At 70.8% G+C, this 44250-nt stretch carries 40 protein-coding genes (1 of these 40 running past the window's edge); 24 read left to right on the forward strand and 16 right to left on the reverse strand.

Going from position 1 to position 44250, the window contains the following annotated elements; genetic code table 11:
• The 3 genes in view from ABGB01_RS34915 to ABGB01_RS34925 are tightly spaced (each overlapping or abutting the next) and all read left to right on the forward strand, a layout consistent with a single transcriptional unit that may run on beyond the window.
• A protein-coding gene (locus tag ABGB01_RS34915) for a carboxymuconolactone decarboxylase family protein (RefSeq protein ID WP_347777841.1) crosses the window boundary here: on the forward strand, positions 1-83 show its final stretch. It extends 961 nt beyond the left edge of the window; the window shows 83 of its 1044 coding nt (coding positions 962-1044); its start codon lies off the left edge, out of view; the stop codon is at positions 81-83.
• Entirely contained in the window at positions 80-481 is a 402-nt protein-coding gene (locus tag ABGB01_RS34920; RefSeq protein WP_347777842.1) for a hypothetical protein, read from the forward strand. Before ABGB01_RS34915 ends, ABGB01_RS34920 begins: the two co-directional genes overlap by 4 nt.
• Complete coding sequence (locus tag ABGB01_RS34925) at positions 478-1938, forward strand: multicopper oxidase family protein (protein ID WP_347777843.1); 1461 nt, start codon at positions 478-480, stop codon at positions 1936-1938. The genes ABGB01_RS34920 and ABGB01_RS34925 overlap by 4 nt, the downstream gene beginning before the upstream one ends.
• Before the next feature lie 32 nt (positions 1939-1970).
• Here ABGB01_RS34925 and ABGB01_RS34930 read toward each other — a convergent pair whose 3' ends face one another.
• Entirely contained in the window at positions 1971-2444 is a 474-nt protein-coding gene (locus ABGB01_RS34930; protein WP_347777844.1) for an MSMEG_6728 family protein, read from the reverse strand.
• Positions 2445-2517: 73 nt separating this feature from the next.
• Between ABGB01_RS34930 and ABGB01_RS34935 the strand changes: the two genes are divergently transcribed.
• A complete protein-coding gene (locus tag ABGB01_RS34935) occupies positions 2518-4794 on the forward strand; it encodes a xanthine dehydrogenase family protein molybdopterin-binding subunit (RefSeq protein ID WP_347777845.1) in 2277 nt (758 codons plus the stop codon).
• Positions 4795-4804: 10 nt separating this feature from the next.
• Here the strand turns inward: ABGB01_RS34935 and ABGB01_RS34940 are convergent, their stop codons facing one another.
• Positions 4805-4975: a hypothetical protein gene (locus tag ABGB01_RS34940; RefSeq protein ID WP_347777846.1), complete on the reverse strand. Its 171-nt coding sequence runs from the start codon at positions 4973-4975 to the stop codon at positions 4805-4807.
• Positions 4976-5204: 229 nt separating this feature from the next.
• Between ABGB01_RS34940 and ABGB01_RS34945 the strand changes: the two genes are divergently transcribed.
• On the forward strand, positions 5205-5639 hold the full coding sequence (locus ABGB01_RS34945) for an ATP-binding protein (protein WP_347777847.1): 435 nt from the start codon (positions 5205-5207) through the stop codon (positions 5637-5639).
• Between the two features lie 69 nt (positions 5640-5708).
• Positions 5709-6527 carry an alpha/beta hydrolase gene (locus ABGB01_RS34950; RefSeq protein ID WP_347777848.1) on the forward strand — a complete coding sequence of 273 codons (819 nt, stop codon included), beginning with the start codon at positions 5709-5711 and terminating at the stop codon, positions 6525-6527.
• 82 nt (positions 6528-6609) lie between these two features.
• Here ABGB01_RS34950 and thpD read toward each other — a convergent pair whose 3' ends face one another.
• The 4 genes from thpD to ectA are packed head-to-tail and all read right to left on the reverse strand — an operon-like array spanning position 6610 to position 9669.
• On the reverse strand, positions 6610-7518 hold the full coding sequence (gene thpD / locus ABGB01_RS34955) for an ectoine hydroxylase (protein WP_347777849.1): 909 nt from the start codon (positions 7516-7518) through the stop codon (positions 6610-6612).
• Positions 7515-7907, reverse strand: a complete 393-nt coding sequence (locus ABGB01_RS34960) for an ectoine synthase (protein ID WP_347623052.1) — start codon at positions 7905-7907, stop codon at positions 7515-7517. The genes thpD and ABGB01_RS34960 overlap by 4 nt, the downstream gene beginning before the upstream one ends.
• A gap of 29 nt (positions 7908-7936) precedes the next feature.
• Complete coding sequence (ectB, locus tag ABGB01_RS34965; protein WP_347623053.1) at positions 7937-9184, reverse strand: diaminobutyrate--2-oxoglutarate transaminase; 1248 nt, start codon at positions 9182-9184, stop codon at positions 7937-7939.
• Entirely contained in the window at positions 9184-9669 is a 486-nt protein-coding gene (gene ectA / locus ABGB01_RS34970) for a diaminobutyrate acetyltransferase (protein ID WP_347777876.1), read from the reverse strand. Before ectA ends, ectB begins: the two co-directional genes overlap by 1 nt.
• A 780-nt stretch (positions 9670-10449) precedes the next feature.
• Here ectA and ABGB01_RS34975 point away from each other — a divergent pair.
• Complete coding sequence (locus ABGB01_RS34975; RefSeq protein ID WP_347777850.1) at positions 10450-11829, forward strand: PQQ-binding-like beta-propeller repeat protein; 1380 nt, start codon at positions 10450-10452, stop codon at positions 11827-11829.
• Between the two features lie 3 nt (positions 11830-11832).
• On the opposite strand, the gene ABGB01_RS34980 is transcribed toward ABGB01_RS34975, so the two are convergent.
• On the reverse strand, positions 11833-13497 hold the full coding sequence (locus ABGB01_RS34980; RefSeq protein WP_347777851.1) for a PQQ-binding-like beta-propeller repeat protein: 1665 nt from the start codon (positions 13495-13497) through the stop codon (positions 11833-11835).
• A gap of 31 nt (positions 13498-13528) precedes the next feature.
• Positions 13529-14137 carry a TetR family transcriptional regulator gene (locus ABGB01_RS34985; RefSeq protein ID WP_347777852.1) on the reverse strand — a complete coding sequence of 203 codons (609 nt, stop codon included), beginning with the start codon at positions 14135-14137 and terminating at the stop codon, positions 13529-13531.
• A gap of 91 nt (positions 14138-14228) precedes the next feature.
• Between ABGB01_RS34985 and ABGB01_RS34990 the strand changes: the two genes are divergently transcribed.
• A complete protein-coding gene (locus tag ABGB01_RS34990; RefSeq protein ID WP_347623061.1) occupies positions 14229-15023 on the forward strand; it encodes an SDR family oxidoreductase in 795 nt (264 codons plus the stop codon).
• Between the two features lie 109 nt (positions 15024-15132).
• Here the strand turns inward: ABGB01_RS34990 and ABGB01_RS34995 are convergent, their stop codons facing one another.
• Entirely contained in the window at positions 15133-15279 is a 147-nt protein-coding gene (locus ABGB01_RS34995) for a hypothetical protein (RefSeq protein ID WP_347623062.1), read from the reverse strand.
• Between the two features lie 83 nt (positions 15280-15362).
• On the opposite strand from ABGB01_RS34995, the gene ABGB01_RS35000 reads away from it, so the two are divergent.
• Positions 15363-16358 carry a MerR family transcriptional regulator gene (locus ABGB01_RS35000; protein ID WP_347777853.1) on the forward strand — a complete coding sequence of 332 codons (996 nt, stop codon included), beginning with the start codon at positions 15363-15365 and terminating at the stop codon, positions 16356-16358.
• Positions 16359-16444: 86 nt separating this feature from the next.
• Here the strand turns inward: ABGB01_RS35000 and ABGB01_RS35005 are convergent, their stop codons facing one another.
• Complete coding sequence (locus ABGB01_RS35005; protein WP_347777854.1) at positions 16445-17299, reverse strand: SDR family NAD(P)-dependent oxidoreductase; 855 nt, start codon at positions 17297-17299, stop codon at positions 16445-16447.
• Positions 17300-17474: 175 nt separating this feature from the next.
• Between ABGB01_RS35005 and ABGB01_RS35010 the strand changes: the two genes are divergently transcribed.
• Positions 17475-18371 (forward strand): LysR family transcriptional regulator, encoded by an 897-nt coding sequence (locus ABGB01_RS35010; protein WP_347777855.1) that lies wholly within the window; start codon positions 17475-17477, stop codon positions 18369-18371.
• Here ABGB01_RS35010 and ABGB01_RS35015 read toward each other — a convergent pair.
• Together ABGB01_RS35015 and ABGB01_RS35020 are read right to left on the reverse strand one after the other, a co-directional pair.
• Positions 18368-19372, reverse strand: a complete 1005-nt coding sequence (locus ABGB01_RS35015) for a GDSL-type esterase/lipase family protein (protein WP_347777856.1) — start codon at positions 19370-19372, stop codon at positions 18368-18370. The genes ABGB01_RS35010 and ABGB01_RS35015 overlap by 4 nt on opposite strands.
• 10 nt (positions 19373-19382) lie before the next feature.
• Complete coding sequence (locus ABGB01_RS35020) at positions 19383-21083, reverse strand: glycosyl hydrolase family 28-related protein (protein ID WP_347777857.1); 1701 nt, start codon at positions 21081-21083, stop codon at positions 19383-19385.
• 301 nt (positions 21084-21384) lie between these two features.
• Between ABGB01_RS35020 and ABGB01_RS35025 the strand changes: the two genes are divergently transcribed.
• Genes ABGB01_RS35025 through ABGB01_RS35070 form a run of 10 tightly spaced genes read left to right on the forward strand, consistent with a single transcriptional unit; the run spans position 21385 to position 33309 of the window.
• Entirely contained in the window at positions 21385-22440 is a 1056-nt protein-coding gene (locus ABGB01_RS35025; protein WP_347777858.1) for a LacI family DNA-binding transcriptional regulator, read from the forward strand.
• On the forward strand, positions 22437-23363 hold the full coding sequence (locus ABGB01_RS35030) for an ABC transporter permease (protein ID WP_347777859.1): 927 nt from the start codon (positions 22437-22439) through the stop codon (positions 23361-23363). The genes ABGB01_RS35025 and ABGB01_RS35030 overlap by 4 nt, the downstream gene beginning before the upstream one ends.
• Positions 23360-24226 (forward strand): ABC transporter permease, encoded by an 867-nt coding sequence (locus tag ABGB01_RS35035; protein ID WP_347777860.1) that lies wholly within the window; start codon positions 23360-23362, stop codon positions 24224-24226. Before ABGB01_RS35030 ends, ABGB01_RS35035 begins: the two co-directional genes overlap by 4 nt.
• Before the next feature lie 29 nt (positions 24227-24255).
• Positions 24256-25779 (forward strand): ABC transporter substrate-binding protein, encoded by a 1524-nt coding sequence (locus tag ABGB01_RS35040; protein WP_347777861.1) that lies wholly within the window; start codon positions 24256-24258, stop codon positions 25777-25779.
• Positions 25776-26792, forward strand: a complete 1017-nt coding sequence (locus tag ABGB01_RS35045) for an ABC transporter ATP-binding protein (protein WP_347777862.1) — start codon at positions 25776-25778, stop codon at positions 26790-26792. Before ABGB01_RS35040 ends, ABGB01_RS35045 begins: the two co-directional genes overlap by 4 nt.
• Positions 26789-27586: an ATP-binding cassette domain-containing protein gene (locus ABGB01_RS35050; protein ID WP_347777863.1), complete on the forward strand. Its 798-nt coding sequence runs from the start codon at positions 26789-26791 to the stop codon at positions 27584-27586. Before ABGB01_RS35045 ends, ABGB01_RS35050 begins: the two co-directional genes overlap by 4 nt.
• A gap of 24 nt (positions 27587-27610) precedes the next feature.
• Positions 27611-29221 carry an FAD-dependent oxidoreductase gene (locus ABGB01_RS35055; RefSeq protein ID WP_347777864.1) on the forward strand — a complete coding sequence of 537 codons (1611 nt, stop codon included), beginning with the start codon at positions 27611-27613 and terminating at the stop codon, positions 29219-29221.
• The gene (locus ABGB01_RS35060) at positions 29221-30129 is read left to right on the forward strand and encodes a dihydrodipicolinate synthase family protein (protein WP_347777865.1); all 909 of its coding nucleotides are present in this window, start codon (positions 29221-29223) and stop codon (positions 30127-30129) included. Before ABGB01_RS35055 ends, ABGB01_RS35060 begins: the two co-directional genes overlap by 1 nt.
• A complete protein-coding gene (locus ABGB01_RS35065; RefSeq protein ID WP_347777866.1) occupies positions 30122-31756 on the forward strand; it encodes an alpha-amylase family glycosyl hydrolase in 1635 nt (544 codons plus the stop codon). The genes ABGB01_RS35060 and ABGB01_RS35065 overlap by 8 nt, the downstream gene beginning before the upstream one ends.
• The gene (locus ABGB01_RS35070) at positions 31753-33309 is read left to right on the forward strand and encodes an arylsulfatase (RefSeq protein ID WP_347777867.1); all 1557 of its coding nucleotides are present in this window, start codon (positions 31753-31755) and stop codon (positions 33307-33309) included. The genes ABGB01_RS35065 and ABGB01_RS35070 overlap by 4 nt, the downstream gene beginning before the upstream one ends.
• A gap of 500 nt (positions 33310-33809) precedes the next feature.
• Here the strand turns inward: ABGB01_RS35070 and ABGB01_RS35075 are convergent, their stop codons facing one another.
• From ABGB01_RS35075 to ABGB01_RS35085, 3 genes are all read right to left on the reverse strand, one after another.
• Positions 33810-34709 (reverse strand): alpha/beta fold hydrolase, encoded by a 900-nt coding sequence (locus ABGB01_RS35075; RefSeq protein WP_347777868.1) that lies wholly within the window; start codon positions 34707-34709, stop codon positions 33810-33812.
• A gap of 177 nt (positions 34710-34886) precedes the next feature.
• The gene (locus ABGB01_RS35080) at positions 34887-35393 is read right to left on the reverse strand and encodes a hypothetical protein (protein WP_347777869.1); all 507 of its coding nucleotides are present in this window, start codon (positions 35391-35393) and stop codon (positions 34887-34889) included.
• The gene (locus ABGB01_RS35085) at positions 35390-36586 is read right to left on the reverse strand and encodes a molybdopterin-dependent oxidoreductase (RefSeq protein ID WP_347777870.1); all 1197 of its coding nucleotides are present in this window, start codon (positions 36584-36586) and stop codon (positions 35390-35392) included. Before ABGB01_RS35085 ends, ABGB01_RS35080 begins: the two co-directional genes overlap by 4 nt.
• 471 nt (positions 36587-37057) lie before the next feature.
• On the opposite strand from ABGB01_RS35085, the gene ABGB01_RS35090 reads away from it, so the two are divergent.
• The 3 genes from ABGB01_RS35090 (at position 37058) to ABGB01_RS35100 (ending at position 40114) form a co-directional block, all read left to right on the forward strand.
• On the forward strand, positions 37058-37900 hold the full coding sequence (locus ABGB01_RS35090) for a neutral zinc metallopeptidase (RefSeq protein WP_347777871.1): 843 nt from the start codon (positions 37058-37060) through the stop codon (positions 37898-37900).
• A gap of 570 nt (positions 37901-38470) precedes the next feature.
• Positions 38471-39523 (forward strand): ThiF family adenylyltransferase, encoded by a 1053-nt coding sequence (locus ABGB01_RS35095; RefSeq protein WP_347777872.1) that lies wholly within the window; start codon positions 38471-38473, stop codon positions 39521-39523.
• Between the two features lie 105 nt (positions 39524-39628).
• The gene (locus tag ABGB01_RS35100) at positions 39629-40114 is read left to right on the forward strand and encodes a hypothetical protein (RefSeq protein ID WP_347777873.1); all 486 of its coding nucleotides are present in this window, start codon (positions 39629-39631) and stop codon (positions 40112-40114) included.
• Positions 40115-40156: 42 nt separating this feature from the next.
• On the opposite strand, the gene ABGB01_RS35105 is transcribed toward ABGB01_RS35100, so the two are convergent.
• Positions 40157-40525, reverse strand: coding sequence for a nuclear transport factor 2 family protein (locus ABGB01_RS35105; protein WP_347623072.1), 369 nt, complete (start codon positions 40523-40525; stop codon positions 40157-40159).
• Between the two features lie 220 nt (positions 40526-40745).
• Between ABGB01_RS35105 and ABGB01_RS35110 the strand changes: the two genes are divergently transcribed.
• On the forward strand, positions 40746-43961 hold the full coding sequence (locus tag ABGB01_RS35110; protein ID WP_347777874.1) for a BTAD domain-containing putative transcriptional regulator: 3216 nt from the start codon (positions 40746-40748) through the stop codon (positions 43959-43961).
• Positions 43962-44250 lie beyond the last annotated feature (289 nt).

Consider the following 44250-nt stretch of genomic DNA (forward strand, 5'->3'; position numbering starts at 1 on the left):
AGACCCTCATCACCGCCACGGCCGCCGAGCGCGCCGACTCTCACAGCACCGTCACACACGCACTCCGGGGAGATCGATCATGACCGCGCAACACACCTTCGCCACCGCGCCCGTGCGGAGCTCCTGGCCCCTGCAGACGCTCCGGGCCGTGGTCATCCTGCACGTGGTCGCGCTGCTGTTCCAGGCGGTGACGGCGGGCATGCTGCTGACCTCGTCCGGTGGCCGGGCGCTGCACATGACGTCGGGGATCGCGCTGGTCGCCATCGGGATCATCCACCTCGTCGCGGCGATCCTGGTCTGGCGGCCCGGCCGCGGGCCCGCCGCCTTCGTCGCGCCGGCCGCGCTGCTGCTGGTTCTCACGGTGGTCGCGGCGATTCTCGGCGAGCTCCACATGAAGACCCTGCATCTGCCGCTCGGGGTGCTGCTGTTCGGCGCCGGCGTGCTGCAGCTCACCAGGGTCATGCCGCGGCGAACGCCATGAGACCCACCAGACGTACGGCGCTGCGGCTGCTCGGGCTCGGCGCGGCGGCGACGGCGGGGGCGTCGGGGTGCTCGCTGCTCGCCGGCACACCCCAGCCGCAGCTCCTGACCAGCGCGGCGCCCCTGCCCAAGCCGTACGCGGTGCCGCTGCCGCTCCCCGAGGTCGCGGAGCCCGTCCGCAGCTCGGCCGGGGCCGACTTCTACGAGCTGACCGAGCGGGCGGCCGAGGTGGAGGTGCTGCCCGGGCTGCGCACCCCGATCCAGGGGTACGGCGGCACGTTCCCCGGCCCCACCATCCAGGCGCGCAGCGGCCGGCGTACGGCGGTGAAGCTGATCAACCAGCTCGGCGAGCCGACCGTCCTGCACCTGCACGGCGGGCACACGCCGGCCGAGTCGGACGGTTTCCCCACCGACCTGGTGGCCCCCGGCGCCTCCCGTGAGTACGTCTTCCCGCTGGAGCAGCGGGCCGCCACCCTCTGGTACCACGACCACACCATGGACTACACCGGGCCGCGGGTGTGGCGCGGGCTGGCCGGGATGTTCCTGGTCAGGGACGCAGAGGAGGAGGCGCTGCCGCTGCCTTCCGGGGAGCGCGACGTGCCGCTGCTGATCTGCGACCGGTCGTTCGCCGCCGACGGCACGATGGTGTATCCGGCTCTCGGCGACCGGCCCGGGGTGCGGGAGGCGTACATGGGGGGCGTGCTCGGCGACGTGATCCTGGTGAACGGCGCGCCGTGGCCGGAGCTCCGGGTCGCCAGGGCCCGCTACCGGCTGCGGCTGTGCAACGCCTCCAACGCCCGCGCGTACGAGCTGGCCACCGGCGGGCCGATGGTCCGGATCGGCGGCGACGGCGGGCTGCTGGCCGCGCCGCGCACCGTCAAGCAGATCCGCCTGGCGCCCGGCGAGCGCGCGGACGTGGTGATCGACTTCTCCGCCTACCGACTGGGTCAGCGGGTCGAGCTGCGCAACCTGGCGGGGGAGGGCGCGCAGGGCAGGGTGATGCGGTTCGCGGTCGACCGCGACGAGAGCGACGACTCGGCCGTGCCGGCGCGGCTGTCCACCGTCGAGCCGCTCGACCCCGCCAGGGCGACGGTCACCAGGGACTTCGAGTTCGGCAGCGGCAGCATGCACGGGGGCGTCGGCTGGCTGATCAACGGCAGGCCGTTCGACGCCAGGCGGATGGAGGCCAGGCCCAGGCTCGGCGACATCGAGGTCTGGCGGCTGACCAGCGACGTGGCGCATCCGGTGCACGTGCACCTCGACCACTTCCAGGTGCTGTCGGTCAACGGTGAGCGCCCCCCGGGGCCGCCGGAGTGGAAGGACACCGTCGAACTGCGCGACGCTCAGACCGTCGAGATCGTCACCCGCTTCACCGACTACCGCGGCCGGTACGTGCTGCACTGCCACAACCTGGAGCACGAGGACATGGCCATGATGGCCGCGTTCGAGGTCGTATGATCGCGCGGATCTGCGAGGGTTTCGCGCGGCGGTCAGGGCGGCAGGCGGTCCGAGCGCGGCCAGACGTAGTCGAGGTCGTCGGGCTCCTCGTCGCCGAAGACGGGCCGGTAGAAGCCCGGGTCCTTGCGCAGGAGGGCGGAGCGGTGGCTGAGGTGCAGCGAGGGGTCGCCCAGCCAGGGCGGCAGCTCGCCGGCCGCGCCGAGCTCGTCCTGCCCGCGTACGGTCGTCGTGCCGCGCGACCGGGCCAGGTCGTCCAGGATCGTGGCCGCGCAGGTGTCGGACCGGCCGAGGGCGCACCAGCGCGCGCACACCTCCAGGCCGTACCTGACGAGCGCCTCCTCGTAGCCGGCCCACATCTTCACGACCGGGTGGTGGCGCCAGCCGTAGCCGGGGACGGTGAGGGCGCGCAGGATCTGGAGCGCCTCCACGCGCTGCTTGCCGAGCCGGAGTGGGTCGAGGACCGCCGCCGTTGCGGCGAAGTCCGCATAAGGCAGGAACGTTTGCATCTATACCCCCGCTGACGTGCGCCTTCTCGCGGATGGTATAGACCGTCCGGCGGGCGGCGCGCACAATCGGGGCATGGGAGACGCGTATGTCGGCGCCAGCACGCCGCGACGGGAAGACGCCAGGCTGCTCACCGGAAGAGGAAAGTACGTCGGCGCGGTTCGTCTGCCCGGCATGGCCCACGCCCACGTGATCCGCAGCCCCATCGCCCACGGCAGGCTGCTCGGCTGCGACGCCAAGGCGGCCTGGGCCGCCGACGACGTGCTCGATATCATCACTCCCGCCGACGCCCCCGATCTTCGTCTTCCCTGCGTGAGCCTGTCGCCCGGCCAGCGCCTGCTGTCCTACCGGGCGCTGGACGACACGATCCGATACGCGGGACAACCCCTCGCCGTCGTCGTCGCCCGCACTCCGGAAGCCGCCAGGGACGCCGCCGACCTCCTCGACCTGGAGCTGGACGAGCTGCCCGCGACGGTCGGGATCGAACGTGCACTGGAGGACCCCGCACCCCTGCTCTACCCCGACTGGGGCACCAACCTCCTCACCGACTTCACACTCGGCGACGATGACTGCGCCGCCGCCGTCGAGCAGGCCGAGCACGTCGTCGAGATGACCTTCAGGATGGGCCGCGTCTCGCCGTACCCGCTCGAACCGCGCGGCGTGGTCGCGGTGTACGCCGACGACGAGCTGACCGTGCACACCTCCTCCCAGGCCCCGCACCACGTGCGCGAGCACCTGGCGGACGCGTTCGGGCTCATGCACGACCAGGTGCGTGTCGTCAGCGGCGACACGGGCGGCGGGTTCGGCGGCAAGGAGCACGTCTACCCCGACGAGGCGATCGTCTGCCTGGCCGCGATGCGCCTGGGCCGCCCCGTGAGCTGGTCGGAGACGCCGGGCGACCGGGTGCTCGCCACGCTGCCCGCGCGGGCGGCCGTGCACCGGGGGCGGCTGGCGCTCGACGGCGATGGGCGGTTCGTGGCCCTCCACGTCGACGTGCTCGGCGACATCGGCGCGCACCCGTCGAACGTCGGCGCCTCGACGTTCGCGGTGACGGCCACGACGTTGCCGGGCCCCTACCGGTTCGACCGGGTCGCGGTACGCGTGCGCGGCGTCGTCACCAACACCACGCCGACCGGCTCCTACCGCGGCTTCGGCCAGCCGGAGGGCACCCTGACCAGGGAACGCCTGATCGACGAGGCCGCCCGCAGGCTGGGCATCGACCGGGTCGAGCTGCGGCTGCGCAACATGGTGGGGCCGGACGAGCTGCCGTACACGTCGCGGGTGTACCAGCCGTACGACTCCGGCGACTACCCGCTCGCCCTGACGACCCTGCGCGACCTGGTCACACCGGTGCAGAAGGACGACGGGCGGCGGCGCGGCATCGGCTTCTCCTGCCACGTCGAGACCACCGGCATGGGCCCCTCGATGGATCTCAAGGCCAGCGGCATCCAGGCGGGTGGCTACGAGACGGCGGTCCTGCGCATGGAGCAGGACGCGTCCGTCGTCGTGTCGTCGGGGGTGGTCTCGATCGGCCAGGGCATCGAGACGGCGCTGGCCCAGGTCGCCGCGGATCGGATGGGCGTGCCCATCGACCGGGTGCGGGTGGTGCTGGGCGACACGGCGGCGACACCGTACTCGTCGGTCGGGTCGGTCGGGAGCCGGTCGCTGGCGATCGGCGGCGGGGCGCTCACCCAGGCCGCCGCCCGGCTGCGCGACAAACTCGTCGCCATCGCCGCGCACCGGCTGGAGGCGGCGCCCGACGACCTGGAGCTCGCCGGCGAGGCGGTGCGCGTGAAGGGCGACCCGCAGTCGTCGGTGACGCTGCGCGAGCTGGCCACGGCGGCCTGGCGCGGCTGGGACCTGCCGGACGGCGTCACACCCGGGCTCGAGGAGCGGGTCAGCTACGACCCGAAGGCGTACACCTTCGCGTACGGCGCGCACGCCGCGGCGGTGGCCGTCGACCCCGAGACCGGGAAGGTCGAGCTGGAAGGCTACTGGGTCGTCAACGACTCCGGCGTGCTGGTCAACCCCACCCTGGTGGAGGGGCAGATCAGGGGCGGCGTGGCGCAGGGCATCGGCATGGCGCTGACCGAGGAGATCGTCTACTCCGAGGACGGCCAGCCCATCACCGACTATCTGCTGCCGACCACGCGCGAGGTGCCGGACATCGAGGTCGTGATGACGCAGACCCCGTCGCCGCTGACACCCGGCGGCATGAAGGGAGTGGGCGAGTCGGGCACGATCGGCCCGCCCGCCGCCATCGCCAACGCCGTCGCGGCCGCCCTGCCGGAGATCGCAGACAAGATCACGGACGTTCCCCTGACGCCCGCCGCTCTGTGGTCGTTGTGGTAGGCGCTGCCCCTTAGGTGAGGTCTTTCAACTCCTTGCCCGCTTCGAGAAGTGCCTGCTCCAGGGCCTTCCGGCCGGCGGGCTTGGGCGCCTCCGGCCGCGCCGCGCGCCTGTCGGGCCGCTTGGCGGCGTCGAGGCGCGGTTCGGTGTCGGTCTTCGGTGCGTTCTCGTCTGGACTGCTCATGGCACAGTCCGTACCCCGTGGCGCACGCACCGTTTCCGCGCGGGCGGAAAAGAATTCTGATTTATCGCCGAAGATTCGACCCGAACGGCCTTCTCGTGCGTACACGTTTCGACGGCGCCGTACGTCCACCCATAGGCAGGCCCTCGTGTCGAGTGAAACGTGCATTCGTTGCCCCGCCTCACCGGAAAGAGATGTCATGACCTCGCTGCGATCAGCTCGCCGGAGCCGTATGCAGTACGCGTGGCCGCTGGTCGAAGACGTGCGCACGGTCGGCCAGGCACGGTCGATCATTCGCGATGAATTAATCTCCCTGGCCCTTTCCGACGATCTTATCGACGACGCCGTTCTCATGGTGAGCGAATTGGTCACCAATGCGTTCATGTACGGCGACGGCCCCTACGAACTCGCGCTGCACGTGGACGCCAGAGAGATCATGATCGTGGTCGTGGACGGCAGCCCGTTGTTGCCCTCCCCGTCGCCGGACGACGTGTCGGCCGAGCACGGCCGCGGGCTGCGGATCGTGGCCAGGCTCTCCGACGGCTTCTACGGTTGCCACCCCCAGCGCTACATCACCCATCCCGACCTCGTCGGCAAGGCCACCTGGTTCGCGCTGCCGCGCCAGGGCACGCCCGGCAACGTCGTGCCCATCAGGTCGGGAACCTGACCGATGAGTTCCGCCGCCGGCGGCGGTCCTACCTCCGTCACTGTGCCCCTCCGAGGAAGGACCTTCGCCATGACGACCACGCACATCCTCGAGATCCCCGGCGTGCGGCTGCGTTACGAGGTGCGCGGCACGGGCCCGCTGCTGCTCCTGCTGGGTGCGCCGATGGCCGCCGCGTACTTCGCCCCGCTGGCCGACGCGCTGGCGGGCGACCACACCGTGCTCACCCACGACCCGCGCGGCATCGCGGGCAGCGTGCTCGACGACCCCGCCCAGGACTCCACCCCGGAGCTGCGCGCCGACGACGCCGCCGCCCTCATGGACGCGCTCGGCGTCGAGTCGGCCGACGTGCTCGGCAGCAGCGGCGGTGCGGTGACAGGGCTGGCCCTGGCCGCCCGGCTCCCGAAGAGGGTGCGCACCCTTGTCGCGCACGAGCCTCCCTGCCTGGAACTGCTGCCAGACGCCGCCGAGCGGCGGGCCGCGACCGAGGACATCATCGAGACCTACCACCGCGAGGGCGTCGGGCCGGCGTTCGCGAAGTTCATGGCCAGTGCCGGCTTCGACGGCGACGAGGTTCCCGACGGGGCTCCCGACGGGGCTCCCGAGGAGCCGAGCGAGCAGGACCTGGCCGACAGCGCCCGCTTCTTCGCCCACGAGTTGCGCGGCACCACCCGTTACGTGCCCGACGTCGACGCGCTCAAGGCCGGCCCGGCCCGGGTCGTGGTGGGCATCGGCGCCGACTCGGGCCGGCTGCTCACCTACCGCACGTCCGTGGCGCTGGCCGGCCTGCTGGGTACGGAGCCCGTCGTCTTCCCCGGCGAGCACGTCGGCTTCACGGACCAGCCGGAGGAGTTCGCGCGGACGCTGCGCGAGGTGCTGGCCGCCTCCTGATGGGCCGCTCGACGCGCGGACGCCCAGGCCGGCGCGGGGGCCGGGCCTGGGCGTCCCGCTCGTACGAGTCGCGCCGTCGTTCTCAGCCGACGGGCGTGAAGTCGCGCGCGGCGATGAAGTCGGGCCGGCGCGAGGACGCGGCGTACGGCTCCACGCAGGTGTTCTCGACGCTGTTGAACACGACGAAGATGTTCGAGCGCGGGAACGGCGTGATGTTGCTGTTGGAGCCGTGCATGCAGTTGCAGTCGAACATGGTCGCCGAACCGGCGGCTCCGGTGAACACCTCGATGCCGTGCTTGTCGGCGAGGACGGACAGGCTGCTGGGGTCGGGGGTGCCGATCTCCTGCTGCTGCAGCGACGCCTTGTAGTGATCGTCGGGAGTCTGCCCCACGCAGGACACGAAGCTCTTGTGCGACCCCGGCATGATCATCAGCGCGCCGTTGTGCAGGAAGTTCTCCGTCAACGCGATGGAGATGCTCACCGCGCGCATCCTGGGCATGCCGTCCTCGGCATGCCAGGTCTCGAAGTCGGAGTGCCAGTAGAAGTCCTTGCCGTTGAATCCGGGCTTGAAGTTCACCCGGCTCTGGTGCACGTAGACGTCGGAGCCGAGGATCTGCCGGGCCCGGCCCACCACGCGCGGGTTGGCCACCAGGTCGGCGAAGACCTGGCTGATCTTGTGCACCTCGAAGATCGACCGGATCTCGTTCGACCCGGGCTCGGTGATCGTGCGCTCGTCCGAGAGGATCTTCTGGTCTTCCGACAGCCGGCGCAGCTCGCCTCGGTAAAGCTCGACCTCGTCGGGCTCGAGGAGCCGGTCGACGGACAGGAAGCCGTTCTCCCCGTAGGAGTTCAGCGTCTCGGCGTCGATGGGCCCGTCGTCCGGTCCGCCGTACACCACCGGGTCCTGCCGGTACAGCAGGGCGGGCTCCTTGGCGCTCCTGGTGGGGTACGGGTCGCGCTGGGTCGGGTTGAGTGCTTCGGCCAAGGTCATGCTTCCTCCTTGATCAATGGGTAGACGCCGTTCTCGTCGTGCACTTCCCTGCCGGTGCAGGGCGGGTTGAAGACGCAGACAGTGCGTACGTCCGTGTGCGCGCGGAGGGTGTGACGCTCGTGACCATCGAGGAGGTACATGGTGCCCGGTTCGACCCGGTGCTTCTCACCGGTCTCCTCGTTGGTGAGCTCGCCCTCGCCCTCGACGCAGAAGACGGCTTCGATGTGGTTCGCGTACCACATCGAGGTTTCGGTGCCGGCGTACAGAACGGTCTCGTGCAGCGAGAAGCCGACCTTCTCCCGGGCCAGCACCAGCCGCTTGCTGCGCCAAGTCGGCGCCTCCACATCGCGTTCGGTCCCGGTGATGTCCTTCAGCGAGCGAACGATCATATTGTCTCCTTTCAGCCGGTTTCGGATTCTCAGACCAGGACGGCTTCGACCGAGTCGGCGATGATGTCCAGACCTTCCGCGAGTTCGTCGGGGGTCGAGGTGAGCGGCGGCAGGAGCTTCACCACCTCGCTCTCCGGGCCGGAGGTCTCCAGCAGGAGTTTCCGCTCGAAGGCCGCCGCGCAGACCGCGGAGGCGTGCGCGGGCTCGGTGAAGGCGATCCCCTGCGCCAGCCCGCGGCCCCGGGTGCCGCTCACGCCCTCGGGGTACGCCGCGGCGAGCCGGTCCAGCGACTCCTGCACCTGCTCGCCCTTGGCGATGGTCTCCTTCTCCATCCCCTCGTCGGCCCAGAAGTGCCGCATCGCGGCGGTCGCGGTGACGAAGGCCGGGTTCGGGCCGCGGAACGTTCCGTTGTGCTCGCCCGGGTCCCACACGTCCAGCTCGGGCTTGAGCAGCGTGACGGCGAACGGCAGCCCGTAGCCGCTCAGGGACTTCGACAGGCAGACGATGTCGGGAGTGATCCCGGCCTGCTCGAAACTGAAGAACGGCCCGGTGCGCCCGCATCCCATCTGGATGTCGTCCACGATGAGCAGGATCTCGTGCTGCTTGCAGAGCTCGGCGAGGCCGCGCAGCCACTCCGGGCTGGCCGCGTTCAGGCCGCCCTCTCCTTGCACGGTCTCGACGATGACCGCGGCCGGGGTGTCCAGCCCGCTGCCGCTGTCTTCGAGCAGCCGCTCGAAGAGCAGGAAGTCGGGCGTCCGGCCGTCGAGATAGTTGTCGAACGGCATCGTGAGGGTCTGCAGGGGGATTCCCGCGCTCTTGCGCTTCATCGAGTTGCCCGTCACCGCGAGCGCCCCGAGCGACATGCCGTGGAAGGCGTTGGTGAAGCTCACGATGGTGTTGCGGCCGGTGTATTTCCTGGCCAGCTTCAGCGCCGCCTCGACGGCGTTGGCGCCACCGGGCCCGGGGAACTGGACGCGGTAGTCGAGACCGCGAGGTTTCAGGATCACATCCCGGAACGTCTCCAGGAACTCCCGTTTGGCCACGGTGTACATGTCGAGGCTGTGGACGATGTTGTCGCCGCTCAGGTACTGCAGCAGGTCCTCTTTCAGCTGCGGGTTGTTGTGGCCGTAGTTGAGCGTGCCGGCACCCGCGAAGAAGTCGAGGAACGGACGCCCATCCTCGTCGTAGAGGTGGCTCCCCGTGGCCTTGCGGAACGTGGCGGGCCAGCCCCGGCAGTAGCTGCGGACCTCTGACTCGGTGCTTTCGAAAACGTCCATTATTTCAGCTGTCTCCTAATGGGGGCTTGCTGATCGAGGGGCCCGATTCGATAGAGCACCTCTGCTTGGTGATCCAGGGGGAACAACTCTTCGCCGAGAAGCGGCCGTCGCTCCAGATCCGCCCCTCGGTCACGGGCGAAGGCGGTGAACAACCGGTCCGAGGCGAGGTTGTCCGGCGTGACGGTGGCCTCGATGAACCGGCACCCGCTGCCGGCCAGGTAGCCGAGCATGCGGCTGGCCAAGGAGCGGCCTCGCCACCTCTCGTCCACCGCGACCTGCCACACGAAGAGCGTCTCCGGCTCCTGCGGGCGGTTGAACCCGGTGATGAAGCCCCGCACGCCGTTCTCGCCGCGCGCCACGACCGAGGTGTCCGCGAAGTCCCGGCACCACAGGACGTAGCTGTACGGGGAATTGAGGTCAAGGATCTTTGTTTCACGGGTGATGCGCCACAACTCCCGGCCGTCCTCGAGGCGGGGTGGTCCCAGTTCCTCCGTGGAAGGCGGAGAATCCGCTTGCGGTCGTGGGTGTGCTGACGACATGGACTCCGAATTTACGCGAAGTGGTAACACGGACTACCGGGCCGCCACTGCCTGACAGTTTGAGCTCCAGGTTCCGGGGTACGTCAGTTGGCTTTCCCGTTTTGGCTGGTCGGCGGGGTGGAGACGGCTCGGCCGGCGGCTCCGCCATCATCGCAACCGACCAGGGAGCGCACCCTTCCGCGCGGCTTCGTGACGAACGCCGCCGGCGCGCGCAGGAGCGCGCCGGACAACGCTTGTACCGCTTGTTCGGTGCATTTTGGGGTGAAAACTATTGAGAGATTAGTCACAGCCCAAGTTTCATCGTGATAACGGATCGCGTGCGTCCGGTTTGAAATCTCGCCATTGATGATCGTCCCCGTTCTGTGCTGCCCACACCGCGGGGACGCACACCTCACCGGTAAGCGCGTTGTCGGCGGCGCCGTCGAGCAAGGACGGTTCGAGGACCGGCTAGCGTCTGCTGGCGCTGCACTTGGCCGCGAAGGTGTCATCAACGGGGAGGCTCGATGAGATCGCGCGGAGGCGCCGCCGTGCCCGGCCCAGCGGAGGTCCTGGTGGCCGTCGGCGACGGGGTTCGTCTGCTGGACGTGGCCGGTCCCATATGGCGATGCATCCGGCGCGACCACCCTGAAACCTGCCAGGTCTCCTTTCGGGTTTCCGGCGATATGGTGTGCGAAATTCCGGGGAGGCACGGTGCATCGACGACCACATCGGCAACTCGCGTGTGGGATGCTCGCGTTCCTCGCGACGGCCTGCAGCGGGGGCGGCACCCCCGCGGAGACGGTGCCCAGCGCCCCCGTACGCACGATCGTCCCCGGCACCCCGCCACCGTCGCCCACGCCCCCGCCCGCGACCGACCCCGACTGGTCGATCACGATGGAGAACGAGGGGGAGGCCCGATGGCGGGACGCCCGGCTCTTCGCCGCGGGCGGCCGGTTCATGGTGGCCTCCGGCAACCAGTTGCGCGCGATCACGGGCAAGGGCAAGCAGGCGTGGAAGCGCACCTTCCGCAGTGACGTGGAGGTCGCGGTCGCCGACGGCGTGGTGATCGTCACCCACCGGAAAGGCGGCGCAGCCACGTGGCCGCCGCCCAATCTGGTCTTGGGCCTCGATCCCGCGAACGGCAGGACGTTGTGGAAGGCCACCTCCTCGCCGTACGAGTCGGTGGTCGGCGAGATGGTGTACACCCCGGTCTGCCGCGGAGAGCAGACCGAGCGGCACGACGACTGCCGGCTCAGCGCCAGGGACCCGCGCACCGGGCAGGTCCGCTGGACGATCCTCGCCGAGCACGTCGCCACCGTGACCGGCACGGCCGGCGGCGTGCTCACCATGACCACCCGGCCGAAGGGCTACCGGGGCAAGCACTGGCTCATGACCCTCGACGCCGCGTCGGGCGGGCGGCTCGGCGTACGCGTCGAGAAGGAGCGGTTCGGCGGAGAGCTGCTCTACCCCCGCGGCCAGCAGCGGGTCTCCGGCCCCACCTACCTCACCGGCGGGCTGTTGATCATGAGCAGCAAGGAGGACCAGGTCAAGACGTTCAAGGAGATGTGCCGGCTGGACCTGGTCGCGCTGAACGCCAGGACCGGGGCGAAGAAGTGGAAGGGACGCATCAGGCTGGCCGACGCCGAGCGGGACAGACAGTGCAGGTACGGCCTGCCCGACGTCTCGGCCGACGGCGGCGGCCTCTTCGGGGTCGACGAGCGCGGCCACCCGCGGGTCGTCGACCTGGCCAACGGCCGGGCCCGCTGGACGGGCGGCAAACCGGGCACGATCCTGACCGGCGACGCCAGGACGGTGCTGGTCAAGGAGCTGGTCGACGAGAAGGAGACGCTCACCCTCTACGACATCTCCTCGGGCAAGGCCCGCTGGAGCGACGGCGAGCCGTTCAAGGTCTGGGGCAGGCTCAGCACCGTTCTTCTCGGCGACCGGCTCGTGGTCCGTCCCGCCGACTGCTACCGCGACAACTGCTACGTCCGCGTCTACGACCTCGCCAAGGGCCCCCTCGACACCGCGCCCGCCGGTGAGTACGCCGGCGCCGGCGACGGCTGGGTCGCCACCCGGGAGACCTCCGACACGACCACGACGTTCAGCCTCAGCCGTACCGGCTGACCCTCAGCCCAGCCGGTCGACCACCCCGGCGACGATCCGCCGGAGATCGTGCTCCTGCCGCGACTGCACCTTGACGACGAAGCGGCCCTTGCGCACGAGGACGACCTCCTCGCTCCTCTGCTGCACCTCGTCGGCGCCGTAGAGACCCGCCTCGCCGTTGACCAGGCCGTCGGCCTCGGCGGCGGTCGCGGCCACCCACAACACCTCGGCGATGGCCTGCCCGTCCTTCCCGCCCGCGGAGTAGTCCACGTGGCACCGGCTCCTGGCCAGCTCCTGGGAGCCGATCCTGACCGGCCCCTCCACCATGGGCGTGCGCGCTGTCGTCCTGCCCGGCACGTCCTTCAGCAGGTCGCACGCCTGCGGCCACTCGTCCTTGGCCACGCCGCCCAGCTCCAGCGGACCGTCCGTGGGGGCGGAGGCGTACGCGACCAGGTCGTCCACCTTCGACGTGGCCACCAGCAGGTGACCGCCTGCGGTCCCGAGCCACCGCAGGGCGCCGACGTCGGAGTCGAGGCTGAGGGGCAGGGGCATCGTGGTGACCTGTTCCGTCGCCGCGTCGAGGACGTTCAGGCGGGCGGGCAGCAGGGTGCCCCCGAGTTTGGCGCTGACGCCGTACAACCGCCCGCCGGCCGTGACGGACATGGTGTCGTGGGGCGTGGTCAGGGTGCGTACCTGCCCGGCGGCCACGTCGATCACCGACAGGGCCACGTTGCGCGACTCGTCGAGATGCCTCAGCCCCAGGTCGTCTCCCACGCTCCGCAGCGAGCAGGGGGCAAGGCACCGGCCGATGCCGTTCAGGTTGGCGATCTCGCGGTCGTCGCGGCCGACCAGGGTGCGCGTGTGCTCGTCGAGTTCGATCAGCGTGGCGCCGGCGCGTACGGAGATCCCCACCCGGGAGTCGTCGGACGTGCCGGTGCGCGACCAGAGCGGCTTTCCGTCCGAGGGGTTGAAGGCGTACAGGTAGTGGTCGTCGCGGCAGGACTCCCTGAACACCAGGACGCTGCCGTCGGTGTCGGTGGCAGCAGACCGGGTGCCGACGCGACAGCCGCCCGGCGTGTGGTGCGGCCGGCGCCAGCGTTCCTCGCCCGTGGCGGCGTCGAGGGCGAGGAACTCGTCCGGCTTCTCCTCCTCGTCACGCCCGGAGGGCTCGGCTCTGACCAGGAGCGGTAGGACTCCCTCGCCCACGGCCAGGCGCCGGCCGGGCCCGTCGGTGAACGGCGTGCCCTCGTCTCCGCCGCGCTCCCACCGCAGCCGGCCGGTGCCCGCCGCCAGCCCGGTCAGGTGGCTGCCTTCTCCGGATCGCGAGGCGACGACCAGGTCATCCTCGGTGATGGCGAAGCCGGTCAGCTCGCGGCCGGGCTCGCGGTAGTGCCACCTCTTCTGGCCGGTGCCCGCGTCGTAGACGTCGAAGCCGTCGGCGCCGGTGACGAAGAGCTGGTCGCCCTCCAGTCTGATCTGGCGGTTCTCCCCTTGCCCGAGCCCCTTGACGCGCCAAACCTCCCGCATGACGCCGGGGGCCGGGCCCGCGTCGGTGAGTTGCCGGGGGCCCGCCGTGGCGAACGTCTGCTCGCGCTTGACGTCGGGGACGTCCTCGGCGTCCTCGCCGAGGAGCGAGCAGCCGGTGGTCAGCAGCAGGCCCACCGCTGCGTATATCCGCCACGATGACATACGTCGGAAGGGTAGCGGCGGGGGAGCGCCCTCAGTGCCTGTCACCTTCCGGGGAGGCGGCGAGCCGGCGAGCGATTTCGATCACCGTGTCGCGGCGGCGGGCCAGGGCGGCCTGATCGCTCTCTTCGTCAAGGATGGTGCGGCACATCCTGGGCACGGCGAAGTTCCAGGCGATCAGTCCCATGATCGTGAACAGCAGGTCCTGGGCGGCGCGGACGCGCTCCTCCTCGGGAAGGTGGGCGACCACGCCTCCTTCCACGAGGTGGTGCACCTTCTGGCGGAAACCGTCACGGCGCTCCTGCTCGTTCTCGTCGGGTTCGCCGGACGCCTCGAGCGCCTCCCACAGCAGCAGCCTGATCAGCTCCGGGTGTTCCTGATACCAGTCGAACATCTGCCCGACCGACTCGGCCACCGCGTCGGGGGTGATGAAGACGGAGACGCCGACCTCTCGCAGCTTCGCCCGCACTACGGCGGCGAACAGCTTCTCCTTGCTTCCGTAGTAGAGGTAGATGGCCTGCTTGTTGGCCCTGGCGTTCGTCGCGATCCGGTCGACCCTGGCTCCCGCCAGACCGTGCAGCGCGAACTCGGCGGCGGCGGCGGCGAAGATCCGCCGTCTGGTGTCCTCCGCGTCGTAGGCCATGGAGAAATTAAACCACCCAGTTGACTTCGTGCCGCCCGGGCGGCAGGATTGATAAAACAACTGGATGGTTTATTTACTGAAAGGCTTCGCCATGAATGCTGCGTCTCCCATCCCCGTTCGTTCGCCGCTGCCCGGCTCCCTCTCCGGCGCCACCGCCGTGCTCATCGGCGCGAGCTCGGGCATCGGGCTGGCCGCGGGCGTCCTGCTGCGTTCCGTCGGCGCCAGGGTCGTGCTGGTCGGCCGCGATCCCGACCGGCTCGAGGCCGCGGTCTCCCGAGTACGGAGCGCGAGCCGGGCCGACGCCCCCGACGACGCCGTGGTGGGCGTTCCCGGCGACGGCGCAGACGAGCAGACCCTCGCCGAGGCCTTCGACCGGGCGGGCCAGGCCGACCACGTGCTCGTCACCGCCGGCGGCATCAGCGGCGCCGGCCCTGTGACCGGGCTGACGGCCGACGCCATCCGAACGACCTTCGACTCCCGCCTCGGGGCCGCCTTCGCCGCCGCCCGCGCGGCGGCGACCTGGCTTCCCGCGGGAGGCTCGCTCACGTTCAGCTCGGGGATCCTCGTGGTCCGCCCCCTTCCCGGAATGACCGCCCCCCTGGCGGTCACCGGCGCCGTGGAGACCCTCACCCGCGCGCTCGCGGTGGAGCTCGCCCCCGCACGGGTGCGCGTGAACACCGTCCGTTTCGGCCGGATCGACACCCCGCTGCTGCGCTCGCTGCCAGGGCTGGACTCCGACGAGGCGGTCGCCGCCGCCGGGGCGACCGCTCCGCTCGGCCGCTTCGGCACCGCGGAGGAAGCCGCCGCCACAGCCCTCTTCCTCATGGCCAACAACTACGTCACCGGCCAGATCATCACCGTCGACGGAGGCGAAGTCCTCAGCTGACCCGCCGGGCCCATGCCGTGACGGCGGCCCGCGCCCAGGCCTGTTCGCGCTCCTCGAACCCCTCCGCGGGGAAGGTGCCGTCCACGGCGACGTCCTCGACGGTGACGGCTTAGCCCGCGGGCGGCGCTCCGGCCTCGGGGAACGGCGGCGCCCCGGGGAAGTCCTCGACGACGGGTTTGCGCCCGCCGTACCGGTGCGAGTTGAGCTGCCGGGCCCGCTGGGTCCTGCGATGCATCGCCTCGACCCCGTCACGCACGGTTGCGCATGCCAGGCCGGCACGGCAACCCGGTTTTCCGGCGGTCTTGCAACTCAAGCTGCTTGAGATCCCATAGTGGCGGCATGGACGACAACGAGCTGTACGCCATCGGGGACGTGGCCCGCAGGACCGGGCTGAACGTCAGCGCCATCCGCTACTACTCCGACGCCGGGATCATCGCACCCACCCGCGTCACCGAGGCGGGCCACCGGCTGTACGACATCCGCGCCATTGCCCGGCTCGAACTCGTCCGCACCCTCCGCGACCTGGGCACCGGCCTGGACGACGCCCGACGGCTGCTCGACGGCGAGACGACCCTGCACGACCTCGTGGTGACGCACCTGGAGCTCGTCGAGCGTCAGGAGCGGGATCTGCGGGCCAGGCGGGCGGTGTTGCGGACGCTGGTCAAGCAGGGTGGCACGGCCGCGCAGGCCGCTCTGATGCACAAGCTCGTCTCGATGCCCGACGAGGAGCGTGAGCGGCTCGTCGACGACTTCTGGAACGAGGTCGGCGAGGGTCTCGACGTGCCGTCCGGCTTCGTCGACCGCCTGCGCACGATGCGGCCGCGGCTGCCGGAGGACCCCACCGCCGCCCAGCTCGAAGCCTGGATCGAGCTGGCAGACCTGGTCCAGGGCGAGGAGTTCCGCCGCGCGGTCCGCTCCTACCTCCAGGACACGTACGGCACCTTCCCGGGGAGCAGCCTGGCCGCCGCGCCGGTGTGGGACTTCATCCACAAGGACGGCGCGAAGATCGGGGAGGAGCTCGTGGCGGCGTACCGATCGGGGACGGCGCCGGACTCGCCACGGGCGCGGGAGCTGGTCGTCCGCATGGCGAGCGCCGTCGCCGGGGCCATGGACGCGCAGTCCACGACCGAGCAACGTGAGCGGCTGGCCAGGGCCTTCCTCCTCGTCGAGCAACTGCGGCGCGAGGACTCCCAGGAGGAGGAGCGGTACGACGCCACCCACGGCAGATACCTGTCCCTGGTGGAGCTGATCAACGACACCCCGCCCAGCACGGGCGAGGACGATCCGGCGATCTTCACGTGGATCGCCTCGGCCCTTCGCGCCTCGGCCCGGTGACCCGCGGAGTGCGCGCGGTCCGTCGCAACCCGGGGAAGCTCTGGAAAGGGCCGCGCGCTGATCTCGGCCGGGCGGCCCTGCCCTCGTCAGTCGCCGAGCAACCTCGGGGTCCACGCGCGTACGGCCGCCACCACGTCCTCCGTCAGGTGCTGGCGCAGGCTGTCGTCGGGATCGCCTGACGGGCCGATCAGGGCACCCGTCCCGTGCGAGGGGCCGGTGCAGGCGGCGAGGACGGCGGCCGCGGCCTCCGCCACCGGGCGGGTGACCCACTCCTGCACCTGGTCCCAGAGCGGTCGCATCTGAGGCGGCAGGATGTCGATCGTCATCTGCGCCGCGTTGGGCGTCGCGGCGGGTCCCGGGTCGACGGCCACGACCTGCGTGCTCTGGCCGTCCAGCCGCTTGGCGAGGTCCATCGTGTAGGCGAGGTGGGCGAGCTTCGCCCGGCCCGTCGCGGCCATGCCGTAGTAGGGCCCCGGCGGCTCCGCCTCCTCGAACACCGGCACCGCGGCCATGATGGCAGAGGAGGTCACGTTCACGATGCGGCTGGGCGCGCCGGCCTTGAGCGCGTCCAGAAGGGCTTCGGTCAGCACGTACGGCGACAGGTGGTTGAGCATCAGGCTCGCCTCGATGCCGTCGGCGCCCTCCCAGCGCCGGGTCCACATGCCGCCCACGTTGTTGACCAGCAGGTGCAGGGGCCCTTCCGCGGCCAGCCGATCCGCGAGCGCGCGGGTGCCGGACAGGGAGGAGAGGTCGGCGCGCAGGAAACGGCCCGCGGGGCGCCCTGCGACCTCCTCCAGCCGGGCCGTCGCGGCGGCGCCGCGGTCGGCGTCGCGGCCCACCACGGTGACGTCCCAGTCCCGTGCCGCCAGCCCCGCGGCCGTCTCCAGGCCGATCCCGCCGGTTCCCGCGGTCACGATCGCCTTGCGGGCATGCTCAGACATGCGTCATCCAATCAAGAGGGTGAGGGTGAACGAGCGCCACGATCGAGGTCGCGGGCCGTAAGGGCTCCGCGCCGCGGCGCCTGTCCAGGACACACCAGCCGCCGGGGGAAAGGAAGGTCCGATGTGGCAGGCCGCCATGTCGCAGCGGCATAGTCGCACGTGAGAGACTGCGCGGGTGGCCGACGTGGAGATTCGCCAGATGCGTTACTTCATCGCGGTGGCCGAGGAACGCAACTTCACCAGAGCCGCCGCCCGGCTCGCCATGACCCAGCCCGCGCTCTCACGCGCCATCCGCGCCCTGGAGCGGGACGTCGGAGCCCCACTGCTCGTCCGAGCCCCCGGTGACGTGAGCCTGACCTCCGCGGGGGAGGTCCTGCTGGGCGAGGCCAGGGGCCTGGTCTCCCAGGCCGGGCACGCCATGTCACGGGCGCGCAGGGCGGCGGGGACGCAGTCTCCGCTGACGGTGACAGGGCCCGGCTGCGACGCCTGGCTGCTCAACGAGCTCGTGCACGCGTACAACGAGACCCGGCCGCTGATGCCCGGACGTGTGGTGGTCGGCAACGCGGACGACCAGTTCGACCAGTTGCGCTCCGGCGCGGCGGACCTGGCGCTGCTGCGCGCGTCGCTCGACGACGAGACGCTGGAGAACGTGGTCCTGCTCATGGAACAGGTGCACGTGCTGCTCGCGGCGTCACATCCGCTGGCGGGCAGGGAATCGATCGCCACGGCGGACCTGGCGGACGAGCAGGTGGTGCGCTGGCGGGGAAACGACCTCCAGCGCATGGCCGCCGAGCTCTGGCCGGACGGGCTGCCGGGGCGTCCGGGGCCGGTGGTGAGCGACGGCATGCAGATGCTGGCGGTCGTCCGCCTGGGGCAGGCCGTCGTCCTGTGCACGCCCCGCGCGGCGGCGGCGACGGGATCGGCGGACGTCAGGGCCGTCCCGCTCAGCGACGGGCCGCCGGTGCCGCTACGCCTGGCCTGGCTCCGCGACCACTCCCAGGTGCGGTCCGTACGCCGGTTCGCCCACCACAGCCTGGCCGTCTGCGCGCAGCCGGGACGGGCAGGCGGCTAGGGCTCGGGCGCGATGGCCGCCAGGCGGGGGGCGAGCCGCCCGGCCATGAGGCGGTATCCGTCGGCGCTGGGATGCAGGCCGTCGGGGAGCAGGAGCTGAGCGTCGCCGGCTCCGAAGACGCCGGGCCCGTCGACGAGGTGGAGGTCGCTCTCGCCGCATCGGCGCAGCGTGGTCACGGCGTCCGTGACGGCGCCGCGGACATCGTCCAGGGTCATCATCGCCTGGTTGGGCAGCCGCTCACGACTCGGCGAGACGATCGGCGAGATCACGGCGACGGGCGCCCGCGGATGCGCGTCGCGAACCGCCTGGATGAACCCCGACACCTGGCCGGTGAGCGTCCGCGGGCCGAGACCGGCGCTGCCGTAGACGTTGATGCCAAGACACAGCGAGATCAGGTCCGCGGGCGTACGCGCGATGGCCCTGGCGGCGATGGGATCGAGGTGGCACTCCCCGGCGAAGCCGAGGCAGGTGAGGTCCCAGCCGAGGCGCCGGGCGACGAGAGCCGGCCACGTCTCGCCGGGGCCGGCGGCCGAGCGGCACTGCGTGATCGAGCTTCCGTACGTGACCCAGCGCAACCCCTTGTCGGCGGCGGTGGCGTACGTCGCGCCGTGCAGGACGAGGGGCCCGGTCCGGATCTCGCCGAACTGGGGCAACCACACCTCGACGGCCTTGGGCCCGGGCGGCAACGCGACGTGGCTCGTCGCCGCCCCCGCCGTCAGCGCCGTCCGCCGCCACAGCGCGCCGTCCACGACGACGTCCAGCGACGTCACATCGTCGTCCACCGCGTGGGTACGCAGTTCCAGAGCGGTCGCGTCGGTACGGACGACCGCGCGGACGCCGGCGGGCATCCGCGCACGCGTGACCAGGCCTGGAGCGTGGGCGGTGGCGATCCGGTCCGGTGGCAGCCGCCACGGTTGCCATGAGCCGCCCTCCTCGGTCCAGGCCAGGCAGCCCCGCCAGACGTCCGGCCGGGCGTCGGGAGCGAGCCGGATCGCCTCCACGCGAGCCGGGTCAGACCTCGGCGCCGAGCACGACGTTCCGCCAGGATTCACCGTCGGAGAGTGCGAGGCCGCGCTTGCCGGTCTTGGGATCGCGGATCATGATGATTCCTCCGGTGTGGCCGGCCGCGTCCGGCAGCGTGTCGGGCGCGTGCTCGGCCAGGGCCACCTGGTGCGCGTACACGGTTCGCATCCGCCGGTCCGCGCTGCCCAGATCGCGTGCGTTGTCGGCGGGCGGGACCAGCCCGGTGGCGCTGGAGGTCATGGAGACCAGCCCGTTGGTGTTCGTGGTCGAGCAGAGCAACTCGGTGGCGGCCGATCCCGACTGGTTGACCGGGACCACCCGCAGCCCGCCCTTGACGCCCGGGTTGGCGTTGTTGCCCTCCACGACGAACGAGCCGTAGTGGTCCTCGCCCACCGTGGGCTTCTCGGTCGAGGTGCTGACCACCTTCGCCGCCGCTCCCAGCGGCTGGGCGACCTCCATCCGGTTGAACCGGCCCGGTTCGGCCTGCACGAACGAGTCGGCCGCCACCGGGCCCGCGACCAGCGGCACGTGCGCAGAGGCGTTGCCGATGACGTGTGACTCGTGCAGCCCGCCCGTGGTCATGATCGGCGGGCGGTCGGCGGGGTCGGCCGAGATGACGTTGCCGATGACGCTGAACGCGCTCGCCTTCCCGGCCACCCTGATCGCGGCGGCATCGGATTTGCCGTCGAGGTTCCAGTGGTCGAACGAGTTGTTCGCGATGGTGATCTTGCTGGCGTCGTTCTCGAACCGGATCGGGGAGTGGTTGAGCCAGTTGAAGGTGTTCCCGCTGATGGTGACGTTCTGCGCCTTGACGCCGCTGGAGAACTGGATGGCGCTCGGGCCGTCGTTCAGCGGCGGTTCGAGCCCGCCGAGGACGTTGTCGGCGATGGTCAGGTTGTGGCCCCCGCTGGTGATCTCGATGATCGGCCCGTTGTCGCCCTTCTCCACCATGTTGCCGCTGATGGTGGAGTTGGTGAGGCTGCCGATCAGCAGGCGCCGGCCGATGTCGAGCAGGTTGCCCTGGATGATCGCGCCGCGGAAGTCGGCGTCCTCGGCTCCCTCGGTGACGATGGCCTGGAACGGGCTGTGGAAGTGGTTGTTGGTGATGAGCCACTTGCGCAACCCGTACGGCGGGACGTGCACGCCGCCGCCGTCGACGCCCTCGGTGGGCCAGGCGAGGCTGATGCCGGTGGTGCAGAGGGCGACGAGGTTGTGCGAGAAGTACAGCCCGCGGCCGACGTGCTCGACGGCGAGCTTGAACGAGATGAACGTGCACTGCAGGATGGCGGCGTCGGTGTCGTCGGTGTTGACTTCGCCGGCGAAGCGCAGCGCCCGGTTGTTCTCGGTCTTGGCGGGGGCGACGAAGGCAAGGCCGTGAATCGCGGCGAGCGAGCACCGCACGTCGATGCCCACGCCGTCGTGCTCCACCTGGATGATGGACGCGCGGTTCGTCATGGTGCTGTAACCGCGCAGCTGGATGCGGTTGTAGTTCTCGCCGGGCTGGTCGGGGATGACGATGGTCCGGGTGATCCGGTAGGTGCCCGGCGGGAAGACGACGATCCGGTACTGCGTGCGCTGGGCGTTGATGGCCTGCTCGATGGCCTCGGTGTCGTCGTGCTTCCCGTCGGCCAGCGCGCCGAACTGCTGGGGCGTGACGATCTCCGGCGGGTCCGCGGTCGTGGCGGCCACGGGGGAGGCCCTCCATGACGCGGTGGCCGCGGCCGCGCCCAGTGCCGCACCGCCGATCCGTAAAAGCGCTCGACGATCGGTGCCCTCGGGCATGGCCTCTACCTCCTGTGATGTGAGTTGATACGTATAGATCGTGGATCGTACAGACGTCATATGCGGCTTACAAGAGGCGGAAGATGCCCGTTCTACGCCTGCTTTGCGACACCTCGACGTAATCTTGGGGAAATTTGCCCCTTGTGTGCACCCCCTCCGGGTCCCTAGAGTGCCTTGGAGTCGTTACGTATTAGTCAAGTGGATCGCCATGCGCAAACGAGCGGGGCCCCGTCGCCCCACCCAAGTCGAGATCGCCCAGCGGGCCGGAGTCTCCCAGGCCACGGTCTCCCTCGTGCTCAACGGGGGCCCGGGCGGGCCCGTGGCCGAGGAGACCCGCCGACGGGTCCAGCAGGCGATCGAAGAGCTGGGGTACGCCGTCAACCCCGCGGCCCGCGCACTGCGCGGGATGACCGTCAAGACCATCGGGCTCTACACGTTCGAATCGGTGTTCCCGGTCGACCAGCGAGACTTCTACCACCCGTTCCTGCTCGGAGTGGAGGAGGAGGCGGCGCGGCTCGGCTACGACCTGCTGCTGTTCACCTCGGCCAACACCGCCCAGGGCGGGGTCTACGCCAGAGGACGCAACGCGCTGCTGAAGGCCGACGGCTGCGTCCTGCTGGGCCGGCACATCTCACGTGACGACCTGGCGAACCTGGCCAAGGAGAACTTCCCGTTCGTCTTCATCGGCCGGCGCGACATAGAGGGGACGGAGCTGTCCTACGTCGCCCCCGACTACGTCACCCCGACCGCGGCCCTCGTGGAGGAGCTGGCCGCCCTCGGACACCAGCGGATCCTGCTCCTGCGGCAGACCGACGGCGCCGAACCGGGCGACGATCGCGAGCTCGGCCTGCGGCAGGGGGCGCAGGCCGCGGGCCTGCGCCCCGATGACCTCGTCGTCGAGTTCTCCTCTGGCGCCGAGGACATCGGCACGGACCGGGTCGCCGGCTGGGTCCGGGAGGGGATCACGGCGGTCGTGGTCGAGCCCTCCGAGGACAACGCCACCGGCCTCGCCCTGGCCGACGTCGCCGAGGCGGCCGGCCTGCGCATCCCGGACCACCTGTCGGTCGCCTTCCTCGGCTCCGCACCGCCGCCGACCGCGACCAGGATCTGGACGTCGTTCGAGATACCACGGGTGGAGATCGGCCGGGCCGCGGTGCAGCTGCTGGTCAACCTGCTCGAAGGCGCGGAGCAGCCGCCCCTCCAGCTGGTCGTGCCGTGCACGGACGTGCGCGGCAACTCGATCAGCCGGGTGGTGCGGCGATGACCAGGTACGCGTTGCGCACGGCGGCGACCGGCGTCCTGATCATCTTCGGGGCCGCCACCCTGGTGTTCTTCATCATGCGGGCCGCCCCCGGGGACCAGGCTCTAGTGCTGCTCGGACCGGATGCCACGGCGGCCGAGGTGGCGGCCGCCCGGACCCGGCTCGGCCTGGACCAGCCGCTGCCGATCCAGTACTGGCACTACCTGACCCAGCTGGCGACGCTCGACTTCGGAGAGTCCTACCGCTTCGGGCGGCCGGCGGTCGAGCTGGTGCTGTCCCGGCTGCCCGCCTCGGTGGAGCTCACCCTGACCGCGACCGTCATAGCGATGGCGGGCGTCGTGCTCGGCGCCCTGGCCGGCGCCCATCGCGGCCGGTGGATCGACCGCGGGATCTCCGGTTTCGCCCTGACCCTCTACTCCATGCCGCCGTTCTGGATCGGGATCATGCTGATCCTGGTGATGGCGTTGCAGCTCCGGCTGCTCCCCAGCGCCGGCGTCGGCACCCCGGCGCACATCGTGCTCCCGGCGCTCACGCTCGCGGCCCCCTTCACCGCGCTCCTCACCCGGATCACCCGGAGCAGCGTCGCCGACACCATGGCGGAGCCCTACGTGCAGCGGGCGTACGCCAAAGGCCTCAGCACACGCGAAGTGGTGACCGGACACGTGGTACGCAACGCGGCGACCCCCGTGGTGACCGTGGGGGCGCTGCACGTGAGCACGCTGCTGGGCGGCGCGGTGATCGTGGAGAGCGTCTTCACCTGGCCCGGCCTCGGCTCGTTGCTGGTGACGGCGGTCACCAACCGCGACTACTCGATCGTGCAGGCCGCCGTGCTCCTCATCGCGGTCATCGTGGTCTGCTGCAACGTCGCGGCGGACCTGATCGCCGCCCGGCTCGATCCGCGAGTACGGCTGGGGGCACGCGCATGAGTGCGATAACCGTCCGGCCGCGGTTGTGGCCCGTCCGCCTGAGGTCCACGCCGACTGTCGCCACGATCGCCACCGTCGTGCTCGCCGGCTACCTGCTCGTCGGCCTGATCGGCCCGTTGCTGATCGCGTACGACCCGGTGGCGACCAGCGTGGCGGACCGGCTGCTGCCGATCGGGGCGGCGCGAGCGGATGGCACGGTCGCCCTGCTGGGCACCGACGGCGCCGGCCGCGACATGCTCGGCCAGCTCGTCTACGGCGCCAGGACGTCGATCATCATCGGGATCTCCGTGGTGGCCGCCTGCCTGGCGGTGGGGCTGGTCTTCGGGACGCTCGCCGGTTACCTCGCCGGCTGGACCGACGTCGCGATCTCCCGGCTGATCGACGTCCTGATGGCCTTCCCCGGCATCCTGCTGGCGATCGTGATCGCCGGCCTCTTCGAGCGCGGCATGCTCGTCGTGGTCCTGGCGTTGTCGGTGGCCGGCTGGGTCGGCTTCGCCAGGCTCGCCCGTGGCCTCACCCTCTCGCTGCGCGAACGGCCCTATGTCGACGCGGCGCGGCTGATCGGGGTCGCCACCCCGGTCGTGATCATCCGGCACGTCATCCCGTTCGTCATCGGCCCGGTGACCGCGTTGGCGACCACGGAGTTCGCCGGCGCGGTGCTGTCCGAGGCCGGACTCAGCTTCCTGGGCCTCGGCCTGCCCTCGGCCACGGTCTCCTGGGGCCAGGTCATCGCTCATGGCAAGGACTATCTGGACACCGCCTGGTGGATCTCCGCGCTACCGGGGCTGGCGCTGACCGGCCTCGTGGTGAGCACGGGCCTGCTCGGCGACCATCTCACCCAGCGTCTCGGCGCCAGCCGCTGACGGCTCAGCCAATGTCAGGAAGGATTCCCATGAGGCCCGTTCGGCTTCGTCGTGCGGTGGCCCTCGCCGCCGCGACAGCATCCATCGTCGGGCTGGTGGCTTGCAGCACCACCACCGGCGGCTCGCCGACCGGTGGCGCCGTGCAGCAGGAGCTGGCCGTCGCCGTCTGGACGCCGATCGAGAATCTCGACCCGCACGGCGCGTCCGCGATGGACAACGGCACCCAGGTGGCGGCCAAGGCGATCTTCAGCGCGCTGGTCCGCACGGCGGGGAAGGGCTCGTTCGAGGGCGTGCTCGCCGAGTCGTGGCAGGCCAACGAGGACGCCACGGAATGGACGTTCACGTTGCGGAACAACGTCAAGTTCTCCGACGGCACGCCGGTCACCAGCGCCGACGTCGTCGCCTCCTTCGAGCGGCTGCTGGCGCTCAAGGGCGCGATGGCCAGTAACTATGCCGGCCACAAGGCCAAGGAGAGCGGTGCGAACAAGGTCGTCATCACGGCCAAGGAGCCTGATCCCGCGCTGCTCGGCAAGCTCATCACCTTCTACGTCACCCCCGCCGCGCACCAGGACGGCGATTGGGCCAAGCCGATCGGCTCCGGCCCGTTCGTCGTCGAGAAGTTCACGCCGGGCCAGAGCCTGGTGCTCGCCCCCAACCCCGGCCACTGGCGCGGCAAGCCGGCGCTGAACCGCCTGGAACTGCGCAGCATCCAGGAGATGGCGGCGCGGATGACCGCGCTGAAGACCGGCGAGGTGGATCTGACATGGGCGGTCCCCGACGATCAGTTGCCCGGTCTGAAGGGCGACTCCGATCTCGTGGTCGAGAAGGACTCGGGCAGCGGCGTCATCACCATGTGGATGAACGGCTCGGAGAAGGGCCTCAAGGAGGCCGCTGTCCGGCGCGCGCTGTGGCAGGCGGTCGACTTCGCCACCATCATCAAGTCGCTCTTCCCCGAGACGGGTTCGCCGGCGAACTCCGTGGTGACCCCCAACGTGCTCGGCTACGCGCCGCAGACTCCGGTGACGTACGACCCGGCCGCGGCCAAGAAGGCGCTGGACGACGCCGGCTGGGACTACGACCAGACGATTCAGATGCAGTTCTCCCAGCCGCAGTTCCAGCAGTTCGCCGACGCGGTGGCGAGCGACCTCGCGAAGATCGGGGTCAAGGCCGAGCCCACCCAGAAGGAGGCGGCGGTCTTCCTGCAGGATCTGCTGGCGCTGAAGTGGGATCTGAACATCCAGCAGCTCGGCACCGCCGGCTTCGACGCGGCGACCAGCCTCGGCCGGTTGTACACCTGCGCGGCCAAGCGCACGGGCTACTGCAACCCCGACCTCGACAAGCTGCTGGCCCAGGCGGGCTCGACCAGCGACACCGCCAAGCGCCAGGAGTTGTACGCGCAGGCCAACAAGGTCATCTGGGATGACGCGGTCGGTATGTACCCCATGTTCGTGCGAAACCTGTACGTCCGGAACAAGTCCGTGCAGGGCCTCGCCATTCCCCCGGACCTCACGCCGGACTTCTCCACCGTCCGGATCGGCAACGGCGCATCATGAACCGCTCCTCGAACGTCACCGATCCGGTGCCGGCGGAGCTCGACCCGGAGCAGGCGCCGCTGCTCCAGGTCGAGCACGTGTCCATCGACCTGCCCGGCCCGTCCGGGCCGGTCCGCGTGGTGGACGACGTCTCGTTCACCGTCGCCGCGGGCCGGACCACCGGCCTGATCGGCGAGTCGGGCAGCGGCAAGACGATGACGGCGAGCGCGATCATCGGCCTGCTGCCGGCCGGCGCGGCGGTCTCCGGTCGGCTGCTGTGGCACGGCGAGGACATGGCCGCCATGGCGGAGCAGGACCGCCGCCGGCTGCGCGGGCGCGGCATCGCCATGATCTTCCAGGACCCCCAGGCGGCGCTGGACCCGACGCAGACGATCGGCCGGCAGATCGGCGAGATCCTGCGGCGCGGCGGGATGCCCGCGAAGGAGGTGCGCAGAACCGTGATCGACCTGCTCGACCGGGTGGGCGTCCCGGACCCGGAGAAGCGGCACGCGCAATATCCCCACCAGTATTCGGGCGGGCTGCGACAGCGGGCCATGGTGGCGACGGCGCTCGCCGGCTCGCCGGAGCTCATCCTCGCCGACGAACCGACGACGGCGCTCGACGTCACCGTGCAGGCCCGCATCCTCGCCCTGCTGAGGCGCGTCCGCGACGAGGAGGGCATGGCCATGCTGCTGGTCAGCCACGACCTGCGGGTGATGGCACACGTGGCGGACGAGGTCGTCGTCATGTACGCCGGCCGCATCTGCGAGGTCGGCAGCGGCCGGGAAGTGCTCAACAGCCCGGCGCACCCGTACACGCGGGCGCTCGTGGTGAGCGTCCCCGCCGTACGCAGCAAGACGGCCATCGCCGAGCCGCTGCCGGGCAGCCCGGCGAGCCCGGCGGAACGCCCGAGCGGATGCCCCTTCCACCCGCGGTGCGCCAAGGCGCAGGCCCGGTGCGCGAGCGAGGTGCCGCTGATGCGGCAGGTCGCCGCCGGCCGGCAGGTCGCCTGTCACTTCCCGGAGGAGACGTGAGCGCATCGGCTCTGGTCGAGGTCAGCGACCTCGTGGTCAACTTCCACACCCGGCGAGAGCGCAGGCGCGGCACCGCGCCGAACGCCGTCGACGGCGTCTCCTTCGCCCTCCGCCCTGACGAGACCCTGGCGATCGTCGGGGAGTCCGGCTCGGGCAAGACCACGGTCGCCCGCTGCGTCGTCGGGCTCCAGGCACACCAGGAAGGCGCGGTCCTGTTCGACGGGGCTCCGGTCGGCCCGGTGGCGAAGCGGTCACCGGCGACCCGGCGGGCGATCCAGATGGTCTTCCAGGACCCGGCCGCCTCGCTCAATCCCCGGATGAGCGTCCGGTCCATCATCGCCGAGACCTGGCGGACCCACCCTTCGGCCGCTCCGGACGGCCGCTCATGGGATGCCGCGATCGGCGAGCTGCTCGCGGACGTCGGCCTCGACGCCGACGTCGCCACCCGGCGGCCCACGGCCCTGTCCGGCGGGCAGTGCCAGCGGGTCAGCATCGCCCGCGCGCTCGCCCTGCGTCCTCGGCTGCTCGTCTGCGACGAAGCCGTCTCGGCGCTCGACGTCTCGGTGCAGTCGCAGATCCTGCGGCTGCTGGCCGGCCTGCGCGCCGCCCGCGGGCTCGCCATCCTCTTCATCACCCACGACCTCGGGGTGGTCCGGCAGATCGCGGACCGGGTGGCGGTCATGCACCAGGGCAGCCTGGTCGAGACGGCGACCGCCGACGACCTGTTCGAGCGGCCCGGCCATCCGTACACCAGGAAACTTCTCGACGCCGCCCTTGACCTCGAGGGCGCCTGAATTCACATGCAACCAGGGGGAACGTTGGAATCGCGGATCACTGATGCGGATCTGGCCATCATCGGCGGTGGCGTCGGCGGAGTCGCCGCCGCGCTCGCAGCTCTGCGCCGCGGGCTGCGGGTGGTGCTGACCGAGGAGGGCGACCGCATCGGCGGGCAGTTCACCAGCCAGGGCGTGCCCCCGGACGAGCACCGGTGGATCGAGCAGTTCGGCTGCACCGCCTCCTACCGCCGGTACCGCAACGCGGTCCGCGATCACTACCGGACGTGGTACCCCCTCACCGTGGCCGCCAGAAGCCAGCCACACCTCAACCCCGGCCTGGGCCGGGTCGGTGCACTGTGCCACGAGCCGCGGGTCAGCGGTGCGGTGCTGCGCGCGCTCGTCGACCCCTACCTGAGCAGCGGCCGGCTGCGCGTCCTGCTCCGTGCGCGGCCGGTCGCGGCGGAGACCGACGGCGACCGGGTCAGCAGCGTGACAGTGGACCGCGCGGACGCCGGCCTGGTGCACATCGCGAGCCCGTACTATCTGGACGCCACCGAGCTCGGTGACCTGCTGCCGCTCGCGGGTGCGGAACACGTCACCGGGTTCGAGTCCAGACACGAGACCGGTGAGCCGAGCGCGCCGGAGGCGGCGCAGCCCGGCAACATGCAGGCGTTCTCCTGGGTGTTCGCCGTCGATCACCGCGAGGGCGAGGACCACGTGATCGACCGGCCGGCGAACTACGACCACTGGCGCGCGTACCGTCCCGACTACTGGCCGGGACCGCAGGTCGGGCTGACCGCGCCGGACCCGCGGACGAGGGAGCCGCTGACGCGGACGTTCACCCCGAACATCCGCTCGGGGCCCGTGCTCGCCGACCAGAGCCAGGACCCGGGGGATCGCGAGCTGTGGGAGTTCCGCCGGGCCGTCGCCCGCGAGCTGTACGAGCCCGGCTTCGTGACCAGCGACGTCACCCTGGTGAACTGGCCCATGATCGACTACGTGGCGGGGGCCCTCATCGGCGTGAGCGAGGAGGAGAAGGCCCGCCACCTCGCCGGAGCGCGTGAGCTCTCCGCGAGCATGCTCTACTGGCTGCAGACCGAGGCACCACGGCCGGACGGCGGCCGCGGCTGGCCTGGACTACGGCTGCGGCCGGACGTCATGGACACCCCCGACGGCTTCGCCGCCGCCCCCTACATCCGCGAGTCCCGGCGGATCAGGGCCGAGTACACCGTCGTCGAACAGGACGTGTCCCTCGCCGTACGCGGAGAGGCGGGCGCGAAGCCGTACGACGACACGGTCGGCATCGGCATGTACCGGATCGACCTGCACCCCTCGACGGGCGGCGACAACTACATCGACGTTCCCAGCTGCCCGTTCCAGATCCCGCTCGGCGCCCTGCTGCCCGTCCGCGTGCGGAACGTGTTGCCGGCCGGTAAGAACATCGGCAGCACGCACATCACCAACGGCTGCTACCGGCTGCACCCCGTGGAGTGGAACATCGGCGAGGCCGCCGCCTCACTGGTGGCCTACTGCCTGGGGGAGACGGTGGAGCCGCACGATGTCCGGCGCAAGGAAGGACACCTGCGAGCGTTCCAGGGCGCGCTGAAGGCCGACGGCGTCGAGCTGTCCTGGCCGGAGATCCGGGGGTACTGATGCCGGTGTCAGGTGTGATCGTCCCCGCCGTGACCCCGATCGGCGAGAGCGGGCGTCCGGACCTCGAGGCCGGCCTGGGATATTTCGGCGCGCTCGCCGCCGCGGGCATCACGAAGATCATGCTCCTGGGCACGAACGGCGAAGGGCCGCTGCACCAGACGGCGGAGATCGGCGCGTTCCTCGCCGATGCCGTCGGCCGCTGGCGGTGGCTGGTGCCGGGCGGCACCGTCGTCGTCAACGTCTCCGCCGCCGGCACCCGCGAATCGCTCAGGCGGGCCGAGCTCGCCGCGGAGGCCGGGTGCGACGCGGTCGCCCTCAGCCCGCCCTGCTACTTCCACCATGACGAGCACGACATCGTCGAGCACTACCGGGCGAGCCGTGCCGCGGCCGTGCCGGTGATCGCGTACAACATCCCGCGGTACGCGCCGCCGTTCTCGGCGGGCTCGATCGCAGCCGTCGCCGACATGGAGCACGTCGCCGGCGTCAAGGACAGCTCCGGCGACTCGGACATCCTGCGGCAGTGGCTCGACGTCAAGCGCCACCGGCCGGACTTCGGCGTGAGCCAGGGAGCGGAGGGCAAGATGCTCGACGCGCTGTCCGCGGGCACGGACGGGATCACCCCCGGAATCGCCAACCTCGCCCCGCGCGTCGCGCTCGAACTCGTCGCCGCGCACCACGCAGGCGATCAGGAGCGTGCCGCCCTGGCCCAGAAACGGGTCGTCTCGTTGCTCGGGGTGCACGGGATCCGGGCCGGAGTCCCGGTCGTCAAGGCGAGCCTGGCCATGCGAGGCCTGTGCGCCCCCACGGTCGCCCCACCGCTGCGGACCCTCGACGACGGCGAACTGGCGGCACTGCGCGAGTTCCTGACGGAATTCGAGCCTGATCTGATCGGAGCCGCCGATGGCTGACGTCGAGTGGTGGCGTACCGCGGTGATCTACCAGATCTACATCCGGTCCTTCGCGGACGGCGACGGCGACGGGATCGGCGACATCGCCGGGGTCCGCAGCCGCCTGGGCTACCTGGCCGGGCTCGGTGTCGACGCCATCTGGATCACGCCGTGGTACGAGTCGCCGAACAACGACGGGGGCTACGACGTGGCCGACTACCGTGCCATCGCCCGCGAGTACGGCGACGTGCGCGGGGCCGAGCAACTCGTCGCGGAGGCGCACCGGCATGGCCTCAAGGTGATCCTGGACATCGTGCCGAACCACACGTCCACCGATCACCCCTGGTTCCAGGCCGCGCTCGCCGCCCCGCCCGGCTCCCCGGAACGCGCCCGGTACCACTTCATGGACGGGCACGTCGTCCCCAACGACTGGCGCAGCACGTTCGGCGGCCCGGCCTGGACCCGGGTGCCCGACGGGCAGTGGTACCTGCACCTCTTCGATCCCACCCAGGCCGACCTCAACTGGTCCCATCCCGAGGTCCGCGCGGAGTTCCTGGACCTGCTGCGCTTCTGGTTCGACCGCGGGGTCGACGGGTTCCGCATCGACGTCGCCACCGGCCTGATCAAGCACCCCGGTTACCCCGATCTCGGCTACCGGGAGGAGGACCTGCTCGTTCTCACCGACGTGCCCGACCATCCGCACCGGGACCGAGACGAGGTGCACGCCGTCTACCGGGAGTGGCGCGAGGTGGCCGACGCCTACGACCCGCCGAGGATCTTCGTGGCCGAGGCGTGGGTGGCGGACCCCGAGCGGCTGGCCAGGTACGTGGCGCCGGACCAGCTCCACACCGCCTTCAACTTCCCCTTCCTGCAGTCCGCGTGGGACGCCGGCGACCTCTTCACGGTGATCGACTCCACGCTCCGCACGATGTCTCTCTCCGGGTCCCCCTCCGGCGCGCCGCCCACCTGGGTGCTGTCCAACCACGACGTCGAACGCACGGTGACCCGTTACGGCCGTGCCGACACCCGCAAGCACCAGGGGAGATCCGGTCACGAGCTGGGCCCGGTCGACGAGGATCTGGGTCGCCGTCGCGCCAGGGCCGCGCTGCTGCTGATGCTGGCGCTGCCCGGCGTCGCCTACCTCTACCAGGGCGAGGAACTCGGGCTGCCCGACCACATGGACATCCCCGACGATCGTCTCCGGGACCCGATCTGGACCCGTTCGGGCGGGCGCCGCCGAGGACGCGACGGTTGCCGCGTACCGCTGCCCTGGACGCCGGCGCCGGACGGCGCCGGGTTCGGTTCGGCGGCCCCGTGGCTTCCGCAACCTCCCGGATGGGGGCGGCTCTCGGTGGCGAACCAGGTGGACGACCCGGCCTCCACCTACCACCTCGTGGCGCGGGCGCTGCGGATCCGGCGGGAGCTGGACGTTCCCCAGGAGCTCGAGTGGGTGGACCGAGCCGGCTCGGTCCTGCGCTTCCGTCGCGGACCGGACTTCGAGTGCGTCGTCAATCTCGGTGACACGGAGGTGCCGCTGCCCGCCGGCACGGTCACCCTCCTGCGCAGCGACGCCCACGCCGCCGCGGGCGACCCGCTCGGACCGGACACCGCCGCCTGGCTGCGGGTGCGGGGCGACGGTACGACATGAGCCGACCCAACATCGTGCTGATCCTCGCCGACGACCTGGGCTACTCGGACATCGGCTGTTACGGCGGCGAGATCCGCACGCCGAATCTCGACCGGATCGGGCGGGCCGGGGTGCGGCTGTCGCAGTTCGCCAACACGGCACGGTGCAGCCCGTCGCGCGCGTCCCTGCTGACCGGGCTGCATCCGCACCAGACAGGTGTCGGTGTCCTGGCCGGCAACGGCGCACCCGGAGGCTATCCGGGCAGCCTCGACGACCGCTGCGTGACCGTCGCCGAGCTGCTCGGAGCCGCCGGGTACGCCACCGCCATGTCGGGCAAATGGCACCTGAGCGGGCCGTTGTGGGAGCCGGTCGGCTCGTGGCCCACCCGGCGAGGATTCGGCGACTTCTTCGGAACCCTCAGCGGATGCGGGAGCTACTACGACCCGGCGACTCTGTACCGGGGCGAGGCGGACGCGAGCGCCGAAACCCGCGATCCGCGGTTCTTCTACACCGATGCGATCACCGACCACGCGGTGGAGTTCATCGGCCGGGAGGCCGCCGCCGGCCGTCCGTTCTTCGCGTACGTGGCCTACACCGCGCCGCACTGGCCGCTGCACGCGCCCGAGGAGGATGTCGCCGGGTACGACGGCGTCTACACCGCGGGCTGGGACGAACTGCGCGCCCGCCGGCTCGACCGGCTGCGCGCCGAGGGCCTGCTCGGCGCCGAGTCGGCACTGTCCCAGCCCGACCCGGCGCAACCACCGTGGGCGGCGGCACCGGACCAGGCGTGGGAGGCCCGCCGCATGCAGGTGTACGCCGCCCAGGTGGAGCGGATGGACCGGGGCATCGGCCGGATCCTCGACCAGCTGGCGACCTCCGGGGTCTACGACGACACCGTCGTGGTGTTCCTGTCGGACAACGGCGGCTGCGCCGAGATCCTGCCGCTCGGCGACCCGGAGGAATTCCGGGCCAGGCGGCACATCGTGCCGGCGGCCACCCGGGAGGGCGCCGAGTTGCGTGTCGGCAACCTCCCGGGTGTCGATCCCGGCCCGGAGGACACCTACGCGAGTTACGGCCCCGCGTGGGCCAACCTGTCCAACACCCCGTTCCGTCTCTACAAGCGGTGGGTCCACGAGGGAGGCATCGCCACCCCGTTCATCGTGCACTGGCCCGCGGGAGGCCTGGCCGCGGGCCGGATCGTCCGGACCCCCTTCCAGCTCACCGACGTGCTGCCCACCCTGCTCGCCGCCGCCGGCGTCGAGTACCCGCGCGAGCTCCAGGGGCGGGATACGCCGCCCCTGGAGGGGCGCAGCATGGTGCCCGCCCTGCGCGGAGAGCCGGTCCCGGACACGTGGCTGTTCTGGGAGCACCTGGGCAACGCCGCCGTACGCCGGGGGCGGTGGAAGCTGGTCCGCGAGCACGCGGGGCCATGGGAGCTCTACGACATGGACACCGACCGCTCCGAGCTGGCCGATCTCGCCGGACGCCACCCCGGCCGCGTTGCCGAGCTGGCCGCCGCGTACCGCCGCTGGGCGCGGCGGGTCGGCGTCATACCCCGCGAAGGGGCGGGTTGACGGGTGTGCTCAGGTCTGATTCGTACCGGTGACGCGTCTCGAAGTTGCTGAGACGCTCGTCTCGGCGCCCTGACCGGGGGCGCGTACGCGACCGATAGAGTCAGCCAGGATCGCACCGATGCGAAAGGGAACAACCTGCCGTGAACGTAGGCGTCGTCGAACAGGCGGCGGGGTTGTTCGCGGTCACGGACATCGACGACATCCTGATCCTGGCATTGTTCTTCGCGCGGGGCGCCGGGCACCGGGGTGTGCTGCCGTACCTGGGAGTGCTCCCGCTCGTCCTCGGACTCAGGGCCGCCTGGCAGGCGTGGAAGGACCACCGCGACGGTGGTGAGGACGAGCGCGCGGAAGGGCGTGCCGGTGGTCCGAAGGTTGAGCCGGTGGGGTCACCTCCTGTTGCCGATCGTGCTGATCGGCCTCGGGGTGCTCATTCTCGTGGAGGGCGGCGCCTTCGGCCTGTAGGCGTCAGCTGACGCGCGTGCTCGTGGTGGACGCCCGCACTAGCCGGCGACCTGCGTGGTGACGCGCTGGATGGCCTTGACGGCGACGTCGGGCTGGTCGACGTAGATGTAGTGCCCGCTCTTGGCGGCCGTGCTCGGCCTGCTGTCGCTGGAGATCTCGAGCCACTTGCGCTGGCCGGCGCTCCACGCCTTCTCCAGCTGCTTGCCGTACGTGGGGATGGCCGCCAGGTACGGCTGCCCGTGCTGGATCACCTCGACCGGGATGTCCCCGGCCGAACGGACCTTCCCATCGGGCATGACGAGCTGCTCCGGGTTCTGCCCCTTGAAGATCGCCAGGTTCTGCGCGCGCACCTCGGCCGCCGGACCCTTGGCCGAGGCCGGGATCACCTTGGCGACGTCACCGGCCATGGTCGAGGGGGTGGCGTCCATCAGCACTAGCCCCTTGACACGGTCCTGGTGGTCGGGGGCGTAGCGGGCGGCGATCAGCCCGCCCAGCGAGTGCCCGGCCAGCACCACGGGACGGTCACCGGCGATCCGGTCCAGCACCCCGGTCAAGATCTTGCCGGTGCTCTCGAAGTCCTGAGAACCCTGCGGCTTGTCACTGCCGCCCGCGCCGAGCCGGTCGTAGGAGCAGACCCGGTTCTTCCCGCTCAGCGTCTTCTGCAGCGCGGCCATCTTGCTCAGGTCGTCGCCCCCGCCGTGCATCAGCACGATGACCGGCTCACCGTCCGCCGCGTCACCCGCACACGACACGTTCACCGACGTTCCGGCGACCTTGATCTTCTTGGTTCCGGAGATCAGGTCGGCCTCGACCTGCTGCTCCGCGGAGGCGACGGGGTCCCAGTTCTCCAGCGCGTCGCCGTTGCAACCGGCCACTCCCGCGCCGATCACGGTGCTGCACAGCGCGGCCAGAACGGTTGCCTTGATCTTGCGGGGCATGGGGGTCCTCCGGTGATTCACAGGGTGGTGTGGTGGGAAAGCGGCGGAGCGCCGTGACCACGCCCCAACGTTATGGATCGGGCCGCCCCCGAAGCGTCCCCGCACGGTGGACATTCGCCGGTAGCTCGCACGGGGGACAAGCGCGCCCGCCGTCGCGTCATCGCCGATCGCGGCCGGTCAGCGATTCGACCGTCCCGCGGCCCAGCGCCGCACCGCGTAGAGCAGGCCCGAGACGCCGAAGAGCACCAGGGTGATCGACAACCACCGCGCGAGGTAGGGGGAGGTGCTCAGCCCGACCGCTGCCTGGTAGTTGCGCTCGGCGCCGCGCAGGATGAGCGGGAACCACACCAGCAGCAGCAGGCAGGACAGCCCGGCCGGCACCCGTACGTGATTGACCACAGCGGGCTGCCGTCCGGCCGGCCGCGCCCGGCCGAGGCGTGCGGGAAGCTTCGGCAGGGATCGGATCGCGGTGTCGGCCGCCGAGTACAGCGGCCACAACACCAGGTCGTGGAAGACGACGGCGCCGAGGAACCACACGGCGAACCCCATCCAGATGCCGGCCTCCACCACCCGGGTGGCGGCGTAACCGGCGACCGCGAAGCAGGTCGCCAGCCCGAGAAGGTGCCACGGTCCGGCGCCGTAGGCGCTCGCCCACCGGCTCCCGCCACGACCGCGGCGGTTCACCGTCCCTCCCGGCGGAACTCGAGTTCGCGCACCCACTTGGTGTTGTGCACGCCCGGGGCGTTCGGCACGATGATCCGCGCCGGGAACCCGTGGTCGAGGGAGAGGTCGGCGCCGTTGACCCGCAGCGCCAGCAGCGAACGCGGGTCGGCCGCCTGCCCGGCGCTGAGCGAGGCCTGGCCGAAATAGCCCCCGCGTTGCAGCGATCTGGCCGTGACCGCCGCCGCGCCGGGCGGGACGCCGGCCAGGCGGGCCAGGTCCGCCAGCCGCACACCCGTCCAGACCTGCTCGGTCGACCACCCCTCCACGCAGGCGATCGGCAGCGCGTAGGTGTGCAGCGGCATCGCCAGCAAGTCCGCACGGGACAGGAGCGCCGGGCTTGCCCCGACGACCGCCAGCCGCCACCCGTCGCCCGTCTCCGCCGCGGTGACGCCGAGGCTCGCCGCCGTCTTGTTGACCTGGAAGTCGTTGGGCCCCGTCCCGTACTCGCGCCCGTGCGGCGCCAACAAGGCCGTACGGCGCAGCGGCCCGTCCAGCGTCTGGCCGGCCGAAAGGCCGAACATCAGCGCCGAGCCACCGCCGACGAACGCCAGCAGGCCGCGCCGGGACATGGTGGGCGGCGCCGGATCCGCCGGGACCAGGCCGTCGGGGTCGGGAGGTTCCGGTCGCGTGTCGGCCAGGCGCGTACGCAGTTCGCGCCGCAGGTCCCGGGACCGCACCGCGCGGATCGCCCGCGGCAGCCGCATGGCGACGTGGACGGCCAGCGCCGCCAGAAAGATCCACGCACCGTACAGATGCGCCGGATAGAAGGAGAAGGGAAAGACGTAGAAGAGCTGGATGTTGAGGATCCCGGTGGCGAACTGGAACCCCGCGCCGCCGACCAGCAACACCAGGCTGGCACGGTCGACGGCCTGCGCGATCGAGCGCACCGGCGGCCACTGGAACAGCTTGGGGATCACCGACCACAACTTGGCCAGCAGCACGGGAACCAGCGTCAACCCCAGGACGACATGGGTGCCCTGGGTGACCCGGTACAGCCAGGCCGGGTGCGTCGGCCAGTCGAAGAGGTAGAAGCCCAGCAGGCCCTTGCCCGGCGTCGTGTCGTTTCCCGGCAAGCGGGGCTCATAGGCGGCGTACGACAACAACCCGGTGACCGCGACGACGGCGAGCCCGACGAGCAGGACGAGACCGAACACCGACGTGAGCCAGGGACCGCGCAGCGGGCTCCGCCAGAAACCCGGGCGGAACGGCCCGCAGGGCACGGTCGCCCTCAGCCGTCCGGCCCGGCGACTTCCCGCAGCGGACACGTTCCGGGCATGGGCGCGCCCGTGCGGCGTATCCGGCACTGATCCCCCCCGAAGCCGTAGTCGGATGCTGAGGTCCTTACCGGGAGTGCCGCCTTCAACGCAGGACAACGGTAAACATCCCGTCATGCCGCGACCGCCTTGTCCGGGTCCCCGCGTTCTCTACGGTCCCACGACGGACGTCCTGCCGATCATGACCGCCGACTCCGGCGGAACCGCACGATCCACGCGCTTTCGTATCCCCTGTCACATCTGTCACATGGAGCAATTCCGTCAATTAGGACCCAATATTCCCGATCTTGACCTAATCTTGTGCAGTCTATGAACGTTTCTCACAGATTCGCAGCGCTCGCATCCACCGGTGTGGCCCTCACGATGGCCGTGACCTCGCAGGTGTTCGTCTCGCCCGGCGTGGCTTCGGCGGCCGTGGCATCCAGCAATCAGATCCAGCAGGCCGCCCACCCGCTCGCGGGGGCCGCGGTGAGCACGCAGAGCCGGAGTGCCAGTGCGAACAAGTCGCTGGCCACCAAGAACCGGATCTACCGGACCGGCCGCCTCACCGATGTGAACTGCAGGCCGGGCGCGCTGCCGTCTGGGAGCACGAGTGCGTACAAGCGCTTCCTGACCCGCGTGACCAACTGCCTGAACAAGGCGTGGGGCGCGCAGTTCCGCAAGGCGCGGATGCCCTTCTCCAAGCCGCGGCTGCGCATCATCACCAGGAAGGTGAACACGCCCTGCGGCAGGTGGAGCACCGGCGCCGACGGCTACTACTGCTCCTCCAACCGCACGATGTACATGCTGATCACCAAGAAGCAGCTCCGCCAGCCGTTCCCGCTGGGCATCGCGCGGCTCATGGCTCACGAGTACGGCCACCACGTGCAGCAGACCTCGAGGATCTGGAGCTACTACTGGACGGCCCGCAACCAGGCCGGCAGGTCCCAGCGCCTGGCGCTGTCGCGCAGGTCCGAGCTCCAGGCCGAGTGCTTCTCCGGCGCCTTCATGTCGACGCTGCGGGACGGATCGCAGTTCTCGGACCGGCAGTGGGACTACACGGTGGACTGGTTCAGGAAGAACGGCGCCAAGGCGTGGCCGCAGAACGACCACGGCAGGGGGCCCACGCAGGCGACCTGGATGACGCGCGGCTACAACAGCGGCGCCCCCGGAGCGTGCAACACCTGGGCCGCGTCGGCTCGCAGCACCACCTGAGGTCACGCCACCCTCGGTGATCGTGCTTCGAGCGGGCTGACACCGCGTTCAAGGCGATCTCCGCGCTGTCCATCACGTTCTCATAGGGAAGGGCCGGGCCCGTCACGGGTCCGGCCCTTCCCTTGTGTCATCACGGTCCTCGGCTGGGGACGCACCGCGGGTCCCGGCTCCGCGACACGTCCCGGACGCACGGTCAAGAAGGTCTGCATCCGGTGGTAACGACATTCGTGAGTCGGCCACGCGGTGAGCAGGACGGGCGACTACGTCGCTCCGCCAGACTCACCATGAACTGACGACCGACGACGTCTACAGGTCGTCGGCCAAGGGCTAAGGGCTGTTCGACCACGGCGTCGCCGGCAATCTCGACAGGCGATTCGTAAACCGGCCGGCTTGTGAAACAAACCTCTGCTGGGCAGAATGCACCCGAGGAATCCGTCGGCGAAAGGGCGCCAATGAGACGGCGCCCGGTCACGGTGCAGACCTGGGCGCCGGCGGCCACGGGTGAGGCGTCGCGCCTCTCCCGGCGAGGAGGAGCGCGTGACGGAGTGGCGCCCCCGTCTGCGGGAAAGCGTGATCGTCCAGGCGGAGGGCCACGAACTGCTTTTCCTGTGTACTGCGGACAGAACCGTGAAGAGATTCGCCGCCGACGATTTCGTGAAACACGTGATAACGCTCCTTGACGGCACCCGCACGTATGCCGAGATCGAAGGTTCCGTCGGTGACGCGCAGTTGCTTGGTGAGGTGCTGCAGATTCTCACGGAGGAAAGGCTGCTGAGTCGCGTCGGTGATCTGGAGTCGTCCTTTTCGAAGCTCGGCGAGGAGCGTGCCGAATTCTATGATCGCCAGTTGCGGCTGCTCCAGGATTTCTGCGACCAGGGTCGTGTCGACGTGGTCTGCGGCGTGCGGTTGCAGGAGCGCGTCGATCGCTCGACGGCGGTGGTGTGCGGCGTCGGAGGGCTCGGTGGTTGGGTCGCGCTCTGCTTGGCGAACGCGGGTGTGGGCAGGATCCGCCTGTGCGACTTCGACCGGGTGGAGTCGTCCAATCTGACCCGGCAGGCGTTGTTCGCGCTCGCCGATGTGGGGGCGCTCAAGGTGGAGGCGGCGGCTGCCAGGTTGCGGGCGGCTAATCCCTTTGTGACGGTCGAGACCTTCGAGCGGCGTGTCACGTCGTCCGCCGACCTGACGGACCTGGTGGACGGGGCGGGCATCGTGATCAATGTGATGGACCTGCCCACGCCCAACGACACGGCCACGTGGGTGAGCGAGGCCTGCTGGCCGGATGTGCCGCACATTCTGGGCACGGGTTACGCGTACCACATCGGGGTGCTCGGCGCGACGGTCCTTCCCGGCAGAACGGCCTGCTGGGCGTGTGTGCGGGCCGAGACCTTCGCCGATCACGGGCGTCACCGGATGGAGTCGCTGGTCGGCAAGAGGCGGAAGGCGGGCGCCATCGGGGCGCTGTGCGGGCTGGTCGGCACCATTTTGGGCTGGGAGGCGATCCGGGTCCTGGCGGGGCTGGAGCCGGCGCTGAGCGGCCGGTGGAGCGAGGTGGACTTCTGGCCGCTGGAGATCCGTTCGCGTCCCGTCCCGCGGCGACCCGACTGCCCGCTCTGCGGTCCCTGACGACACACCGCCGGAAGGGTTCCGCGCGTTGTGCGCCTGTGCCCGGTCGTTTCTGGAACGCTGGGGTGGCGGAGGACGCTGCGGGCGAGGTGGTTCGGAGGCGACATGAACGAGGCGACCGCGCATCTGCTGTTCGATGCGGTGGAGCGCTTGGAGAAGAACATCGTGGCCCGGGAGTGCCCGGCCATCGTCGCCATGGAGGGCACGGACAAGGTCGTCATGAGCGAGTACGACTACCTGCGCGATCCCGTGACGGCGGAGGCGTTCGAGATCAGGGCGGCGGAGAAGGCCCTGGAGATCGACGTCGTCCGCTGGGTGCTGGGCGTTCCGCAGGTGTGGTTGTTCAAGCCTCCGAGCACGATCGCCGTGCGGGCCGTCTCCTCCCATCCGCTCCTGGAGGGCGAGCAGGAGGCCATCACCTGGATGAGCTTCGACCGCGACGACGGCGTGGACTACGGGCGGGTCGCGTACGTGCGCCGCCCGAACGGGGAGCCGGTGTTCGAGGACCCGGAGATCTTCGACGTCGCCATCCGGCCGGCACAGACCATGCCAGGGTTCGTGCTGCTGCAGCGGTGCCTGGCCGAAGACTGAGGGCCGGCCCGACGAACCGGCCCTCGACCCGCCGCGGCCCGGTCAGCGGTAGCCGTTCTCCTTCAGCTCGATGACCCAGGCACGACGCTCGGCGATCAGGCCGTCGCGCATGACGAACACCTCCGCCATGGACATGCGCATCTCGCCGCCCGCGACTCGCTTCACCGTCCCGGTGAGTTCCGCCATGACGACATCGCCCTGCTCGACCATGCGCACGACCTCCAGGTGAGGAGGGTCGACGAGCTCGGGCGGGCCGTCGATGGCCCGGTCGTAGGCGTCCTTGCCGGTCAGGTGGAACGCGCCGAAGACGGTCCACTCGATGTCGTCTGTCAGGCAGGACAGGATCTGCTCGTGATCGTTCTTGCGGAAACCGTCCAGGTAGGTGTTGACGGTCTCGATATTCCGTGACATGTCTGCTCCTTCGCTTCGAAAATCGCCGTTCAAGGGGCGTATCGCCGTCCTCACCAGGCAGGTCGGAGCAGCCGGAGCGTTCTTGACATCACCCCGACAACCGATGTCCGGCAGCACACCGACGTCGCCGGGGATCGAAGAGTTCGCAACCGTTTCTTCACCCAGTGGACCGCCGGAACGGTCCGTGCAGGTTTAAAGTGCGTCCATCCAAGGGAGCACGATGAGGTTTGGGATATTAGGTCCACTGACGGTGTGGCGGGAGGGTGAGCCGCTCGATCTCGGCACGCCCAAGGCGCGGGTGCTGTTGGCGGTTCTGCTGTGCCAAGCGGGCACCCCTGTTTCGGAAGATCAACTCGTTGTGGCGCTGTGGGGGAGCACCCCTCCGAAGAGCGCCACCAAGAATGTGCAGACCTACGTCCACCGGCTCCGGCGGCACCTGGACGACCCGGCTCGCGTCGTACGGCAGGGCTACGGCTATCTGGTGACGGTCTTCAGGGACGAGCTGGATGCGGCGAAGTTCGAGAACCTGGCGGGCTCGGGGCAGGCGTCGGAGGCCGCCGGGGAGCCGGAGGTGGCGACCCACCTCCTGCACGAGGCGCTGAGTCTCTGGCGCGGGCCCGCGTTCGCCGACATGGCCGATGTCCCGATGCTGGCCACGGAGGCCGCGCGGCTGGACGAGGTGCGCATGTCGGTCCTGCAGTCGCGGATAGCCGTGGACCTGATGCTGGGACGCCACGCCGCGCTGCTGGGCGAGCTGACCGCGCTCACCGGCGAGTACCCCCTGCGGGAGCGGCTGCGCGCGCAGCTGATGCTGGCGCTGTACCGCTGCGGCCGGCGGGCGGACGCGCTCGCCGAATACACGCGTGCCCGCAGGACCCTGGTCGAGGAGACCGGCCTGGACCCGGCGGAAGAGCTGCACGACATGCACCAGAGGATCCTCACGGAGGACCCGTCACTCGACCTCGTTGCTCGCGCCCAGGTGAAGATCACGCGCTCGCCTGGAAGGCCGGGCCCGTACAGGCCGGCGGAGGCCCGGCCCCACCGTGAACGTGCCGCGCGCCGGCCGGACGAAATGAGCACCGAGCCGGGCCAGAAGGCGCGGCACGCGCCCAGGCGTGCCCTGTCCGCCTACCGTCCCGCCCATGCCACGGCCCTGACGTCCGAGCTTCGAACGGCCCCCACCCCCGCCGAGCTGCCGCCGGACATCGCGGAGTTCACGGGCAGGGACGGCGAGGTGGCGGAGCTCACAGAAACCCTCACCAAGCCGCGGCCGGGCACCGTCGCCATGGTCGGCATCGCGGGTATGGGAGGCCTGGGTAAGACCACGCTCGCCGTGCACGTCGCGCACCGGATCGCGGGTCGCTTTCCCGACGGTCAGCTCTATGCGGACCTGCGCGGCGCCTCCGCCGACCCCGCCCGCCCGGAGGACGTGCTCAGCCGCTTCCTGTTCGCCCTGGGCATCAGTGCCACCGGCATACCCGAGTCCCTGGAAGAACGCGTGGCGCTCTACCGGAGCTGCCTGGCCGGACGGAGAACTCTCATCCTGCTGGACAACGTCGCCGGGGAGGAGCAGGTGCGGCCGCTCCTGCCCGGGGCCCCCGGCACGGCCGTGCTGCTCACCGGGCGTGTCCGGCTGGTGGGTCTCGAGGGCGCGAGCCTGCTGGAACTCGACGTCCTGCCGTCGGCCCAGGCCATGGACCTGCTGAGAAGGATCATCGGTGACGAACGCGTCCGGGACGATCCGGACGCGGCTCTGGAGATCACCCGGCTGTGCGGCCGGGTCCCGCTGGCGGTCCGCATCTCGGCGGCCAGGCTCCTCGGCAGAAGGCAGTGGAGCCTGGCCCACCTCGCCGGCGTTCTCGGGGAGGAACGCCACCGGCTGGACGAACTCGTGGCGGGCGACCTCGACATCCGCGCGGGATTCGAGATGACCTACCGTACGCTTCCCGCGGGCGCGCAGCGGGCCTTCCGGCTCGCCGGGCTGCTCGACGCGCCCGATTTCGCCTCCTGGGCGGTGGCCGCCCTCCTGGACGTACCGGTACGGCAGGCGGAACGCGAGATCGAGACCCTGGTCGACGCCCATCTGCTGAACCTCACGGGGACGGACGAGACGGGCAGGCTCAGGTACCGCTTCCACGACCTGATCCGGTTGTACGCGCGCGAGCGGGCGCAGCGCGAGGATTCCGAACCCGAGCGCCAGGCCGCGCTCCGTCGGGCACTGGGCGCGTGGCTGGCCCTGGCGGAGGTCGCGGCGGAGCACGTCCCGGGCCCCTGCTTCGCACCCATGCACAGCAGCGCGCCACGCTGGCGGCTGCCCGCGGCGGTCTCGGGCCCGCTGCTGGCCGACCCGATGGCCTGGTTCGGCGCGGAGCACGCCGCGCTGATGGCGGGGGTCGCCCAGGCGTGCGAGGCGCGCCTGACCCGACTCGCGTGGGACCTCGCGGGGTCCACCGAGACGTACCTCAACGTGCGCGGCCTGTACGACGGCTGGCAGCGCATGCACGAGCAGGCGCTCGCGCTCTGCCGTGAGACCGGCGACAGGCGCGGCGAGGCCGTGCTGATGCGCGGCCTCCTGGAGGTCACCACCTGGAACTCGCCGGCGGGCCCGGGACCGGCGATGACGCGGATGCGGGCCGGCGCTTCGCAACTCCTCGAGCTGTTCACCATGCTGGGCGATCCGGTGGGAATGGCCGACGCCCTGGCGACCCTGGCCTGGAGCATGACGGCCGACGGGAACGGCGGTGCGCAAGCGCTCGCCCTGGCGGAGCACGCCCTGCGGACGGCCGCCGACGCGGGCTACCTCGGCGGCCAGGCGCGGGCCTACCACGTGATGGCGATCATCTACGGCGAGGACGACCCGCGGGCGGCGCACGCGGTCCTGGAGCAGGCGACGAAGGTCGCCGAGGCGCTCGGCAACGCTCACTACACCACGACGGTCACGCAGTTCCTCGGGGCGGCGAAATCGTTCTGCGGTGACTTCACGGGTGGCCAGGAACTGCTGGAGAGTTCGCTGGACATGGCGCGGCGGTTGAACTACCGCTATCTGGAGACGTTCTCGCTGCTCTACCTCGCGAAGTTGTTCGTCGCGACCGGGGACGAGCGGGCCAGGGCGACCGCCGAGCTGACGATGGCCCACAGCGAGGACGGCAACTTCGGCCATTACCTCGCCGACGCGCTCAGCGTCCTCGGGCAGCTGAACCTGGCCGAAGGAGACCTGCCCGCCGCCATCGCCACCCTCGAACGCTCGGTGAGGGTCTGGCGAACCCGCGGCTCGATCCCCTACCTGGCGCGGACGCTGCGCGCCCTCGGCGACGCCCACGACGCCGCCGGCGACCACCGCACGGCCAAGGCCGTCTGGGAAGAGGCCCGCGAGCTGTTCCACGGGATCTCGCACGAGAACGGCGTGGGAACGCTGGACGCCCGGCTCGCCCGCTGACCCGTCCCCGCCACCGCGAGACCAACCGGCCACCACGAATGCCCCGTCATCCGCCCGGTCCGTCCGGACGCTGCTCCGGCGGGCGCGAAAGGGGCGCGGTCTTTCTCTCCGGCAGCCGTGTGCATTTCCTGCCGCGCGCAAGTCAACCTGTCGGGACATTGATGGAGAGATACCTGACCGACGAACGCCGAAGGTGGGAAATGTCGGATACCCGACACACGTGTGGCGATTCTCCTTTGCGCTGCACTTGGATGGTGACCATTCCGGTTCATTGATTGGGAGGAACCGC

This window comes from Nonomuraea sp. B5E05, from assembly GCF_039880665.1.
GTDB lineage: Bacteria > Actinomycetota > Actinomycetes > Streptosporangiales > Streptosporangiaceae > Nonomuraea.

What these genes read in the sequence shown, in the direction of transcription:
- ABGB01_RS34920 (WP_347777842.1), top strand. Translation starts at nt 80, where the DNA reads ATGACCGCGCAACACACCTTCGCCACCGCGCCCGTGCGGAGCTCCTGG.
- ABGB01_RS35065 (WP_347777866.1), top strand. Translation starts at nt 30,122, where the DNA reads ATGGCTGACGTCGAGTGGTGGCGTACCGCGGTGATCTACCAGATCTAC.
- ABGB01_RS35005 (WP_347777854.1), bottom strand. Translation starts at nt 17,299, where the DNA reads ATGTCTGAGCATGCCCGCAAGGCGATCGTGACCGCGGGAACCGGCGGG.
- ABGB01_RS34935 (WP_347777845.1), top strand. Translation starts at nt 2,518, where the DNA reads ATGGGAGACGCGTATGTCGGCGCCAGCACGCCGCGACGGGAAGACGCC.
- ABGB01_RS34940 (WP_347777846.1), bottom strand. Translation starts at nt 4,975, where the DNA reads ATGAGCAGTCCAGACGAGAACGCACCGAAGACCGACACCGAACCGCGC.
- ectB (WP_347623053.1), bottom strand. Translation starts at nt 9,184, where the DNA reads ATGGACGTTTTCGAAAGCACCGAGTCAGAGGTCCGCAGCTACTGCCGG.
- ABGB01_RS35000 (WP_347777853.1), top strand. Translation starts at nt 15,363, where the DNA reads ATGGACGACAACGAGCTGTACGCCATCGGGGACGTGGCCCGCAGGACC.
- ABGB01_RS35110 (WP_347777874.1), top strand. Translation starts at nt 40,746, where the DNA reads ATGAGGTTTGGGATATTAGGTCCACTGACGGTGTGGCGGGAGGGTGAG.
- ABGB01_RS35070 (WP_347777867.1), top strand. Translation starts at nt 31,753, where the DNA reads ATGAGCCGACCCAACATCGTGCTGATCCTCGCCGACGACCTGGGCTAC.
- ABGB01_RS35025 (WP_347777858.1), top strand. Translation starts at nt 21,385, where the DNA reads ATGCGCAAACGAGCGGGGCCCCGTCGCCCCACCCAAGTCGAGATCGCC.
- ABGB01_RS34945 (WP_347777847.1), top strand. Translation starts at nt 5,205, where the DNA reads ATGCAGTACGCGTGGCCGCTGGTCGAAGACGTGCGCACGGTCGGCCAG.
- ABGB01_RS35035 (WP_347777860.1), top strand. Translation starts at nt 23,360, where the DNA reads ATGAGTGCGATAACCGTCCGGCCGCGGTTGTGGCCCGTCCGCCTGAGG.
- ABGB01_RS34950 (WP_347777848.1), top strand. Translation starts at nt 5,709, where the DNA reads ATGACGACCACGCACATCCTCGAGATCCCCGGCGTGCGGCTGCGTTAC.
- ABGB01_RS34925 (WP_347777843.1), top strand. Translation starts at nt 478, where the DNA reads ATGAGACCCACCAGACGTACGGCGCTGCGGCTGCTCGGGCTCGGCGCG.
- ABGB01_RS35075 (WP_347777868.1), bottom strand. Translation starts at nt 34,709, where the DNA reads ATGCCCCGCAAGATCAAGGCAACCGTTCTGGCCGCGCTGTGCAGCACC.
- thpD (WP_347777849.1), bottom strand. Translation starts at nt 7,518, where the DNA reads ATGACCTTGGCCGAAGCACTCAACCCGACCCAGCGCGACCCGTACCCC.
- ABGB01_RS35045 (WP_347777862.1), top strand. Translation starts at nt 25,776, where the DNA reads ATGAACCGCTCCTCGAACGTCACCGATCCGGTGCCGGCGGAGCTCGAC.
- ABGB01_RS35030 (WP_347777859.1), top strand. Translation starts at nt 22,437, where the DNA reads ATGACCAGGTACGCGTTGCGCACGGCGGCGACCGGCGTCCTGATCATC.
- ABGB01_RS34985 (WP_347777852.1), bottom strand. Translation starts at nt 14,137, where the DNA reads ATGGCCTACGACGCGGAGGACACCAGACGGCGGATCTTCGCCGCCGCC.
- ABGB01_RS34980 (WP_347777851.1), bottom strand. Translation starts at nt 13,497, where the DNA reads ATGTCATCGTGGCGGATATACGCAGCGGTGGGCCTGCTGCTGACCACC.
- ABGB01_RS34975 (WP_347777850.1), top strand. Translation starts at nt 10,450, where the DNA reads ATGCTCGCGTTCCTCGCGACGGCCTGCAGCGGGGGCGGCACCCCCGCG.
- ABGB01_RS35100 (WP_347777873.1), top strand. Translation starts at nt 39,629, where the DNA reads ATGAACGAGGCGACCGCGCATCTGCTGTTCGATGCGGTGGAGCGCTTG.
- ABGB01_RS34960 (WP_347623052.1), bottom strand. Translation starts at nt 7,907, where the DNA reads ATGATCGTTCGCTCGCTGAAGGACATCACCGGGACCGAACGCGATGTG.
- ABGB01_RS34990 (WP_347623061.1), top strand. Translation starts at nt 14,229, where the DNA reads ATGAATGCTGCGTCTCCCATCCCCGTTCGTTCGCCGCTGCCCGGCTCC.
- ABGB01_RS35040 (WP_347777861.1), top strand. Translation starts at nt 24,256, where the DNA reads ATGAGGCCCGTTCGGCTTCGTCGTGCGGTGGCCCTCGCCGCCGCGACA.
- ABGB01_RS35060 (WP_347777865.1), top strand. Translation starts at nt 29,221, where the DNA reads ATGCCGGTGTCAGGTGTGATCGTCCCCGCCGTGACCCCGATCGGCGAG.
- ABGB01_RS35105 (WP_347623072.1), bottom strand. Translation starts at nt 40,525, where the DNA reads ATGTCACGGAATATCGAGACCGTCAACACCTACCTGGACGGTTTCCGC.
- ABGB01_RS34930 (WP_347777844.1), bottom strand. Translation starts at nt 2,444, where the DNA reads ATGCAAACGTTCCTGCCTTATGCGGACTTCGCCGCAACGGCGGCGGTC.